At 59.1% G+C, this 57,671-nt stretch carries 41 protein-coding genes, 1 tRNA gene and 1 pseudogene (2 of these 43 only partly in view); 33 read left to right on the forward strand and 10 right to left on the reverse strand.

Annotated features, from left to right (window positions below; translation table 11 throughout):
- The 14 genes from AB5287_RS00845 to AB5287_RS00910 all read left to right on the forward strand — a co-directional run.
- Positions 1-433 carry the 3' portion of an L-threonylcarbamoyladenylate synthase gene (locus AB5287_RS00845; protein ID WP_007053883.1) on the forward strand. Its footprint begins 242 nt before the window's first position, so only the last 433 of its 675 coding nucleotides appear in the window; its start codon lies off the left edge, out of view; its stop codon occupies positions 431-433.
- On the forward strand, positions 430-1,713 hold the full coding sequence (locus AB5287_RS00850) for a glycosyltransferase family 4 protein (RefSeq protein WP_007052448.1): 1,284 nt from the start codon (positions 430-432) through the stop codon (positions 1,711-1,713). Before AB5287_RS00845 ends, AB5287_RS00850 begins: the two co-directional genes overlap by 4 nt.
- A 52-nt stretch (positions 1,714-1,765) precedes the next feature.
- Positions 1,766-3,319 (forward strand): IMP dehydrogenase, encoded by a 1,554-nt coding sequence (gene guaB / locus AB5287_RS00855; RefSeq protein WP_007052449.1) that lies wholly within the window; start codon positions 1,766-1,768, stop codon positions 3,317-3,319.
- Between the two features lie 167 nt (positions 3,320-3,486).
- Positions 3,487-4,137, forward strand: coding sequence for an oligoribonuclease (gene orn / locus AB5287_RS00860; RefSeq protein ID WP_007052450.1), 651 nt, complete (start codon positions 3,487-3,489; stop codon positions 4,135-4,137).
- Positions 4,138-4,185: 48 nt separating this feature from the next.
- The gene (locus tag AB5287_RS00865) at positions 4,186-5,604 is read left to right on the forward strand and encodes a DEAD/DEAH box helicase (protein ID WP_368220374.1); all 1,419 of its coding nucleotides are present in this window, start codon (positions 4,186-4,188) and stop codon (positions 5,602-5,604) included.
- Between the two features lie 305 nt (positions 5,605-5,909).
- Positions 5,910-6,407, forward strand: a complete 498-nt coding sequence (gene amrB / locus AB5287_RS00870) for an AmmeMemoRadiSam system protein B (RefSeq protein WP_256693703.1) — start codon at positions 5,910-5,912, stop codon at positions 6,405-6,407.
- On the forward strand, positions 6,404-6,634 hold the full coding sequence (gene amrB / locus AB5287_RS00875; RefSeq protein WP_256693699.1) for an AmmeMemoRadiSam system protein B: 231 nt from the start codon (positions 6,404-6,406) through the stop codon (positions 6,632-6,634). Before amrB (AB5287_RS00870) ends, amrB (AB5287_RS00875) begins: the two co-directional genes overlap by 4 nt.
- The gene (locus AB5287_RS00880; RefSeq protein ID WP_256693700.1) at positions 6,556-7,107 is read left to right on the forward strand and encodes an AMMECR1 domain-containing protein; all 552 of its coding nucleotides are present in this window, start codon (positions 6,556-6,558) and stop codon (positions 7,105-7,107) included. The genes amrB (AB5287_RS00875) and AB5287_RS00880 overlap by 79 nt, the downstream gene beginning before the upstream one ends.
- Entirely contained in the window at positions 7,094-8,407 is a 1,314-nt protein-coding gene (gene amrS, locus AB5287_RS00885; RefSeq protein ID WP_368220376.1) for an AmmeMemoRadiSam system radical SAM enzyme, read from the forward strand. The genes AB5287_RS00880 and amrS overlap by 14 nt, the downstream gene beginning before the upstream one ends.
- 302 nt (positions 8,408-8,709) lie before the next feature.
- The gene (locus tag AB5287_RS00890; RefSeq protein ID WP_196024731.1) at positions 8,710-12,537 is read left to right on the forward strand and encodes a VWA domain-containing protein; all 3,828 of its coding nucleotides are present in this window, start codon (positions 8,710-8,712) and stop codon (positions 12,535-12,537) included.
- Positions 12,538-12,738: 201 nt separating this feature from the next.
- Positions 12,739-14,316 carry a SpaH/EbpB family LPXTG-anchored major pilin gene (locus AB5287_RS00895; protein WP_196019402.1) on the forward strand — a complete coding sequence of 526 codons (1,578 nt, stop codon included), beginning with the start codon at positions 12,739-12,741 and terminating at the stop codon, positions 14,314-14,316.
- Between the two features lie 218 nt (positions 14,317-14,534).
- Positions 14,535-15,011, forward strand: coding sequence for a hypothetical protein (locus AB5287_RS00900; RefSeq protein ID WP_196019401.1), 477 nt, complete (start codon positions 14,535-14,537; stop codon positions 15,009-15,011).
- 268 nt (positions 15,012-15,279) lie between these two features.
- Entirely contained in the window at positions 15,280-17,094 is a 1,815-nt protein-coding gene (locus AB5287_RS00905; RefSeq protein ID WP_347010075.1) for a proline--tRNA ligase, read from the forward strand.
- 275 nt (positions 17,095-17,369) lie between these two features.
- Positions 17,370-18,107 carry a single-stranded DNA-binding protein gene (locus AB5287_RS00910; RefSeq protein ID WP_007052457.1) on the forward strand — a complete coding sequence of 246 codons (738 nt, stop codon included), beginning with the start codon at positions 17,370-17,372 and terminating at the stop codon, positions 18,105-18,107.
- Positions 18,108-18,189: 82 nt separating this feature from the next.
- Here the strand turns inward: AB5287_RS00910 and AB5287_RS00915 are convergent, their stop codons facing one another.
- Positions 18,190-20,364 (reverse strand): M13 family metallopeptidase, encoded by a 2,175-nt coding sequence (locus AB5287_RS00915; protein WP_007052458.1) that lies wholly within the window; start codon positions 20,362-20,364, stop codon positions 18,190-18,192.
- Positions 20,365-20,540: 176 nt separating this feature from the next.
- Between AB5287_RS00915 and AB5287_RS00920 the strand changes: the two genes are divergently transcribed.
- The 3 genes from AB5287_RS00920 (at position 20,541) to AB5287_RS00930 (ending at position 24,059) form a co-directional block, all read left to right on the forward strand.
- Entirely contained in the window at positions 20,541-21,521 is a 981-nt protein-coding gene (locus tag AB5287_RS00920) for an HdeD family acid-resistance protein (protein WP_007052459.1), read from the forward strand.
- Between the two features lie 189 nt (positions 21,522-21,710).
- Complete coding sequence (map, locus tag AB5287_RS00925; RefSeq protein WP_007052460.1) at positions 21,711-22,493, forward strand: type I methionyl aminopeptidase; 783 nt, start codon at positions 21,711-21,713, stop codon at positions 22,491-22,493.
- A gap of 273 nt (positions 22,494-22,766) precedes the next feature.
- Positions 22,767-24,059, forward strand: coding sequence for a citrate synthase (locus AB5287_RS00930; protein WP_007053894.1), 1,293 nt, complete (start codon positions 22,767-22,769; stop codon positions 24,057-24,059).
- Between the two features lie 213 nt (positions 24,060-24,272).
- On the opposite strand, the gene dapD is transcribed toward AB5287_RS00930, so the two are convergent.
- Positions 24,273-25,292, reverse strand: coding sequence for a 2,3,4,5-tetrahydropyridine-2,6-dicarboxylate N-succinyltransferase (gene dapD, locus AB5287_RS00935; protein WP_007052463.1), 1,020 nt, complete (start codon positions 25,290-25,292; stop codon positions 24,273-24,275).
- 233 nt (positions 25,293-25,525) lie between these two features.
- Positions 25,526-26,611, reverse strand: a complete 1,086-nt coding sequence (locus AB5287_RS00940; RefSeq protein ID WP_007052464.1) for a WYL domain-containing protein — start codon at positions 26,609-26,611, stop codon at positions 25,526-25,528.
- A 77-nt stretch (positions 26,612-26,688) separates the two neighbouring features.
- Here AB5287_RS00940 and AB5287_RS00945 point away from each other — a divergent pair, with 77 nt between their 5' ends.
- The gene (locus tag AB5287_RS00945; RefSeq protein WP_007058870.1) at positions 26,689-30,873 is read left to right on the forward strand and encodes a DEAD/DEAH box helicase; all 4,185 of its coding nucleotides are present in this window, start codon (positions 26,689-26,691) and stop codon (positions 30,871-30,873) included.
- Positions 30,874-30,939: 66 nt separating this feature from the next.
- Here the strand turns inward: AB5287_RS00945 and AB5287_RS00950 are convergent, their stop codons facing one another.
- Both AB5287_RS00950 and AB5287_RS00955 read right to left on the reverse strand, forming a co-directional pair.
- On the reverse strand, positions 30,940-31,413 hold the full coding sequence (locus tag AB5287_RS00950) for a hypothetical protein (RefSeq protein WP_251882902.1): 474 nt from the start codon (positions 31,411-31,413) through the stop codon (positions 30,940-30,942).
- 691 nt (positions 31,414-32,104) lie between these two features.
- Positions 32,105-32,359, reverse strand: a pseudogene (locus AB5287_RS00955) (hypothetical protein); the annotation flags it as partial.
- Positions 32,360-32,492: 133 nt separating this feature from the next.
- On the opposite strand from AB5287_RS00955, the gene AB5287_RS00960 reads away from it, so the two are divergent.
- Positions 32,493-32,948 carry a very short patch repair endonuclease gene (locus AB5287_RS00960; RefSeq protein ID WP_029679301.1) on the forward strand — a complete coding sequence of 152 codons (456 nt, stop codon included), beginning with the start codon at positions 32,493-32,495 and terminating at the stop codon, positions 32,946-32,948.
- Between the two features lie 30 nt (positions 32,949-32,978).
- Here AB5287_RS00960 and AB5287_RS00965 read toward each other — a convergent pair whose 3' ends face one another.
- Positions 32,979-34,034, reverse strand: a complete 1,056-nt coding sequence (locus AB5287_RS00965; protein ID WP_131235034.1) for a Gfo/Idh/MocA family protein — start codon at positions 34,032-34,034, stop codon at positions 32,979-32,981.
- A gap of 93 nt (positions 34,035-34,127) precedes the next feature.
- Between AB5287_RS00965 and AB5287_RS00970 the strand changes: the two genes are divergently transcribed.
- Together AB5287_RS00970 and AB5287_RS00975 are read left to right on the forward strand one after the other, a co-directional pair.
- Positions 34,128-35,351 carry a pyridoxal phosphate-dependent aminotransferase gene (locus tag AB5287_RS00970; protein ID WP_368220383.1) on the forward strand — a complete coding sequence of 408 codons (1,224 nt, stop codon included), beginning with the start codon at positions 34,128-34,130 and terminating at the stop codon, positions 35,349-35,351.
- A gap of 177 nt (positions 35,352-35,528) precedes the next feature.
- Complete coding sequence (locus AB5287_RS00975; protein WP_013141190.1) at positions 35,529-36,497, forward strand: Ppx/GppA phosphatase family protein; 969 nt, start codon at positions 35,529-35,531, stop codon at positions 36,495-36,497.
- A gap of 111 nt (positions 36,498-36,608) precedes the next feature.
- On the opposite strand, the gene AB5287_RS00980 is transcribed toward AB5287_RS00975, so the two are convergent.
- Entirely contained in the window at positions 36,609-37,721 is a 1,113-nt protein-coding gene (locus tag AB5287_RS00980) for an endonuclease/exonuclease/phosphatase family protein (RefSeq protein WP_368220384.1), read from the reverse strand.
- Between the two features lie 255 nt (positions 37,722-37,976).
- Between AB5287_RS00980 and AB5287_RS00985 the strand changes: the two genes are divergently transcribed.
- The 5 genes from AB5287_RS00985 to AB5287_RS01005 all read left to right on the forward strand — a co-directional run bounded on the left by AB5287_RS00985 (position 37,977) and on the right by AB5287_RS01005 (position 41,863).
- Positions 37,977-38,049, forward strand: a tRNA-Arg gene (locus AB5287_RS00985).
- A gap of 156 nt (positions 38,050-38,205) precedes the next feature.
- Positions 38,206-38,610: a GNAT family N-acetyltransferase gene (locus tag AB5287_RS00990; RefSeq protein WP_007052474.1), complete on the forward strand. Its 405-nt coding sequence runs from the start codon at positions 38,206-38,208 to the stop codon at positions 38,608-38,610.
- A 165-nt stretch (positions 38,611-38,775) separates the two neighbouring features.
- Complete coding sequence (locus tag AB5287_RS00995; protein ID WP_007052476.1) at positions 38,776-39,204, forward strand: nucleoside 2-deoxyribosyltransferase; 429 nt, start codon at positions 38,776-38,778, stop codon at positions 39,202-39,204.
- Positions 39,205-39,371: 167 nt separating this feature from the next.
- A complete protein-coding gene (gene mscL, locus AB5287_RS01000; protein ID WP_007052477.1) occupies positions 39,372-39,878 on the forward strand; it encodes a large conductance mechanosensitive channel protein MscL in 507 nt (168 codons plus the stop codon).
- 128 nt (positions 39,879-40,006) lie between these two features.
- Complete coding sequence (locus AB5287_RS01005) at positions 40,007-41,863, forward strand: long-chain fatty acid--CoA ligase (protein ID WP_195195439.1); 1,857 nt, start codon at positions 40,007-40,009, stop codon at positions 41,861-41,863.
- Between the two features lie 135 nt (positions 41,864-41,998).
- Here AB5287_RS01005 and AB5287_RS01010 read toward each other — a convergent pair whose 3' ends face one another.
- The 3 genes from AB5287_RS01010 to xseA form a co-directional block, all read right to left on the reverse strand.
- Positions 41,999-42,523: an NAD(P)H-dependent oxidoreductase gene (locus tag AB5287_RS01010; RefSeq protein WP_007053904.1), complete on the reverse strand. Its 525-nt coding sequence runs from the start codon at positions 42,521-42,523 to the stop codon at positions 41,999-42,001.
- A gap of 123 nt (positions 42,524-42,646) precedes the next feature.
- On the reverse strand, positions 42,647-42,949 hold the full coding sequence (locus tag AB5287_RS01015; RefSeq protein ID WP_007052480.1) for an exodeoxyribonuclease VII small subunit: 303 nt from the start codon (positions 42,947-42,949) through the stop codon (positions 42,647-42,649).
- Positions 42,950-42,998: 49 nt separating this feature from the next.
- Positions 42,999-44,369 carry an exodeoxyribonuclease VII large subunit gene (gene xseA / locus AB5287_RS01020; RefSeq protein WP_007053905.1) on the reverse strand — a complete coding sequence of 457 codons (1,371 nt, stop codon included), beginning with the start codon at positions 44,367-44,369 and terminating at the stop codon, positions 42,999-43,001.
- A 19-nt stretch (positions 44,370-44,388) separates the two neighbouring features.
- On the opposite strand from xseA, the gene AB5287_RS01025 reads away from it, so the two are divergent.
- The 7 genes from AB5287_RS01025 to AB5287_RS01055 all read left to right on the forward strand — a co-directional run.
- On the forward strand, positions 44,389-44,538 hold the full coding sequence (locus AB5287_RS01025) for a hypothetical protein (protein WP_162094058.1): 150 nt from the start codon (positions 44,389-44,391) through the stop codon (positions 44,536-44,538).
- Positions 44,539-44,836: 298 nt separating this feature from the next.
- A complete protein-coding gene (gene nrdD, locus AB5287_RS01030) occupies positions 44,837-47,245 on the forward strand; it encodes an anaerobic ribonucleoside-triphosphate reductase (RefSeq protein WP_217061897.1) in 2,409 nt (802 codons plus the stop codon).
- 147 nt (positions 47,246-47,392) lie between these two features.
- A complete protein-coding gene (gene nrdG, locus AB5287_RS01035) occupies positions 47,393-48,121 on the forward strand; it encodes an anaerobic ribonucleoside-triphosphate reductase activating protein (protein ID WP_181365456.1) in 729 nt (242 codons plus the stop codon).
- Positions 48,122-48,347: 226 nt separating this feature from the next.
- Positions 48,348-53,267: an acyl-CoA dehydratase activase-related protein gene (locus tag AB5287_RS01040; protein WP_368220390.1), complete on the forward strand. Its 4,920-nt coding sequence runs from the start codon at positions 48,348-48,350 to the stop codon at positions 53,265-53,267.
- 259 nt (positions 53,268-53,526) lie between these two features.
- On the forward strand, positions 53,527-54,804 hold the full coding sequence (locus tag AB5287_RS01045; RefSeq protein ID WP_288668092.1) for a glutamate-cysteine ligase family protein: 1,278 nt from the start codon (positions 53,527-53,529) through the stop codon (positions 54,802-54,804).
- Between the two features lie 59 nt (positions 54,805-54,863).
- The gene (locus AB5287_RS01050; protein WP_095346416.1) at positions 54,864-55,595 is read left to right on the forward strand and encodes a TetR/AcrR family transcriptional regulator; all 732 of its coding nucleotides are present in this window, start codon (positions 54,864-54,866) and stop codon (positions 55,593-55,595) included.
- Positions 55,596-55,790: 195 nt separating this feature from the next.
- Positions 55,791-57,671: the 5' portion of a glycoside hydrolase family 3 N-terminal domain-containing protein gene (locus AB5287_RS01055; protein WP_368220392.1), read on the forward strand. 483 nt of this gene lie beyond the right edge of the window; 1,881 of the gene's 2,364 nt are visible here — the first part of the coding sequence; the start codon lies at positions 55,791-55,793; its stop codon lies off the right edge, out of view.

Consider the following 57,671-nt stretch of genomic DNA (forward strand, 5'->3'; position numbering starts at 1 on the left):
GCCGTCTCCACTGAATCGTTTGTCGGCGGCGTTCCTGCCCGGCGCGTTCTCGCCGATTGCCGTAGCCCGGCCCGACTGCACGTTGGAGACTTTGGCCGACACCGCCGATGGTCGCCCCGGCACGCAAGGCATCCGCATCCCCAATTCGGCGCTGTGCCTCGCGATTCTCAAGGCCACTGGTCCGCTGGCTGCGTCCAGCGCCAACCGTTCCGGCGACGAAAGCGCACAGACCGTCCAGGAGGCGGTTGATGCGTTCGGCAGCGAAGTCGACCTGTATCTGGACGGCGGTCCCACCCAAGGCCATGTCTCCAGCACCGTCGTCAAAGCCGACCCGTACGCGCGCGACGGCATCGAGATCCTGCGTGAAGGCGTCATCGCCCAAAACGTGATTCGCAAGGCCCTCCACCTCAACGGCGGGGGACTCGGCGCATGAGAATCTACCTACTGATTGCTGCCATCGCCGGTGGCGTCACCTGGCTGGTGACTCCGCTGATTCGCCACGTCGCCATCGAAATCGGTGCGGTTGGCGAGGTGCGTGCCCGAGACGTGCACACCATTCCCACGCCGCGCATGGGCGGCCTTGGCATGCTGATCGGTTTTGCCGTGGCTACCGTATTCGCCAGTCGGCTGCCTTTTCTCTCGGGATTGTTCAACGGCAATTACCAGATGTGGGTGATTCTTGCCGGCGGCATCATGATCAGTCTGCTGGGCATGGCCGATGACCTGTGGGATCTCGATTGGATGCTGAAACTTGCCGGTCAGCTGCTGATTTCCGTATTCGTGGCTTGGGGCGGATTGCAGATCATCTCACTGCCTTTGGGCGGTTCGCTGATTACCGCCTCGCCGAGTCTGTCCATGGCGATCACCGCATTCCTGATTGTCGCCTCGATTAACGCGGTCAATTTCGTTGATGGCCTCGATGGCCTGGCGGCCGGTATCGTGGCGATTGGTGGCATAGCGTTCGCCGCCTATTCGTATATCATCGCCCGGTCTTCCCCGAGTTATGCTTCGTTGGCCACGCTGATCGACGTGATGATGGTGGGTATCTGCGTGGGCTTCCTGCTGCATAATTGGCATCCCGCCAAACTGTTTATGGGTGATTCGGGTTCGATGCTGCTTGGCTATCTCATCACCTGCGCTTCGATTGTGATGACCGGACGTCTTGACCCGGCCTCGATTCATGCCAGCATCTATCTGCCGGTGTTCATGCCAATTCTGCTGCCGATTCTGGTGTTGTTCCTGCCTGTGCTCGACATGTGTCTGGCGATTGTGCGGCGTTTGGCCAAAGGCCAGTCGCCCATGCATCCGGACCGTATGCACCTGCACCATCGCATGCTGAAGATCGGGCATTCGGTGCGTGGCGCCGTGCTGATCCTGTGGGGATGGGCCGCGCTGATCGCATTCGGTTCGCTGACGATTCTGTTCTTCAAAGCGCAGCATGTGGCCGTGGGCATGCCCATCGCCGTGGTGGTGCTGACCATAGCCACGATGTACCCCTATCTGCGGCATCGTATTCCCGAGATCCAAGCCGAGAACCTGACGCTCGAATCCGCACGCAAGAACGCGCAGCATGCTACGGTTAAGTCGCAGTCTGCAGTAGGGGAGAGCCGGGATTCGATTGGCTCTCAGGCAGCGGATTCGATGACTGATTCGCCTGCGGATTCGCGGGACTCGCAGGCGGGTGAGGTGCAGGACCCGGCAGCGGATAAGTGAGCGCTCACAAGCGTGTGTCGTGAAGGTCAGCGCGTGTTCATATAGTGTTTGTATGGCTACAAACCTCGATGAATTGAACGCCCAATCGGCGTATGCTCCCCTTCCTCCGATTTTCGCCAAGCTCGGCCTTGCTTATGATGATGTGTTGCTGCTGCCGAACGAGACGGATGTCATTCCCTCCGAAGTGGACACCAGCACTCATCTGACTCGCAAGATCGTGATGAAGGCCCCGGTCCTCTCCGCTGCCATGGATACCGTGACCGAGTCCGAGATGGCCATCGCCATGGCTCGTAACGGTGGTATCGGTGTGCTGCACCGCAATCTGTCCATCGACGACCAGGCCGCTCAGGTCGATGTGGTCAAGCGTTCCGAGTCCGGTATGATCACCGACCCGCTGACCGTCAACCCCGAGGTCACTCTGGCCGACCTCGACAAGCTGTGCGGCAAGTTCCACATCTCCGGTCTGCCGGTTGTGGACAAGGAAAACAAGCTCGTCGGCATCATCACCAACCGTGATATGCGCTTCATCGCCTCCGAGGATTACGACACCCTGAAGGTTAAGGATGTCATGACCAAGGAGAACCTGGTCACTGGCCCGTCCAACATTTCCAAGGACGACGCTCACCGTCTGCTCGCCCAGCACAAGGTTGAGAAGCTGCCGCTCGTTGACGAGGAAGGCCACCTGACCGGCCTGATCACCGTCAAGGACTTCGTCAAGACCGAGCAGTACCCGGACGCCACCAAGGATGAGCAGGGTCGTCTGCGCGTGGCCGCCGGCGTCGGCTTCCTCGGCGACGCCTGGCAGCGTGCCTCCGCTCTGATGGAGGCTGGCGTGGACGTGCTCGTGGTCGACACCGCCAACGGTGAGGCCCGTCTGGCACTCGACATGATTTCCCGCCTGAAGCACGACTCCGCCTTCGACGGCGTGCAGATCATCGGCGGCAACGTCGGCACCCGCTCCGGTGCTCAGGCCATGATTGAGGCTGGCGCGGACGCCGTCAAGGTCGGTATTGGCCCCGGCTCTATCTGCACCACCCGTATCGTTGCCGGTGTCGGTGTCCCGCAGCTCACCGCCGTGTACGAGGCTGCCCAGGCCTGCCGTGCCGCTGGCGTGCCCTGCATCGCCGACGGTGGCATCCACTACTCCGGTGACATCGCCAAGGCCCTCGTGGCTGGCGCTTCCTCCGTGATGCTCGGCGGCACGCTCGCTGGCTGTGAGGAAGCCCCGGGCGAGAAGGTGCTCCTGCACGGCAAGCAGTACAAGCTGTACCGTGGCATGGGCTCCCTCGGTGCCATGGCCCCGCGCGGCAAGAAGTCCTACTCCAAGGACCGCTACTTCCAGGCCGACGTGACCTCCAGCGACAAGGTCGTGCCGGAAGGCGTGGAAGGCGAAGTGCCGTACCGCGGACCGCTGAACGCCGTGCTCTACCAGATGCTCGGTGGCCTGCACCAGTCCATGTTCTACATCGGCGCCCACAACATCGCCGAGATGCCGGAGCGTGGCAAGTTCATCCGCATCACCGACGCCGGTCTGCGCGAATCGCACCCGCACGATATCGTGATGACCACCGAAGCCCCGAACTACTCCGGCTTCCACAACAACTGATCGGTTGATGCCCGCTAGCTTGCGCTAGTTAGGGGTTGATTCCTTGTGAAAAGGGTCTGCTTATGCAGGCCCTTTTCGCGTATGTGGCTCGAGATAGCTTGTATGCGCTGGGGTATAGTCTGAACTGTTCTTGTAATAACGGGTGACATGACGAAAAGAGGCTTACCATGGTCGACAGCCATGATGCAGAAACTTACAGCGCAAAGGATTCGCGCCTGATTTGGATTGACTGCGAAATGACGGGCTTGGATATCTTCGGCGGCGACGAACTCGTCGAGGTGTCCGTAGTGCCCACTGACTTTGACCTGAATGTGCTGGACGAGGGCGTGGATTACGTCATCAAGCCGTCCGAGAAGGCCGTGAACCATATGAACGATTTCGTGCGCCAGATGCACACCCGTTCCGGCCTGATCAACGAGTGGGAGAATGGCCTGAGCCTGGCCGAGGCCGAGCAGAAGGTCACCGAATACGTGCTGCGCTTCACGCCGGAAGGCGTGCGCCCGCTGCTGGCCGGCAACACCATCGGCTCCGATAAGAAGTTCCTCGACCATTACATGCCGAACCTCATGAGCCACCTGCATTACCGCAGCGTGGATGTGAGCACATTCAAGGAGCTCGCCCGCCGCTGGTACCCGGCCGTGTACGAGAACCGCCCGCCAAAGAACGGTGGCCATCGTGCTCTCGCAGACATCATCGAGTCCTTGGACGAGCTGCGCTACTACCGTAAGGCGTTTATGGCTCCCGCCCCCGGCCCGGACGATGCCGCATCCAAGGCCATCGCCGCCGACATCGTAGCCACCAGCATCCTCAATAAGTAGTCCGCCGTACTTGGCTCCCCTCCCTGAGGGGAGTCTAGAGAGGTTGATATGCGCCAAACCGAAGCCCTGGCCATTCTGAACGCCGGCGCGAACGTGTTCCTGACCGGTGCGCCCGGTGCCGGTAAGACCTATGTCTTGAACGAGTTCATCCGCCAGGCTCGGGCCGACGGCGCCAGTGTAGCAGTCACCGCGTCCACAGGCATCGCCTCCACGCATATCAACGGCCAAACCATTCATTCGTGGAGCGGCGTCGGCGTGGCCACCGCCCTGAGCGCCAGCCTGCTCAAACTCATCAGATCCCGGCGCAAACGCAAGATTCAGGCTACGGACATCCTCGTCATCGACGAGGTTTCCATGCTGCACGCTTGGCTGTTCGACATGGTCGATCAGGTCTGCCGCGAAGTGCGCCGTGATCCACGCCCGTTCGGCGGCATCCAGGTCGTGCTGTCCGGCGACTTCTTCCAACTGCCGCCGGTTTCGGTGTCCGGGCGCAACCGCGACCTCATCGCCCCCACGCCCGAATTCATCGCCAGTCGCGAACGGTATGCCCGTGCCGGGCTCAATCCGGAAGGCTTCATCACCGAATCGCTGGTGTGGCCCGAACTTAACCCGGTGATTTGCTATCTGACCGAACAGCACCGTCAGGACACCGGCGAACTGCTGACCGTGCTCACCGACATTCGCGAAGGCGACGTGACCCAGTCCGACCGTGATGTGCTCGTCACCCGTCTGGGCAAACTGCCCGAGCCCGGCCAGGTCGCCGTTCACCTGTTCCCGGTGAACCGGCAGGCCGACAATCTCAACGACATGCGCCTGAACCAGATCATGCTTGAACCGCATGAGTTCCATGCCGAAACCGCTGGCCCTGCCAACCTGGTCGACCGACTCAAAAAGAACATGTTGGCCCCCGAGCGATTGATACTCAAGGAAGGCGCGGCTGTCATGGCCCTGCGCAACGACACCGATCGTCAGTACGTCAACGGCTCGCTCGGCACCGTGCGCGGCTTCGCGCAGGAAAACAAGGGCGGCTGGCCGATCGTGGAATTCGAAAACGGCAACATCGTCACCATGAAACAGGCCACATGGGAGATGATGGACGGCGACACCGTGCTCGCCTCCGTCTTCCAGGTGCCGTTGCGCTGCGCGTGGGGCATCACCATCCACAAGTCGCAAGGCATGACGCTTGACCGTGCGGTCATGGACCTGAAGCGCACCTTCGCGCCGGGAATGGGATATGTGGCGCTGTCACGAGTCGAATCGCTGGGCGGACTGTATTTGGCTGGCGTCAACGAACGCATGTTCCTCGTCTCGCCCGATGCCGTGGTGCTCGACGGCGACTTGCGCGAAGCCTCGGCCGCGGCCTCCGACCAGTTGGCCGACGAAGGCGCAAACGCGTTCAAACCCGCCGAGCCGGACGAATTCGCCGCCAATCCCAATGACGACTTCGCCCAAGCTGCCTTGTTCTGATGGTCGATGTATCGAATGACTACTAATTGGAGCGTTTCTGCGTTTCAAGGGGCTGATTTTGGGTTTTCGGGACATCTATCTCCGTTTCAAGGGGCTGATGCCCAAGTAGACAACGATCAAAAATGGCGGAATGACGTTGGCATGAAGCCGATTCTACTTCCGATTTAGCGGATGACCAGCCCCTTGAAACGCAAGTAGATGTCCCCAAAAGGCGAAATCAGCCCCTCGAAACGCAAGTAGACGCCGCTGGCATGCCTTCGTTGAAGAATTGGGCGACTACCATGGAATAAGAGGTGGTAGTTATGATGCTATCCGAGATATTTCGTGAAAACAATGAGGTTCGCGGGGCCGCCCGAGCTGGTGCTGGCGCAATACGCCCGCCAGCGGTGGCCGGTTTGTTCTACCCCGCCTACCGCACAGCGCTCAAGCAACTCATTAACCATCAGCTGGATTACGGCCGAGAGCTTCTGAAACAGTTGGAACCCACGCTTCCAGCGGGGGTTCCGAAGGCCGTAATCGTGCCTCACGCCGGTTATGTCTATTCCGGTACGACAGCAGCGCTTGCTTATGCCTTGCTCGAACGAGGGCGGGGGAGCGTGAGTCGTGCGGTAATCGTGGGGCCGACTCACCGTGTGGCCGTGCGAGGCGTTGCTTGCTCTACCGCAGCGGCGTTTGAAACGCCGCTGGGCACGGTGCCGATAGATGTTGTTGCTGAGCGTAAAGATTTAGGCTTGGAATCGGCTTCCGATGAGCCGCTTCGTTCCGGTACACATGCTCGTCCGGGGCACCGGCTCCCGCAATGATTGTCAATGACCCCACACATGCGCAGGAGCATGCCGTGGAAGTACAAATTCCGTTCCTGCAAACCGTGCTTGGTCCAGACCTCACTATTGTGCCGTTGAATGCGGGCGACGCCACGCCGCAAGAGGTGGGCGATGTGTTGCGTGCTTTGTGGGGCGGACCGGAAGCGGGCGACTGCGCGGCCGCATCGGTTCGCTGGTCGCCTACCGTTCGCTCGGCAAGGACATAGCTGCACATGCGGTGGACGCCGCCACCCGTGACCCACGTTTCAACCCGGTCACCGCTGCGGAATACCCGTTACTCAATATGGAGATATCCGTCTTAGGCGAGCCCGAGCCGATTACCGTGAACTCCCGTGATGTCGATTTGCGCAGCACCGGTTCGAAGACCGAGAGCTTGGTACCTACTCAGTCCGGGCCTGGAACTGATGCGTTCAAACGGGACGACGAAAACGACGAACGCCCGGTACGATCACGCATGGAACTAGAGGCTGCACTGCGCCCCGGCAGGGACGGTCTGATTCTCGCCGACCGTCGTGGCCGCAGCGCCACATTCCTGCCACAAGTGTGGGATGAGCTGCCCGATTCGCATGACTTCGCCTCTCATCTGCTCGCCAAGGCTGGCATCCGCCCGTCCTACGACTGGACCGATGGCGAAATCGACTGCCAACGCTACGAGGTGACGGCCTATGCCGAGCACTAACACAGCAACTGTTTTCTCACCCACCGGTGTGAGCCTCCATAGTTCTTCGCCTACTGCCCCTACTGCTCCTCCCGCTGGCGGGAGATGGCGCGAAGCGCCGGAGGGTGGTCATCGAGAATCAGAGGGTGGTCATCGGGAATCGCACGGTTATACGGTAGCCACGCATGGCCGCAATCCCGCCATAGGACGCTGGCAAACGCAATTCCACGACGGCACTAACCGCGCCCGCTGTGAACTATGCCCGCGCCGCTGCGTGCTGTGCCCCGGACAACGCGGCTTCTGCTTCGTGCGCTCGAACCATGACGGACTCATCGTCTCCGACACCTACGGCCGCAGCTCCGGCTTCGCCGTGGACCCAGTGGAAAAGAAGCCGCTCAACCACTTCCACCCCGGTTCCAGCGTGCTGAGTTTCGGCACGGCTGGCTGCAATTCCGGTTGCCGATTCTGCCAAAACTGGGATATTGCCAAAGCCCGCAGCTTCGAACGGCTCGGCGTGGAAGCCAGTCCGGAGAAAATCGCGCAGGTCGCGTCCGACCGAGGCATCGACTCGGTGGCGTTCACCTATAACGATCCGATCGTGTTCGCCGAATATGCCATCGACACGGCCGAAGCCTGCCGAGCGCTCGGCATTCATCCCATCGCCGTGACTGCCGGATACATGAGCGCCGAAGCCTGGCCCGACTTCTACGCGGCCATGGACGCCGCCAACATCGACCTCAAAGGCTTCACCGAAGAGTTCTATTGGAAAGTGACCGGCACTCATCTGGCCGATGTGCTCGAGACCATCGACTATGCGGTCAACGAGGCACGCACACCAGAAGGCGAACACGTGTGGGTGGAGCTCACCACGCTACTCATCCCTGGATTCAACGATGACGACGCCCAGCTGCATGCTGAATGTACATGGATACGCGAGCACTTGGGTCCGGACGTGCCGCTGCACTTCTCCGCATTCCACCCCAGTTACCGCATGATGGACGTACCGCCCACCCCGCACGAGACTCTGACCCGCGCCCGAGACATCGCCCTCGAAGAGGGACTCAATTATGTGTACACAGGCAACGTGCATGATCGTGAAGGCGATACCACGTATTGCCCAAACCCTGAATGCCGGGCCAAGCTCGTGGAACGCGATTGGTATCGAATCATTGCCAACTGCATATCTGTTGGTCGTGACGATGACGGTCGTTGCCCGTCATGTGGAACTGTAGTGGCCGGTAGATGGTGGGAGATTGATTCTCGCATAGTCGTATGCAAAAATCACCATCCGTGGTCTGAAGAGAGGGGGCTTCTGGAGTAATGAGGGGATCCAACACGCCCGAAAACCCTTAAGACGGGGGGTAAGGGGGTTTCTTGGAATCTCAAGGTCGATGGTGGTTCAAGGGGTTATTTTTTGCCCCGAAAATAGGGGCAATTCGTGTCGTCGGACCGTTTTATTCTTCTCACAGCACAAGAAACTGTAGTCACATTGCCGTGACCGCGTGTGGTAAAAGCCGTAAACGGCGTGGGCGGAGAGGTCTGATTCTGATGAAGAAGCTACAAGAAATGTTCCGGGGGGGGGGTCTCCTTAAGTGCCTCTTAAGCATCATCGCAGCTGTTGCGATGGTGGGCACCGTCGCCGGAGTGGGAGTCGCCGCCTATGCGGATGGCGATTCGCAGCCCACGACGTCTGGCGATACGTCAACAACGCAAACGCAGACTACCGAGACTCCGGCAACCGATGGTGCCTCCGGTAACAAGACCGGTGAGTCTGGCGAGTCTGAGGCTGATACCAAGAGCGATTCAACTGGTGCGGATGCCGATACTGCCCAGTCCGGCGATGCTGTGGCCAAGCAGGCTGCTCCGGCTCCGGCGAGTGTGGATGCCGTGGCAGCGCGTAAGGCGCTTCCGAGCATTCTCGGTAATGTGCCGAGCACGAATGGCAGCATCAAGGTCAACCTGTTCGATTACAACACCAACGGCAGGGACGGCAACATCAATTACGCGTCCGGCAGTAATCGGATCATGCGTCCGTTCACGTTTGGCCCTACTGATTCGGTGGCCGGTCGTAGTCTGAACGCTTGGACCGGCAATAACGGTGGCCTGTATCAGGGCATCGTCTCCTCGGATTTGACTGGGGACGGATATCCGCAGCTGGCGAGTGGATCGACGTCGCTCGGCTACCTGTTCGGCGGGGAGAACAATGTCAATGGCTTGGCCGAGAGCCACGCGGATGTCGATGGCCTGTTCCAGGAGAAAAACGGCTATTACACGTACGACAGCGCGAAGAACTACGCACAATACGACAGCACTGACAACAAGTTCGATTTGTATGACGGCGGGCGTTTCTATAACGGCGGTCTGCCGAATGACGCCGGTGCGTTCATGCCATTCAATTCATTGAGCACGAACACGCATAATTACAATGGCACTGATGGTTATGGACTGAACAAGGACAATAACTACTACTTTGGCATGACTGTCTCCACGACGTTCATGATGCCGAAGGATGGCAAAGTCAACAACGACGACATGGTCTTCGAGTTCGAGGGCGATGATGATGTGTGGGTGTACCTCGACGGCAAGCTGGCGCTTGACCTTGGTGGTATCCACAACAACTACGGTGGTTCCATCAACTTCGCGACCGGCAAGATCACGTACAGTAATGGTGCGCTGGGCACTCATGCCAGCAACAGCCGTCCCAGGAATCTGAGCGAGGTGCTGGGCGGGGACTGGAATACGGCCTACCGGAACCACACGTTGAAGATGTTCTACCTCGAGCGTGGCGCGGGCAGCTCGAACTGCAAGGTCAGGTTCAACCTGCCGACCATCGATTCCAGCCAGATTCAAATCGGCAAGGAGACCGAGGGCGATGTTTCTGCAGATACCAAGTTCAAGTTCAACGCCAACGTCAACTACGACGGCGAGGGCGACGACTACGAGCTGTACACCGGCGATTACGACGTGTACGACACCGCCACCAGCACCAAGGTCGGTGAAACCCAGACCGCGACCGACGGTGTGATCACGCTCAAGGCCGGCCAGTATGCCGTGCTCAAGGGCAGTGATGAGAAGAAGATCACTGAGTCCTCGAAGTATTATGTGAAGGAACTCGACGTTGCTCAGGACAAGTATGCGGTGAGCGCCAACGGCGGTCAGGTCAAGGTGACGCAGGAGAAGGATTCTGCGACCACGACGAAGGTCGCGGTCAGTGATGTGCCGCGTACCACGGTGACGAACACGGTCGTCACGGCGCCCGAGCACCGCAAGTACATCAAGGCGAACAATGATGGCACCTATGACCTGTCACTGAACGTGACCGGCACGCAGTCCAGCTCGTCGCAGACGACCGTGTCCCCGGCCGACATCGTCGTGGTGTTCGACACCTCCGGTTCCATGAGCAACGGGATGGGTAGCCAAACTCGTCTTCAGGTTGCGAAAGCTGCCGTCAACAGCATGGCGGAACAGTTGCTGACGGCGGAGAATAAGGCTGCCGGCAAGGATAAGAATATCCAGATGGCATTGGTCTCCTTCTCGACGACGGCGGGCACGGTGTCGAACTTCACTGACACTGCAGCGGGCATAACCAGTACTGTTAATGGTCTGCGCGCCGATGGTGGTACGAATTGGGAGGCCGCGTTGAAGCGGGCCAACACTCTGTTGGCGTCTTCCAACCGTAAGGATGTGAAAAAGTACATCGTGTTCATGTCCGACGGTGACCCGACGTACCGTGATTCGGCGAATGGTTACACTAAGGATTGCAAAGATCAACGGATAGATGGGAATCGAGTATATCTATGTGGTACAGGCAGCTCCGACCCGTCCAACCGGAATTTCAACGCCGCCGTTGCCGAAGCTAATAAGCGCGGCGATGCGACATTGTTCTCGGTTGGCGTGTCCTCCGATCCGGACAAGATGAGTGACTTCGCTGAGCGGACGGCGGGTACCTATTTCAGCGCCGCGGACGAGGAAGGCCTGAACAAGGCGTTTAACGCGATCATCGGGCAGATCGAGAAGCATTCTTCGTACAAGAACGTGTCCATCACCGATACGCTGTCGGATTACGCGGAGTTCGCTAGTGCTAACTTTGGCTCGAATGATGTGACGGTGACTGCATCTAAAGGCGGTAATAGTGTCGATCTCAACAAGAGCGATTACACGGTTACCGTTTCGGGCAAGACGGTGAAGGTCACGTTCGTGGACGGCTATGAGCTTCAGGATGGTGTGACGTATACGGTCACATTCAAGGTCAGGCCGACGCAGAAGGCCTATGACGATTACGCCACCAACAAGCAGACTGATGGCAATTCGACCGGCTACGGCACAGTGACGGGCGATTCCGGCACCGATGCGCCGAATAACGACACCTCTTCCGGCAAGCCTGGCTTCCATTCGAACGCTGATCACGGCGCGAAGCTGACGTATACCGCGGTCAATCAGGTCGGCGACCATAAGACCGAGACCCCGGGTTCCGTGGAGTATGACCACCCCGTCCTGCAGGTGAAGACCGGCAAGATCCAGGTGACCAAGAACTGGGATCCGACCGATTCCGAGCCAAAGGATGGCTCGAATGTGACGGTCAACATCTACAAGGGTGACCATGCCGACGACAGCCAGAAGGTCGATACCCTTACCCTGACCAAGGATGGTGGCTGGACTGGTTCCTTGGGGAACTTGGCCCCAGGCGCCTACTTTGTGGAAGAAACCAATGTAGACGGTTACACGGCGTCCTACAGCCAGAGCCAGACGGTGACCATCACCGCCGGCGAACTGTGGGAAGCCGAGCCGAACATGACGAAGTTCGACAATGTCAAGACATATGACGTGGCTATCACGAACACGTTGAACCGTGTCGATCTTGACGTCAATGCGAACGTCAAGGTGCGCAAGACCGTGCAGGGTGCCGCCGCGTCCGAGGACTTCACGTTCAACCTGACCTGCGCCACGGGTAACGCCGCATGCCAGGATGGCGTGACCTGGCCGAAGGATAGCAACGGCTCGTTGATCGCCACCGCGTCCAAGGCCGACTTGCAGGCCACCGGTACCCCGGCGGATGCCAAGTTCCCCGATGGTTCGACGTTGCAGCTCAAGGCCCCGACCGGTACGACTCCGGCCGTCTACAAGTTCACGGTTTCCGAGGACCAGTCGGGCAAGTCCGCGGGCTGGAAGTACGACACGGATGCGGTGACCGTCAGGGTCACGGTGAGTAAGAAGACTGATGGCTCCGGCTACGAGACCAAGGTCGAATACGTGTACGCCGACGATGATTCCGACAAGACGGACAAGCCCACGTCGGCCGACTTCACCAACACGTACGTGGCCGTGTCGAGCCTGCCTCTGACTGGTGGCAAGTCTGCCCGTGACTGGCTGGTGTATGGCGGTGGCCTGGGCTTGATGGCTCTGCTGGCTGCTGCGAGCTATACGGTCTGGCGTAAGCGTCAGCTGGTCTGATTTCAAGAAACTTGAGGTGGTTTTGGCTCCTCTCGCTGAGGGGAGCTGGCCGCCGAAGGCGGACTGAGGGGAGTCAATGAAGGCTTCCCTCCCCGAAAAAACAATAAGGATTTGCGGATCGCGGAGGCCCTGCTATGGGGCTGCGGCCTCCGTGATTGCAGAAAACAAGTACAAAGTAAAGAAAGGAAGAGAGGGTTTCTCATGAAGTTGAGGAAGCTTTTCGCGGGCGTCGCTGCGGCGGCGACCCTGTTGGGTGGCATGGCGTTCGGTGCCGCCGCCGCCAACGCGGCGGATACTGACGCGGCCAAGATTACGGTGAACAACGCCCAGGCGGGTTACACGTACACGGGTTACAAGTTCGCCACGTTCGATAACGTCCAGGGCACGGCCCCGAATGCCACGTCCGTCGAAGTGAACACCGTCGCCGCGTGGAAGGACGCCGTGTACCAGGCGGCCGACGCGGCCAACGGCGGCCAGCAGAACGATGTTCCCGCCGAGTACGCCGAGAACCCGGCCGCGTACGTGGCCACGTTCGATGCCGCCACCGCCCGTAGGTTCACCGACGAGCTGACGAAGCGCATCCCCGCGGGCGAGCAGGGCACTGCCGCCGTGAACGGCGTGATCACCGCCACCGAGGGCTGGTTCCTCGTGACCAGCAGGGCAAAGATGGCCGGCAAGTCCGCTTTGGTTGCCACCCAGATCACCAACGGTGGCAAGACCTACACGAAGATCACGCTGAACACCGAGGACGGCCAGCACAACATCGACACGCTGGGCCAGTTCAACGCCAAGGACGAGAACGTCCCGACGCCGCCGACCAAGACGGCTGACGGCAAGGGCACCGTGAACGTGGGCGACACCGTGAACTACACGATCACCGCCGTCGTCCCGCCCGCAGCAGCCGGCTACGACACCTACAAGTACACCATCACCGATGCCGCATCCAAGGGCCTCAACGTGGCCGAGGACAACGCCAACTTCACGGTCGTCGTCAAGAAAGGCAACGCCGACGGCACCGACAAGACCCTGGCCAAGGACACCGACTACACGCTGACCCAGAACGGTTCCGCCTCCGACGAGAACGGCACCGTGACGACCATCGCGTTCCCGAACGTGAAGGACTACGCCGGCAAGACCATCCAGGTGACCTACCAGGGCGTCGTGACCTCTGACGCCGTCGACCAGGTGACCAACACGGCCACCGTGAAGAACAATAACGACCAGACCGGCGAAGGCACGACTGTCGTCAAGAAGCTCGGCAAGTTCGACTTCACCAAGATCGGTGTCGGCAACGACGCCGAGGGTCTGGCCGGTGCCGAGTTCAAGGTTTCCGCTGATAAAGGCAAGACCTTCATCAAGTTCTCCCAGGACGCCAACGGCGTCTACTACCCGGACGCCACCAACGGTAGCGAGACCCTGACCTCAGCCGACGGCAAGGGAGCACAGAAGACCCTTGGCAAGGTCGCTGTCCGCGGCCTCGCCGAAGGCGTCTACACCGTTCAGGAGACCAAGGCCGCGACCGGTTACGCCGAGAACTTCAAGGTCACCTTCACCGTGACCATCGGCAAGGACGGCGGCGAGGGCACTCTGACCGTTGACAATCTCCATCAGGTCAACACGACCGACAAGACGGTCTTGAACGTCAAGTCCATCACCCAGCTGCCGCTCACCGGTGCCGCCGGTACCATGCTGTTCACCGTGGTCGCCGTGCTCCTCGCCGGTGTTGCCGCGACCGTGTTCGCCAAGTCCCGCTCCACCAAGCGCGCACTCAACGCGTGAGCTTGTGCAATTAACTGTCATCGTTCAGCCTGCAAAGACTGAACGATGACAACAGATGATTGAATCGGCCTCTTGCGCCTTATTGGATGCGGGGCCGATTCCGTCGTATCTGTGCCTATTTGTTGTTGTGACTATTACAGGTCATCATAGGTCTCAGGTCGGGAGATAGCATTATGTCTACAAGGGGCGGAAGATTCACACAGCAGGAGGTAGCGTATTTGCAATCCACGGCAGCCGTGGACCGCGCAACTACGAGCCGTATCACATATTCGGCTGCGTTCAAGCGCGAGAGCCTGAGACGATACCTGAATGGGGAGTCTCCGGTCAAGCTGTTCCGTGAGGCGGGGTTGCCTCCGGAATTGGTCGGATATAAACGTATCGGACGTGCGTTTAGCCGGTGGAAAGAAAACAAAGACGCCATACTAAGTGCTGAGCCAGAAGATGATCAGCCAAACAGTGCTTATAGCAGCGTGGATGCCAATGCCCGACTTGTTACGGAACTGCCGCAATTCGATGGTGCGTTGCCGAATGTTCCTGGCGAATATAGTCTGCGCCGTTTCGATGTGCGAGACACGTTGATTGTTCAGCAGATTCGGTATATCGCTCAGCTGGAGAATCAGATCATCTCACTGAAAGCCATCATTGCAGCGCATGACAAAGGAACAGGTGCGGCGGCTGACGATGAGAATGCTTAGAAAACAAGCATCTTCATATGTAATTGACGGCCGTATAGCGTCTACCCCCATGTCGCATAGTTTTGGCTCTGTAATGCTGGCATATTGCCAGGAATACAGAGCCAATTGTTATTGCATGATTCCCCTGTTTCTCGGTCGGCCGCGTCATCGTGCCCTCCTACCCTTCTAGCCATCATTGTTGTACGAATGAGTCCGAATGCCAAGATGAAGGCCGGAATAGTGCGAATAGCAGGCGGGCTTGTCGGTTCACGCGAATATCTTGGAACACATGACTTCCAATACCCTTCGTATGTCAACCATGTTCCTGCGCACCCTGCGCGAGGACCCCGCTGATGCCGATGTCGATTCGGCCAAGCTGCTGCAGCGCGCCGGCTATATCCGCAAGGCCGCACCCGGTATCTGGACCTGGCTGCCGCTCGGTCTGCGCGTGCTGAACAAGATCGAGGCCATCATCCGCGAGGAGATCAACGGCATCGGCGCCCAGGAAGTGCACTTCCCGGCCCTGCTGCCGCGCGAACCCTACGAGGCCACCCATCGCTGGGAGGAGTACGGCGATAACATCTTCCGTTTGAAGGATCGCCACGAGGCCGATTACCTGCTGGCCCCCACCCACGAGGAGATGTTCACCCTTCTGGTCAAGGACATGTACTCCTCTTACAAGGACCTGCCCGTCACCCTGTACCAGATCCAGACCAAGTACCGCGACGAGTTCCGTCCGCGCGCCGGCCTGATCCGTGGTCGTGAATTCGTCATGAAGGACGCCTACTCCTTCACCATCGATGAAGAAGGCATGCGCAAGGCCTACTATGACGAGCGCGGCGCTTACGAGCGTATCTTCCAGCGTCTTGACCTGAAGTACGTACCTGTGTTCGCCATGTCCGGCCCGATGGGCGGCTCCGCATCCGAGGAGTTCCTGGCTCCGATGCCGATCGGCGAAGATACCTTCGCGCTGGCACCTTCCGGCAAGGCATGGAATGTGGAGGCCCTGAGCACTCCGGAACTACCGGAAATCGATGCTTCCACCACTCCCGCCGCTTCCAAGGAAGCCACCCCGGATGCCAAGACCATCGATAACATGATCGAGCGTGCCAACGCCGACCACCCGCGTACTGATGGCCGTGAATGGCAGGCTTCCGACATCCTCAAGAACGTGGTGATCACCGTCAAGCACCCTGAGGATGAAGAGCATGACGAGCCGTGGCGTGAAGTGATTGTCGTCGGCGTGCCCGGCGACCGTACGGTGGATATGAAGCGACTGGAAGCCCAGTTCGCGCCCGCCGAACTTGAGGAAGCCACTGAGGAAGACCTGAAGCAGCACCCCGAACTGGTGCCCGGTTACATCGGACCGATGGTGCTTGGCCCGCAGGCCGAGGCTGCTGGCGTGAAGAACCCGGTTCGCTACCTGATCGACGCGCACGTGGTCAAGGGTTCCGCTTGGTTCACTGGTGCCGATGAGAACGAGGTCGACTACTACAACCTGGTGTACGGCCGTGACTTCAAGGTCGACGGCGTGGTGGAAGCCGTTGAGGTTCGCCACGGCGACATGAGCCCGGATGGTTCCGGTCCGTTGAGCTTCGAGCGTGGTGTGGAAATCGGTCAGGTGTTCCAGCTGGGTCTCAAGTACTCCAAGGCACTGGACCTGAAGGTGCTCGACCAGAACGGCAAGGCCGTGCCGGTGTGGATGGGCTGCTATGGCATCGGTGTTTCCCGCGTGCTGGCCTGCATCGCCGAAACACACCACGACGAAGCCGGCTTGGCTTGGCCGTCCGTGATTGCCCCGGCTGCCGTGCACGTGGTGGCCACCGGCAAGGACGCCGTGGCGTTTGAAGGTGCCGAGAAGCTGGTCGCCGAGCTTGAAGCCAAGGGCCTTGAGGTTATTTACGATGACCGCAAGAAGGTGTCTCCGGGCGTCAAGTTCAAGGATGCCGAGCTGATCGGCGTGCCGCTGGTCGCCGTGGTCGGCCGCGATTACGTCAACGACGGCACCATCGAACTGCGCGACCGCAACGGCGAAAACAAGGTCGCCGTGCCCGCCACCGAAGCCGCCGACGCGCTCGCCGAGCGCTTCGCCGCCCTCAGTTGAGTCCCACTTACTCAGCCTCGGCGTTAATCGCATCAAGCGCCATTCTGCCCAGTCGCAGAATGGCGCTTTGCTGTGGATAACCGAAACTTATCCACATTCTTAAAAATTCAACTGCGTCACAGTATCCACATTTGCCAGTTGCCCTTGTGCACTTCAAACGTCATGCCTCACAGTGGAGGTACCGCTGGGGCGTGCAAGCCGGCAATGAAGCCGGAGACAGGCTCCGGCGGTCCACATCCAAACAACAGGCCAGCAGGCCGAGGAAAGGACCGATCATGGCAAATCAACAAGCAGCAGTGACCGTCACCGGCTTTGTGGCCGGTGATCCGACACTAGGTGGAACCGAGAGCTTCCGCGTGCTGACATTCCGTATGGGCAGCACGCGCAGTCGACTCAACCCGACTACCAGACAATGGGAGGATTACGGAACCGCATGGGTGGGCGTCAAAGCGTTCCGTGCTTTGGCCGTGAACGCCGCCAGTTCGGTTCGCCGCGGTGACCGCATCATTGTGGTCGGCTCACTCATCACCGAGCAGTGGACCAATGAGCAAGGCGAACCGCGCAGTAGAACCGTTCTCGAAGCCACCAACATTGGGCATGACCTGACCTTCGGCACCACGTCGCTGATCAAGCCACAGCGTGCCGGTAATGGGAACGGAGGCAATGGTGGCAACGGTAACGGCAATGCCAACGGTGCCGTCGAAGGTATGGATGGCGGAAACGGGCAACGAGCATCGTCGCCGTACGTTAGGCCAACGCAATATGGCGCGGGCGGTGCCGCATCCGGTGTGGGTATTGACCCGTATGCGACCTCGTCGGAATCTGGCCCCGTCGAATTTGGGGTCACCTCCGATTCCGGCCAATCGCCGTCGCCATCAACCGAGTCCGCGGCCGTGGCCGATGCCGTCATGTCGCAACCGGACGCCGACACCAATCAACCACAGCCCGTGGCCCAACAAACCTACGTCGACGGTTTCGCCGAATCTTCCAATCCCAGTGATTCCGAATTCTGAGTGCCAACCATACATCATGAAAAACCGCTGTGTTCGCCTGTAATCGAGGCAAACACAGCGGTTTTCCTTTACATAACGGGGATTACCAAATACGCACACGGTCCTTGGGCGCGAGCCACATGGCGTCGCCTTCGGTCACGCCAAAGGCATCGTAGAAGAGGTCCACGTTGCTGGCGATGCCGTTGGTGCGGAATTCGGCCGGAGAATGCGGGTCGATCTGCAGGTACTGTTCGGCCAGCTCGTCGCGGTTCTTGGTGCGCCAGATGGAGGCGTAGCTCAGGAAGAAGCGCTGCAGGCCGGTGAATCCGTCCATTTCGGGGGCGGTATCGAGCAGTGCCTTGATGGCGGCGGGGGAGCCGTCTTCTTTGGCGTCGGACTTACCTGCCGCCTTGCCGAGCGCGAATGCATACGCCTTGAGCGCGATGTTCACGCCGCCCAAATCGCCGATATTCTCGCCGATGGTCAGCGCGCCGTTCACGTGCGGTGCCTTATCAGGCTCGTCAGCGTACTTCTCGGCCAGCTGCAGCGGCACAAAGCTGTTGTACTGGGCGATCAATGCGCCGGTACGGGCCTCGAAGTTCTTGCGATCCTCGTCGGTCCACCAGTTGTTGAGCTTGCCGTCGCCGTCGTACTGCGAACCCTGATCGTCGAAGCCATGGCCGATCTCGTGGCCGATCACTGCGCCGATGCCGCCATAATTCGCCGCATCCTCGGCCTTCGGGTCGAAGAACGGGGGCTGCAGAATCGCGGCCGGGAACACGATGACGTTCATGCTCGGCTCGTAGTAGGCGTTCACCGTCTGCGGATTCATCAGCCATTCGTCCTTGTCGACCGACTTGCCGACCTTGGCCAGCTGATAGCCGGTCTCGTACAGGTTCGCGGCCTTGGCGTTCTCGGCGGGCAGCGCATCCGCAGAAACACTCAGCGCCGAATAATCGCGCCAGTGGTTGGTGTAGCCGATCTTCGGCGTGAACTTGGAGATCTTCTCCAGAGCCTTGGCCTTGGTGTCCTCGCCCAGCCAATCGGAATTGGTGATGGACACGCGGTAGGCGTCAATCAGATTGGCGACCAGCTCTTCCATGCGGCGCTTCGAGCTTTCGGGGAAGTGCAGGCGCACGTATTCGCGGCCCACATCTTCACCACAAATGCCGTTGACCAGGCTCACCGCGCGCTTCCAACGATCGCGCTGCTTCTTGGCACCGGAGAGCACCTTGCCGTAGAAGTCAAAGTTGGTGGTGTCGAAGTCGCGAGACAGGGAGGAGGCGAAGCCCAGAATCATGTGAACACGGGCCCACAGCTTAAGGTCGGCCAGATCGGCCTCGGCCCAGAACGCATCAAGACCAGTGAGGAAGCTCGGCTCGTGCACAATGACGCGCGCGAACACAGACTTGAAATCAATCGGCTGAGCCTTGGCGGCTTCGGTGGCGTCATAAGCGGTCTGCCAAGCGTCGATCCAAGAACCGAGATCGAAGTTTTTCAGCGTGGCGGCCAGATCGGCGTAATCGGTGGGGTTGTAGGTCTTCACCGAGTCGCGCGTGGCCACATTGTCCCAATGGTTGGCGGCGATCTTGGTTTCCACGGCAAGGAAGTGGCGGGCCATGCCGAGCGCGGCTTCGCTGGGAACCGTGGCGGGAGCGTTGCTCTCGTCATCGCCGGTGTTGGACGGCAGCTCATCGCCACCGTTGGACTCGGCGGCGGGCGCGTATCCGGCGTTCACCAGCTGGGTGGCGACCATCGCCACGTATGCTTCGCGCACGGGAGCGTAGTGATCCTCGCGATAGTAGGCTTCATCCGGCAGACAAAGGCCGGCCTGCTCAAGGTGGGCGATGTTGCGGTCCGGGTCGCCCGGGTCGCCGTAAACGGCCAAGCCGAACAGATCGGGGCCGCCGGCTGGGTTGATCGTGCCGAGCACGCGCGTGAGTGCGGCCTTGTCGATGGCGGAATCGATGAGGTCAAGCTCGTCGCGGATTGGGTCAAGCCCGGCGGCCTCTATGGCGTCGGTGTTGAGGAATGAGCGGTACAGGGCCTCAGACTTGACAGCCGGGCAGTCGTCGGCGTCGAGGATGTCGCGTACTTGGTTTTCGGCGTCTTCGGCAAGCTTGTCGAAGGAGCCGTAGCGCGAACGATCGTCGGGCAATCGGTAGGTGTCGATCCATGGGCCATTCACGTAGCGGAACAGGTCGTTGGTCGGCTTGATGACGGAGGAGAACGATGCCGGGTCGATGCCCGACGTCAGCGTTTCGGTTTCGTTGGTCATGGCCCTAAGCCTAATCGCGGCGGGGGAGAAGCGTTGATGGTGCAGATATTGCGTTATGGGCATTGCGCTGTCAGTGAACTAGACAGATTGCCTAATTGTGGTGATGGTTCAAATTAGACAACTTGTCTATCATAGTATGTGGAATCTGAACATGGACCTTGAGCTAAGGAGTTACGATGAGCAATCCGAACGAGGACCAGTGGAATGGCCAGACGGGCCAGCCCAACCAGAGCCAGCCGAACCAGCCGAATCCGGCGGGTCAACCGGGCCAACCGCAGTATGGTGCGTATGACAGCAATCATGGCGGCCAATATCCTCCGCAAGGTGCGCCGGGAGCGCAAGACACTCAGAATCAGCATGCGCAGAACGGCCAGCCACAAGGCGAACCGAACCAGAACCCGTACTACGGCCCGTACGCCTACAATCCGAACTATGGCCCGAACGGCCAGCCGGCATGGGGGCCGGACGGTCGGCGGTATCAGGCGGACGGCCAATCGAATAGCCAAGCGGACGGGCAGCCGAATGGTCCATGGGGCGATCAAAGTCAACCCGGCTGGCAGCAGACCAACTGGTATGTCGGCAATTTCAGTCCATTCCGCCTGATCGAGGAATGGCTGCCGGAAAAAGCCAAGACCAAGATTCGCATCATTTACGGCGTGGTGGGCGTGGCCGCCATCGCCTTGGGCGCTGCGCTGTTGCTGGTGCCGAACAAGACGCTGGCTTTGGCCGCATTGTTGCTCGGCGTGTATTTCGTGATTTCCGGCGTGGTGCGCATCGTCAGCGCTCTCGTGGAGCCGGGTCTGCCGGGCGGCTGGCGTGTGCTGGACGTGTTCGTCGGCATTCTGCTGACCTTTGGCGGCGTGGTGGTTGTGCGCAACTACGGCATGACCGGTCAGACGCTGGCATTACTCATTACTTTGATGGTCGGTTTCGGATGGATTATGGAAGGCGTGCTGTCGCTGGTTGAATCGTGGCGTATCCCGCATTCCGGCTGGGCCATCGCCTATGCCATCATCTCGATTATCGCCGGCTTCGTGGTGCTGATGAGCCCGCTGAGCTCCGCCGTATTCATGATTATCTTCGGCGGATGCGCCATGGTGGTGATGGGGATTACTTCAGTGATTCGCGCGTTCACTTTCGGCAAGCGTCGCAAGTAATCTCACGCTTCATGCAACCAGTCCCCAGACAATCAATCCAAAGCGCCCGTGCAGGCTATGTGCTGCCGGGCGCTTTTTCTCGGCCTTGGCTATTAATGGGCTGCGAGTGGATTTCAGGTAGGCTTCTGGCGGTTGACCTCGGGCTGGTCTAGAGTTGAGAACAAGTCTCAACAAGGTAGAAAGAATCTCATGATCGAACTGAAAACCCCTCGTGAAATCGAGGAAATGAAGCCGGCTGGTCGTTTTGTCGGCGGCATTCTGAAGGAACTGCAGGAGACCACCAAAGTTGGTACCAACCTGCTCGAAATCGACGAGTTCGTCCACAAGAAGATCGTGGACCGCAAGGGCGCCGAATCCTGCTATGTTGACTACGCTCCTGACTTCGGCACCGGCCCGTTCGCCCACTACATCTGCACCTCCGTCAACGACGCCGTGCTGCACGGCGTGCCGTACGACTACAGCCTGAAGGACGGCGACCTCGTCTCCCTCGATCTCGCCATCTCTGTGGACGGCTGGGTGGCCGATTCCGCCGTCAGCTTCGTGGTCGGCAAAGACCCGGACCCCGAAGACCTGCGCATCATCAAGTGCACTGAGGAAGCGCTCGCCGCCGCCATCGACGTGGCCAAGCCCGGCAACCGTCTCGGCGACATCTCCAACACCATCGGCGACGTCGCGCGCGAATACGGCTACCCGATCAACCTCGAGTTCGGCGGTCACGGCGTGGGCCACATCATGCACGGCGACCCGCACGTGCCGAACGACGGCCGCGCCCACCACGGCTACAAGCTGCGCGAAGGCCTGGTCATCGCCATCGAACCGTGGTTCCTCAAGACCACCGACGAGATCTTCCAGGATCCGAAGGACGGCTGGACCCTGCGTGCCTCCGACGGCTCGCGCGGCGCCCACTCCGAGCACACCATCGCCATCACCGAGAACGGCCCGATCGTTTTCACCGATCGCACCAACCTCTGATCGGCGTTTGGCGTATGGTAGGTGCCTGATTGGCCTGTGATGGGCGATCAGCGTCTCATTAGCCGTCCGTCTGTTCGCGGTTTTCCCGCGAATTCGAGACGTAACAAGCCGAAGTGCGTTTGCTTTGATAGCATGAGCGCACTTCGGCTTTCGTGTATCGACCGGCATTCGCCAGCGGTAACACAGAAGACATAGAGTACCGAACACTAGTGTTCGCGAACGCGTGAACGTTAATGTTTGGGGTAAGTGGTTCATGAAGAGGAAGGTGCGCGAATGGCAACGGCACAACTTGATGTCGATTCGAACAAGTTCAACCTGCCCGTGGTTAAGGCTAGTGCAGGGCCGGATGGCATCGTCGTTTCCAAACTGCGCAACGATGGCTGGGTAACGCTTGATCCCGGATTCCTCACCACCGCGCAGTGCGAATCGAAAATCACCTACATCGACGGCAAGCATTCGATTTTGCGCTACTGCGGTTACCCCATCGAGCAACTGTGCGAGAACTCCGATTTTCTGGAGGTGGCGTGGCTGCTGCGCCACGGCGAGCTGCCGAGCAGGGCTGAGTATGAGCAGTTCTGTGCGGACATCAATCACAAGACGATGGTTGGCGAAGACTTCCGTACCTTCATGGGTTCGTTCCCGCGCTCCGCTCACCCGATGAGCGTGCTTGCCTCCGCCATCAATGCGCTGGCCACGTTCTACCCGGACACCACCGATATTTCTGACAACGACCAGCTTGATGAGGCCGCCAAGATCATCATGGCCAAGGCCCGTACGATTGTGTCGTACATCTTCCGCCGTCGTCGCGATGAGCCGATGCTGTACCCCGATTACGCGCGCGGCTATGTGGACGACTTCCTGCGCATGTGCTTCGCTGTGCCGTACGAGCCGTTTGAATCCGACCCGCTGTATGTGCATGCTTTGGGTCGTTTGTTGATTATTCATGCCGACCATGAGCAGAACTGCTCGACCTCGGTGGTGCGTATCGCCGGTTCCGCCCACGCCAACCTGTATTCGGCGGTGGCCGCTGGCGTCAATGCGCTGTCCGGTCCGTTGCATGGTGGTGCGAATGAGGCCGTACTGCGCCAATTGAAGGCGATTCGTGATTCCGGCAAGTCTGTGGCCGAGTTCGTGCGTGATGCCAAGGAGAATGGCCAGAAGATTTCCGGCCTTGGCCACCGTGTATACAAGTCGTATGATCCGCGCGCGGCGATTGCCAGGAAGTATCTGGAAAAGATCATGGAGCGCGAAGATACGCAGAAGCTGCCGTCTGACGAGCGCGCGCTGTTCGCCGTGGCCACCGAGCTTGAAGATATTGCGCTGAATGACGAATATTTCGTATCGCGCAACCTGTATCCGAACGTCGACTTCTACACGGGCTTGATTTATCGGGCGATCGGCTTCGATCCGGCCATGTTCACCACGCTGTTCGCGCTGGGCCGCATTCCCGGTTGGATTGCGCAGTACCGTGAGATGTTGGCCGACCCGAATACCAAGATCGGCCGCCCACGCCAGGTCTACACCGGTCCGGTCGAGCGCGATTTCGTGCCGATGGACGAGCGGTGATTGTTGGTTTGAGAAAGCGCTTCGCTGGAGATTCCAGTGAGGCGCTTTCTATATGTACAGCGCAAACCAGCTATGCTGCGACGGCTGCATAAGAACTAGCAGGGCTAGTTCTGAAATTGAAATAATATGTGCGGTATCGAGGCGCACCGAGGGAAGGCGTACGAAGGTACGTCGACCGAGGGGCAACGAAGATAACGCTCCATTATTTCAATTTCAGTTCTTGTGCAGCTTGGCGTTGAGCTCAATTCCCACCTTGCGGTAGCGGGCTTCGATGCGGCCGTTCACCGAGTTGCGGATAAACAGAATGTTGTCTTTGCCGGAGAGCTCAGCACCCTTGACCACTTCCAGCGGTTCGCCAGCGGCGGCCTTGGCCTTGTCCCAGATGGTGATCTTAGTGCCGGCGGTGATGTACAGACCGGCTTCGACGGTGCAGTTATCGCCCAGAGAGATGCCGATACCGGCGTTGGCGCCGAGCAGCGAGTGCTCGCCGATGGAATTGCGCAGCTTGCCGCCACCGGACAAGGTGCCCATGATGGAGGCACCGCCGCCGATGTCGGAACCGTCACCCACGACCACGCCTTGCGAAACACGGCCTTCGACCATGGAGACGCCGAGCGTGCCGGCATTGAAGTTCACGAATCCGGCGTGCATCACGGTGGTGCCGGAAGACAAGTAAGCGCCGAGGCGCACGCGGTCGGCGTCGCCGAGGCGCACGCCGGTGGGCACTACGTAATCGATCATGCGCGGGAACTTATCCACACCGAACACGTTGACAGTGGCGGCAGGAGCTGCGGCAGGCAGTCCGGCCTGGGAGGCGAAAGCGAGAGCGGCTTCGGTGGAGGCGCGTTCGACGTCGGCCTTGCGCAGCGTGAAGTCTTCAACGGCGAAGGGGCCGTAGTTGGTCCACACCACATTGGCGAGCTGGGCGAAGATGCCGTCGAGGTTCAGCGTGTTCGGCTTGGCCATGCGCATGCTCATCAAATGGAGCTTCAGGTAAGCGTCCGCGGCATTACTGATCGGCTCGTCCAACTGGCTGACGACGAATACCGGCACGCGGCGAATGCCACGGGCGTCGGCCTCATCGTGAGCCAAAGTACCGAAATTGTGGTTCGGGCGATCGGACTCGGCCGGTGCCTCACCGAGATTCAGTTCGGGGTACCAGACGTCCAGGGTGGTGCCGGCGGCGTCTACGCTGGCCAGACCCCAGCCCCATGCGGTACGCTCTTCGCTCATAGTTGCTCCTTATTGTTGTACGCGCTAGTGCACGCTTGTGGACGCGCGATGCGATTAATGATTCCCACCTTAGCCTTATGTGCGCCTAGGTGAGGGACGATGCCCGCGAAATGGCTTGAAATCGTATTTCCCGGTAAAAAATTACCGAGTGTGATTGGCGATGGGATGATAGGTTCTCCGGTGAAATTCGCTGGTGAACAACTCGACAAGGAGGTGTGCGATGTGATGTTGCATCATTCGGGAGCATAGGCTGTGGCCATGCGACGCCCGGCATCATAGAGTTTGCGCTTGAGCGAATCGGGCTCAAGAATCACTACGCGGCCATCCCAGGAATACTGCAATGCCCACCAGAACACAGCGCGTTCGGGAGCATCGACGATGACTTCGAACTGTGTGCCGTCCGGTGAATGTTTGATTTGAGGGTCGTCGAACCATTCGAACACGTTGTTGAGCATGGATTCGTCTCGTACGGCCATGCGGATGCGAATCGGGGCATCGGCTACGGGGTATGGACGGTGGCGCATGAAGTTCACTGCGTCAAAATCAGCTGGTGCTGGTTTTTCCAGTGGCACTGTGCCGTTCCTGCCTTTGGCGCTGACGTTGGCGATTCGGTTGACCACGAAAATGCGGAGGTTGTCTTCGCCATGCAGGTGGCAGATGAGGTAATAGCGTCCGTTCTTGTACACCATCTGGTAAGGGTCGGCGGTGTAGGTAATTCGGCCTGCACCCGTACGGCTTTTATGCGGTATCAAGGTGCCATCCGGTCCGTAATCACGGTATTGGAAGGTTACGCCGTGGCCTTCTTCGATGGCTTGATTCAGCTGGTCGATAGTGGATAGGAACTCACCGTTGATATGCGTGTAGGTGGCCACATGGTCCAGGTAGCCTACTGCCTGCCCGGCGGCGCCTGCGAGCTCGCGGATTTTACCGATGAGGTCGTCCATGGTGTCGAGGCTGATGCGAGATAGGGTAAGACTGTCTAGTAGCAGTCGCATTTCGGCAGTGGACAGGAATGCATCAAGATACCAGCCGGGTTGTGGATTCTTGCATTCGATGCCGGCAAGGTCGCTTTCGGTGAGATGCCCGATATGTCTGCCGAGAAATTCCGTGGAGGTCAGCTTTTTGAGCTGGTTTCGTATGGTCTTCTCGGTCGGCAGCTCGCTTGGATCTTCCAGCTGGTGTTTACGGGCAAGCTCATCGAGTATTTGCCGCACGGTCAGGCCATGCCCAAAGTAACTGTGACGCCACAGCACCTCGAAGATTTCGAGGGTGGTGTTCCCTGCATAGGATTTGCGTTGCGCCGGCTTGTCTGCATCCATACATTAAGGCTACCGCGCGCTTCGTCTAGGATGGAAACGTTGGGTTGAAATACATTCGCTGGAAAGGAGGCTCGCCCATGAGCAAAGGGTATGGTGTGTTTGGCCATGTTCCCGATAATGCGGATGACGATGGCCTCCTGCCTTATGAGGATGATGATTCCGGCGTTTCCTGGGGCCATGCGTTGCGTCGTCGCAATCCTTGGAAAAGAGGAGACGACGAAGATGCCGATTACGACGACGGTCGGTATGACATAGATGACACTGATGACACTAATGGGGGCAGGGGCATCTATGCCGGTAAAAGCGGCGGAGTAGGCGGCATTTCTGGTGAGACGGGTGGAATACTTGGTAGCTCAGGCGCGGCCGGCAGCAGAGACGTAACGTTTGGTGGAACGGACAGTTTGTCCGCCGCCGATGCGGTGATGCCCTATCGTTTCAGGCAAGGACGTTCCGTATGGTTCGACGATGAGGACGAAGGCCATTTCGCCGGGTCTGCGAAGCGTGCCGAAGCCCATGCCGTCCCTATCCTTGCGTTACGCAACGATGTGGAATCGTCATCGTCGAATGCCGTGCTCGCTCGTGCCCGTAGCATTGCGCGCAAAGCGGCCACCATGGTTATCAATCCGGTATACAGCGAAAATCATCGAACCGGGTATGCCGAGCTTGACGGTATTCTACGTGGCACCACCAGCCCATCGAGTAGGTATCGTACCAGCGTGCAATTCGACCTCGATACGGGAGAAGCCGTCGGTGGCAAGTGCTCATGCCCGGCTTACGGCCGTGGCTATGGCATGTGCAAGCACATGATTGCGCTCGCCTTCATATTCTGCGATGATCCGCAGCGTTTTGAAGGCTACCGTGCCGGGGCCGCACGACCGTCTCGGACGCTGATTGACTATATGGAGCACGCCGATAGGCAAGACGCTCAAGCCAAAATTCGTCGTCGCAATGCGGTTATGCGTCGGTTTGATGCCACGCAAGGGAAAAACGGTGCAAATGCTCGGCGTACAAAAAGCGGATACGGCTCTCGTGCCGGCACCCGAGGCGGCGGGTATCAGGGTGACAGCGAGACTGTGGGCTTGGGGCAGGTGCAGCTTGTCCCGATATTGAGTTTCATCGACGGCGTGTGGAGCGTGGAGTTCAAGATCGGCTCGGCTTCCAATGGGTCCAGCTATGTGCTGAAATCGATTCCGCAATTTGTGCTTGCCATGGCGAACGGCGACTATGCGGATTATGGGCAGAAGCTTGCCTTTATTCATACGCCGGATATGCTCGATGATGATTCGCGCCCCCTGCTGGACGTCCTTGATGATGCGATGGCCGTGCGTCGTGCGGCCGAGCAGCAGGACAGGTATTACGGGCATATCGCCATCGACCGTCATCTGACGCTTTCAGCACCGGAAGTGGCCCGGTTGCTGTCCGTACGTGAGGGCAGAGGCGTACAGCTCGTGCTGAACACATGGTTCTCCGGGCAGCCTGCATCGGTGCCAGTTGATGGTGGCGAGCCAGATTTTCTCATGCGCATTGCGCGGCGTGATTTCAATACGTATGGTCCGGATGCCGGATACCTGCTTACCGGAGTGCCAGCGGTGGAAACCGTGATTGACGGCGGCAAGAATGTATGGCTGTTGCTCGCCTCCACTAATCCGGCCGGTGCGGTATCCGCCATGGTGGCGGGCTCTCAGCGTAAAAGCGCAGCAGGATGCCGATTCGTCCGTTGCCCGAAACGATTGATTCCGTTGCGAGGACTATTGGGAGACCTGTTTGAACCCGATGGCGAGGGACAGGTCATTGCCGGCGATGACATCGCCCTATTCGCACGCACGCTATTGCCTCAGCTGGTTGGTGCCGGACTGTTGGAGGCCAGTGAGATTCCTCGCGAGCTGGCTGAATTAAGTCCTACGGAATGCAGCCTCCAGTTTTATCTGGATCGTGATGAGCATGGTGTGCAATGCGAGGTCAAGGCACGCTACGGCGATGCCATTGTCCCGTTGCTACCCGATGGCCCGACGGTGCATGCTGAGGGCGAGCGTTCCATCCCCTTGTCTCGGGGCGTGATTGGGCGTGATTTCGACGCTGAGCATCTTGCGATTGATGTAGTGCGTGAATTCTTTACCATGCCTGACCAGCGCAAGCGCGTTGCGGCCGCCACTCATCAGACGGTGAATGGGTTCCGAACGCCGGCCGCGCGAAAGGCCACCAAAAAATTCGTGTCTGATGCGGCCACTATCGATCGCGATGACACCACGCAGATCGTTCGTCTCTTTGACGAGGGATTGCCGGCACTAAAGGAAGTGGGGGAGGTCTTCACCACACCGGCTTTTGACCGGCTGATCGCGCCCAAGCCACCAAGCGTCAAAGTCGGATTGTCCATCAAAGGCAACTTGGTGGAGATATCACCCCTCGCTGATGAAGTGCCGCCGGACGAAGTGGGTGCCTTGCTATCTTCGTACCGTCGGCGTCAACGATTCCATCAGTTGAAGGACGGCACGCTTGTCAAACTCAGCGGCGCGAATCTCAGCACGTTGGACCGATTGGCCAGCGACCTCGATCTGAGCGAGCAGCAGCTCAACTCCGGACTGATCGAGTTGCCGGGCGGTCGAGCATTCCTACTGGATGGTGAGCTGCCGGATGACGGCTCCGATGTAGTCAAGGACGCTTCGTTCACCGAATACATCGACGATCTCAAGATCATCGACCCTAAGTCGTATGAAGTGCCGGATAGTCTCAAGCATATTCTGCGCCCTTATCAGGTCGAAGGCTTTCAATGGCTGAACACGTTGTGCGACAAGGGTTTTGGCGGCATTCTGGCCGATGAGATGGGCTTGGGTAAATCCGTGCAGCTTATCGCGTTGCTCCTGTCTCGATATCAGCGGAATACCGGCGAGATGGGCGACGGCAGCCTTGGCCCATCGCTGATCGTGTGCCCGGCGTCCTTGGTGTACAACTGGGGTGCCGAATTCACCAAGTTCGCCCCGAGCTTCAATGCCGTGGTGGTGGCCGGTACCAAAGCCGAGCGCCGTACCGCCATCGGCCGTGCGTTCCGGGCGGATGAACCCACCGTGCTCATCACCTCATACGACCTGCTGCGCCGAGATGTCGATGATTACACCGCCAATGAGCAACGTTTCAATGTCATGGCATTGGATGAAGCCCAGTACATCAAGAATCACACCACGAAAATAGCCAAAGCGGTCAAGGCCGTGGCCGCCGACCATCGTTTCGCCTTGACTGGCACGCCGATCGAAAACCGACTCTCCGAACTATGGAGCATTTTCGACTTCCTGATGCCGGGGCTGCTCGGCTCATATAAGCGATTCCATGAGCGTTATGAGTTGCCCATCTCCAATGCCCGGGCCGCGGATGGCAGCACGGCTGAAGGTCGGGCCGCCGCACAAGTCAATCCTGAGGCCGCTCGGGTATCTCGCCAATTGCAGTCGTTGGTGGGCGTGTTCATCAAGCGCAGGCTGAAGTCCCAGGTGTTGACCGATTTGCCGGACAAGCTAGAGACCACGCTGACCGTGCGGCTTGCCGGCGAACAGCGCAAACTGTATGCGGCTCACGAGCAGCGGCTCAGAATGCAGCTCGAACACAGCGAAGAAGCCGATTTCAACACGTCGAAGATTCGCATCCTCGCCGAGTTGACCAAGTTGCGCCAGATCTGCTGCGATCCGAGGCTGCTGTACGCCGATGCCAAGGATCAATCGGCCAAGCTTGCCGCCATCACCGAACTGGTGGAAACCTGTGTGAACGAAGGCAAGAAGGCGCTGATCTTCTCCCAGTTCACCAGCTTCCTTGATCTGATCGCCGAACGTTTCGACGCGCAAGGACTACGCTACTACACCATCACCGGATCCACGCCTAAAAAGAAGCGTCTCGAACTCGTCGACCAGTTCAATGCGGACGATACGCCCGCCTTCCTGATTTCATTGAAGGCCGGCAACACCGGACTGAACCTGACCGGTGCCAGCGTGGTCATCCACGCCGATCCATGGTGGAACGCTGCCGCGCAGGATCAGGCCACCGACCGAGCACATCGTATCGGCCAGACCGAAGACGTCAACGTGTATCAGGTGGTGGCCAAGGACACCATCGAAGAACGCATCTTGGAGCTTCAGCATACCAAGAGCGAGCTCGCCCGCCAGTTCACCGATGCTTCCTTGCTTGCCGACGAAGCCGGCACCGGCGCCAGCGCCCTCACCGAAGCTCCCGCCTCCATCGCCACCCTCACCAAGGACGATCTCCTCAATCTGCTGGGATGAGAAGATCCTGCTCGGTGCTCTTGAGCTTGGGAGGCGGAAACAGTCTGGGCTTTGTGGACCCGTTCGCTAAGCCGAGACCGGAGTCGATAGCGGTGTGGCATGGTGCGTGCGTGGGGAGCGTGATTCAGTTGTTGGCTGAGGCGATTCGGACGCTGTCGTTTTGTGCTTTGTTTTGCCGTTGACCAATTGAAATGCTCGTTGGTAGGAGACCCCCAATAAAGCTCCGATTTGTCGATACGTGAGTCCCTCGTTGCGTAGGGCCCGTGCGGCGAGTCGGGATTCGGCAGCCGCTTGTGCGTTGGCTTTTTTTGCTATTTCGCGCTGCAGGAACATTTCTGTTACGTGTTGTTTGGCTTGTTTCGGCAACACAAACGTCACCTTGAGCTCCGGATTGTCGTCGTCGTTCATGACAGTGATGAGATCTTTAGCCATTGGCTCGATGTCGTCAAGTCCTTTGGCCTGGGTCGACCGTTCGATAGCTGGTACCTGAACGTACCAATATCGGCCATCGGGTTGCACAAGCACGTCATAGTTGCTCATTGCCACCACCCCTTTCCGAGTTTCTGCTCGCTCTCGTTGATGATATCCAGCGTGGTTCGTTCTGAGACTTCATTATGGCGGGGGATGGGTATCCTCAACCCGTCCAGGCAGTAAACCTCATGTCTGCTGCCTTGCCGTAACAAATAGAAATCGAGCCCTCGCTGCTTTGCCGCTTGCCGAAGTTTCTTGATGATGAGTTTTCTTCGTGTCATCATAACTCTCAATCTCGCACTAGACAAAATGCGTATACCGAATTGCCGGGTGGGAGTTGTGGGTAAACGTAGAGATGTTCATTGGTCCTTCTTTCTGTTGTCTGACGCGTCGTTGCGTGCGGGTGCATCTGACGGTATGGGATGAGGTTTCTGATTGGCAAGCTGAACGGGGGTATGTGGTTCTAGCTTCCGAGTTATCCACATTGATAAAGTGCTTTTTTAAAGTGACTTTCCCGTGTTGGTCGTGGATGCTGCGAGCAAGGCAAGAACGGTCGATCACGTCGCGATGTGTGTGGGTGAATGGTGAAAGTGATTTTCGATATTTTTATATTGATATTCGATATATTATGATGGTGACATACGGGGCAGTGCAGGTTCATCCATTGATATTGGATTAAGGAGCATAGCCATGAACGCTGGTATCGCATTCATCTCTCGCAAATCTCGCAAAGCAGACGTCGCTTGGCGCTATGCCATTGCACTTGGTCGGTGGCGGGGGAGTCGGCGTTATGTTCGACGTCAGTGCCGTCATTGGCAGATGGCGCAACCGCCACGAACACAGGGGTCTGATCGTTGGCCAGAATCGCCTTCAATTCCTCGTCCGTGTATTTCTTGACACCGCCTTTGAACAGATCCGGTCGGCCGGCATGATGCACTTCGAGCACCTGCCGCAGCAGTTCGTCGATTTGGGGAATATCGGCCGCCGTGGCCCTACGAATCATCATGTCATCCATTTGATTCAGTCTAATCGTGCAGTCTCGACCGGCAGATGATCATTGCCCGCGATAAGAGACACGGACGGGCAAGATGGGTGATTGTTCGTTCAGGCTTTCATCCTCGCCGCAACGTCACGGTAGTCTGGAGTGCGTGAATCGCAAGAAACAGCCAGTGGAGAAGTATGAGCGGGGCACCCGTTCGTACACGATGTCGCATATTCGTGGCAAAGACACCAAAATCGAGGTGCTGGTACGCAGCTATCTGTTTCGCAAGGGTTTGCGATTCCGCAAGAACGACAAGCGTTACCCCGGCCACCCGGATGTAGTACTGCCGAAATACCACACCATCGTGTTCATCAACGGCTGTTTCTGGCACATGCATGAAGGCTGTTCCAAACATTCGATGCCGAAATCGAATGTGGAATTCTGGCAGACGAAGCTACTGCGCAATCACAATCGAGACATCGCGCAGCGGGCTGAACTGGAGGCCGCCGGCTGGCGTGTAATTACCGTATGGGAGTGCGAATTAACGAAAGCCGTGCGTGACGAACGCCTCGCACGGCTGTATGAGCAGATTGTTGAAGGAGATGCAGATTCAGCGGAATAATTTCAGCTCCCCTCTGGAGGGGAGCTGAAATCAGACCTCAAACGGGAACTTCAGGCCCCAACGGTCGCGAATCGCATCCATCAGCTCCATGATTCGGATGGTGTCGGCGTGCGGCATCGCCTCGCATTCGATCTTGCCATCCAGCAGCGCGTTGGCTGCATCGGCCACCTCATACTCATAACCGGTCAACTGCGACGGCACCGCAACACTGCGCACGGGCTTGTGATCGTTGTTGTAGATATCGATGGACTCGGGATTGTTGATATTGGTGACCACCAAATACCCTTCGGTGCCCCACACGTAGCCGCCGCGATCGGAGGAAACCAGCATCGAACTGGTGGACACGGCCATCGTGCCATCATCGTAATACAACGTGGTGGAATTCTGTGCATCCACACCGGTTTCGGCGGCCATCATCGACGTATCGAAATGATCCAGCGTGCGGCCATGGTCGGCACCGATCGCCATATCCAGGAAGTTCAGCGGATACACGCCCACATCGAGCAGCGCGCCACCGGCACAGGCCGGATCGGTCATACGTGCCTTGCCGGACACCGGATAGCACAGGTTGGCGCTCGCCGCTTTCACCTCGCCGATCTCGCCGGACTCGATAACTTCGTTGATGAGCTTGCGGCTGGGCATGTAGCGCGTCCAGATGGCCTCCGTGCACAGCATGCCGGTTTCCTCGGCCACGGCCAGCGCCTCACGTGCCTGCCCGGCGTTCGCGGTGAACGACTTCTCCACCAGCACGTTCTTGCCGGCTTTCATACACAGGATCGCCTGTTCGGCGTGCAGACTGTGCGGGGTGGCGATATACACCAGATCCACATCCGGGTCCGCCGTCAACTCCTCATACGATCCATAAGCCTTGTCAAAATGCCATTGGTCGGCAAAAGCCTGCGCGCGCGTAATATCACGGGCCGCTACCGCATACGGGTGAATCCATGAGGAATACAGTGAATCTTCAGCCATCTGGGTCAGGGTGCCGGCCATGGTGTGAGCTATGCGGCCCGCACCCAGAATCGCGACGTTGATCTTTTCGCCGCTGGCCTCGAACTCGGCGCGTTTGCCATTGAATCGACTCATTATTCCTCCTTGAATACGGGTTGGTACACTCAATCGACCTACAGTGATTATAGAAGAAGAAACCTTGTCCCGTGAGGCGGATAGAACCGAAATATGGAAAACGAAGCAGCGCAGCAGCCCCAATCTCCGGCCGCGTCTCCAGTCATGTCCCGCCGAGCGCGTGAGGCCAATCCCTTCCGTGCCATGGTATTCGGCGAACAAGCAGACAAGATGATCGCCCAAGGTATCAGCGTCATCAAATTAAGCCTTGGCGAGCCCGATTTCGGCGCGCCGCCCGCCGTACGCGACGCCATGCGCGAACAGTACGACGGCCGGGCCCTGCCGTACACCGCCGCCATGGGCCTACCTGAACTGCGTCAGGCCATCGCCGACTTCTACCGCGAGCGTCATGACCTTGACATCGACCCCAAGCGTATCTGCGTGACCGCCGGCGGTTCGGCCGCCCTGCTGTTGGCCACCGCGCTGACCGTGGACCCCGGTGACGATGTGATTGTGGCCGACCCCTCCTACCCATGCAACCGCGAACTTGTGCGGTCGTTTGAAGGCCGGGTCATCGACGTTCCGACCTCGGCCGCCACCCGCTTCCACCTGACCGCCGACCTGTGCAGCCAGTACTGGACGAGCAAGACCAAGGCCGTAATGATCACGTCGCCGTCCAACCCCACCGGCACCACCATCGACTTCAACGTATTGGACGAGGTGTGCAAGTTGGCCGCCAGCCGCGGCGCATGGCGCATCGTGGACGAAACCTACCTCGACTTGGCTGACCGGGAGCCGGACGGTACCGAAGTCAAATCCGTGCTGGCCTGCGACCCCGATGCCATCGTATGCAACAGCTTCTCCAAGTTCTTCGGCATGACCGGCTGGCGCCTCGGCTGGGCGATTCTGCCGGACGAGCCCACTGTGCTGGAAGCGGTTGACGATCTGGCCACCAACTACTACCTGTGCGCCCACACGCCCACGCAACATGCGGCGCTCGCCTGCTTCACGCCGGAAAGCTTGGCGGAATGCGAAGCTCGTCGTCAGGAATTGCTGGCCCGTCGCCGCATTGTGATTGACGGGCTCAAGCGCATCGGTTTGCCGGTTGAGGTGGAGCCGAATGGCGCGTTCTACGCCTACTTCAACATCTCCCGTACTGGTCTGGATGCCTGGACGTTCTGCGAACGCGCGCTGGATGAAGCCCATGTGGCTCTGACTCCTGGCCGCGACTTCGGTGCGGCCACAGCGGATACGCATGTGCGCCTGAGCTATGCCGCCTCACGTGAGGCCCTGACCGAGGGGCTGGAACGTCTCGGAACGTTCGTCGAATCGTTGTGAACGGCGCGGCAGCCGGTGTGATTGTTGTACAGTAGTCGAGTTTGTGTGATGTTCGGCTGGCCTCGCGGTGTTGGTTGCCGGCCGAACGACTCGCCATGGTGGCGCACGGCTGGCTGATTGCGATGGTCGGCCCGTTGTTCGGCCATCACGGGTTGGGTAAGGTCAGGAATAGGGATCATGGTCAATCTGCGTTCGCGCACCACGCGACTTGGTGTGCTTGATATCGGTTCGAACACTATCCACATGCTTATCGTCGACGCCGCTCCCGGCGCTCGCCCTGACCCCGAGGCCAGCACCAAATCCACAGTGCGCCTGATGAAGTATTTAAAGGATGACGGCTCAATCAAGAAGTCCGGCATCGAGGCGATTCTGGAAGCCGTGTCCCAGTGTATGCGGCTGGCCGAGGAATACGAAATCACCCAGCTGCTGGTTATGGCCACCTCCGCCCTGCGTGAGGCGCCGAACGGCAACAAGGTGATTCACAAGATCGAGGAACTGATTGGTCAGGGCGTCACCGTGTTGTCTGGCACGGATGAGGCTCGCCTGACCTTCCTGGCCGCCCGCCGTTGGTACGGTTGGGATGCCGGCCGACTGCTGGTGCTGGACATTGGCGGCGGCTCGCTTGAAGTGGCGATGGGTTCCGACGAAGAGCCGACCGTGGCGCTTTCCGCCCCGGCTGGCGCGGGCCGCGTCACCACTGAATTTCTGCCTTCCGGCATGGCCACGCCCGACGAGTTGGAAGACGTGCGTAAGAACGTGCGCAAGATTCTGGAGCCGATGGTCAAGGTTTTCCCGCAATCCAAGCACCCGAATCATGCGGTTGGTACCTCCAAGACCTTCCGTTCGCTGGCTCGCCTGTGCGGTGCGGTGATGCGTGCGCCGGGCCGTGAGGATTCGTGGATTATGACCCGCGAACAACTAGAGGATTGGATTCCGCGTCTGGCGGCGATCGCGCCTGAGCAGCGCGTGGCTTTGCCTGGCATCACTCCTGAACGCACGATGCAGATTGTGGGCGGCGGCGTGGTGGCCGACGAGATCATGAAGGCCCTGAATATTCAGGAAGTCGAAATCTGCCCGTGGGCCCTGCGCGAAGGCGCAATCCTGCGCTGGCTCGACCAGTTCGGTCGCACTCGCCTCGGTTTCTAGTTCGTACGGGCTTCCTGCTAGCGGGACAAGCCGGTAAGAGGAATCTTGCCTCCGTTGGCGGGGGCTGTTGGCGAAGCCGACTGGGGGTGGTAGCCGATCACACTACGCAAATCACCCAACCGCCACGGTAGCCAACAACGCCGCATGATCGGAGCCCTCGACTTTGACCACCTTGCATTGCCCGGCCTTCATGCCCTGATCAAGCACCACGTGGTCAATACCGGCGAACATCGGCATATACACGCGGTTCGTAGGCCACGAAAACGTAAACCCGTGTCCGGATTCACGTGCGGCATCCACGAACCGGTCGCCAAGAAAATCACGGAATGGCGTGTGATCGTAAGTGGCGTTGAAATCGCCCATGAAAATATACCGTGTATCCGTATGCTCGCGCATCAGACCCAACTCATCCAGCGATCGCTTCCACTGCCGCCAGTAGCCGGGTACGGGAGCGGTGGTGTGCACGGATACGAATCGAATCTGCTGGCCACCCATATCCACCGTGCCGCCGGGCATGAATGAGGCGCTGGAATTCACGTCATCGTCGGTCGGATCGGCAAGTGGCGTGGCCGACCAGAGGCCGTTACCGAATACGCCGTCAGACGATGAGACCTGCGCATACGGCAGATAATGCTCAATACCAGCCTCATTGAGTTTTTTGACGAAATCCTCGGTGGTCTCCTGCAAAGCAAGCACTTCGACGCGCTGATCGCGAACCAGCTCGACGATGGCTTGCGGGTCGGCCTGCCCCTTATACACATTGAAGGTCATGACGCGCGCGTAGGCATCGCTGGTGTTGGGGGAGGCTGCGGCCACGGCGTTCTGCGCGGCTTGGGGGAGTGGATCGGTCGAGTAGAAGAACGGATATTGCCAATAGCCATTGCATGCGATTGCGGCGATGGCGATTAGTGCGGCAAGGATACGCCGCGACACGATGGCCAACAGCAGGGCAATCAAGCCAAGCAACGTGAACCATGGCGTTGCCGATACCACAATCGGCGCAAATGGCAGTTCCTGTAAATCGGCAGGCAGCGCGCGGGCGGCAGCGCCGGCAAGGGCAAGAAGCGCGAACATCGTGGCGAGAAAACCAAGCAGACGATGCCGTTTGTGTGGCTTCACGGCAGACTTGGATACTGGGCGTGCCGTGGCTCTGGCAGAGCGTGGCTTGGCAGCGGCGCGAGCTCGTACGCTTGCGCCTGTGGTAGTACTCCGTGCCTTTGCCATGCTGCCCTTTCCTCCGGCTTGTTTACTGTTACTTTGCTTTTCGTGCGATTTGCCACTGTACCGTGTACGGCTTGTCTTTCAGTGTCTTTTCGCCGTGCGCAAGAGCAGTTCGCACCAAACTGGCACGAAAGACCGGGCCATGACCTGATGTCGGGTTCCTCCATGTGGCTTGCTCAGGTTGCCGGATGGCTTGCGCAAGCTGCCACGCGAACATGATGCGACTGGGCGTGTGGCCGTGTACAATGAAACGTCGTTGCCCGAGTAGCTCAGTGGATAGAGCACCGCTCTCCTAAAGCGGGTGTCGTCGGTTCGAATCCGATCTCGGGCACTTGGCTTCGGAAACATGACGGTATCTCAGCCTCTATTCATCGGTGATGAGCCATGGGCATTAGGCATGTGTAAACGTATAGGTTCCACTATCCATCATCCCGTCGTGTGAAACTATGCAAAGACATGTGGGGCTTCACGGTTGTCGTGAGGGTCCATGGCTATCGAATACACGGAAGAGAAGCGGTTTACTGTTGAGCAGGTTGAGGCGCTGTTCAAGTCGGTAGGTTGGGAATCGGCGCAGTGGCCGGAACGGTTGTTCAAGGCATTGCAGCATTCGGATACGGTGATCAGCGCATGGGATGGCGGCCATTTGGTCGGCTTGGTTCGCGTGCTCGACGATACCGAAATGGTGGCCTATATGCATTGGGTGCTGGTAGATCCGGCATATCACGGGCAGCATATCGGCAGCCATCTCGTTGAACTGGTCAAGGCTAAGTATCGCGACTACTTCTTGCTGGAAGTCATGCCTGAGGAAAGCAAAAACGCACCGTTCTACCAGAAGCATGGCTTCCACCTGATGGACGATGGCCGCGCCATGCAAATCGTCAATCGCGGCTGACGGGCTGGCAGTGCGGACGGCGCAAGAGCGGCGGCATGCGCCAATCGTGGGCAACGTACGTAGTCGTTGACGGTTATCCCGTAGCAATGTTCACAATACGACCCCTTGTCCATACAGTGAAAATAACGGCTGACGTTCGACGTTGCTGCGCTATGACTAGAGACCATGAGTGAAGACAAACAGTATGACTTCTATGTGGCCGGTCCGTTCTTTGATCCTGAACAAACGGCAAGTATGGAACGTTTGGAAAAGATATTGGAAGACCATGGCAAGGTACTGTTCAAGCCGCGGTTTGTCAGCCAGATCGAAGAAGTAGGCCCTGAAGGATGCTTTGCGGACGATATCCATGGCATTAATGCTGCTAAAGCCGTGGTCGCCAATCTTATGGACGAGGACCCGGGCACGATGTTCGAAATCGGATATGCGCATGCGCTGGGAATCCCGGTGTACGGCTATTTCGAAAACCTTACGCCAATGGATCGTGTCAATCTGATGATTGCGCAAGCGGTCGAACTGGTGTTCGTCGGTCCTGATGATGTGGCGAAATACTTGGAAACCGGCGAGCATACGGAAGTCGATTACATCCAGTTCTAAACAGCTCTAACAGGTTCTCTGCAAGCAGGGTTGGCGGCGTTCTCGTACATAGTCATGTACGGGAACGCCGCAGTGGTATAGGGATATTCCAACAAGCGGCATAATGGGGTCGTGGGAAAACCAGTCGGATACAAGTGAAGTGTCTGAATTTCGTAAGGAGTGCCGTTATGAGTAACCACAATCCCATGAATATTGCCACCGACTTTGCCAAGGCCACGGGAGGAACCGCTCGCAAAGTTGTTGCTTTGACCGATAAAGGTCCGTTGAATGGCTTTAAGAAATTCCTGTCGCGCGGATCGATGATTGATATGGCGGTAGGTGTGGTGATGGGCTCTGCCGTTACCGCTGTGGTCAATTCCATCGTCGACAATCTCATCAGTCCATTAATCGGCATGATTGGCGGCGTACCGGATCTTTCCGGACTGCTGACCATCACGTTCAACAACTCGACTGTTTCATTTGGTGCGATTCTTAACGCGCTGATTAACTTCCTGCTTGTTGGCGTGGCGGTGTATTTCTGCGTGATTTTGCCGATTAATAAGCTTCGTGATCTCACTGCTGCCCAGGATGAGGCTGACGCTGAAGAACAGGGGCCTAGCGTTGAAGAGCAGACTCTCGCCACGCTGCAGGAGATTCGCGACGAGCTGAAAAAGGCCAATAACTCCGCCGAGTAATCTGCTGAATGTACGGTGCGACAGATTTACCTGGTTTGCCCGAAATAACGGATTGCCGGGGCCATTTGGTCTGGACAATCCGTTGTTTCGCGCGTGTTTTGTAGCATCCGTGGAGTTACATGGGGAGTATGACTGAAAACATCGCTGATAAGGCCATAAACGATACTCGTATCGTCAAGCAGTTCACCAATCCCGTCAAGGAGCCGATTGACAGCGACATCAACCTGTTCGATCTGCTCGATAACCGCGCCAAGCGCGATCCCGAAGGTGCCATGATCGAATACAAGGGCGATGATGGCACTTGGCACCCGTACAGCGCCCAAGTATTCCGTGACATGGTCATCGACTTGGCCAAGGGCCTGGTCGGACTTGGCGTCAATAAGGGCGATTCAGTCGCCATCGTCTCGCGCACCCGCTGGGAATGGACCGCGCTGGATATGGCGATCATGTCCATCGGCGCGCTCACCGTGCCGGTGTACGAGACCAACTCCGCCAGCCAGGTCAGCTGGATTTTCAACGATTCCAAAGTCACGCTCGCCATCGCCGAAGATGACGGGCAGCGTGACAAGATCGAATCCGTGCGCGATGAGGTGCCCACCCTGCGCAACGTGTTCGTAATCGAGGCCGGCGGTCTGAACGCCATCAAGACCTACGGCGAAAGCGTCACCGACGCCGAATTCTGGGAATACAAGGAAGCCTCCCACGGCGACGACCGCGCCACCATCGTCTACACATCCGGCTCTACAGGCACCCCGAAGGGCGTGGAACTGACCCACCGCAACTTCGCCTTCCTGGTGCTTTCCGCGCTGCAGTACATGCCTCGTGCCGGCGCATGGCCCAACCGCCGTCTGCTGCTGTTCCTGCCCCTGAGCCATGTGTTCGCCCGATTCCTGGAATTCTTCAGTTTTGGCGGCACGATTTCGCTGGCCCTGAGCTCCAATATGAAGACGATGGTCAAGGACTTCGAGACCTTCGGTCCCACGCTGCTGCTCGCCGTGCCGCGTGTGTACGAGAAGGTCTACAACGCCGCCTCCCAGCGCGCCGGCACCGGATTCGCTGGCAAGATGTTCATGCGCGCCGCCGAAAACGCGCGCGAATGGTCCAAGGCCGAGCAGAAGGGCGAACAGCTGCCGATTGCCGGACGTATCGCCCACGCCTTCTACGAGCAGGTGGTGTACAAGAAGATTCGCACGATTTTCGGTCCGAACGCCGACTTCGCCATCACCGGCGGCGCTCCGATGGACTCCGAGCTTTCCCACTTCTTCAACGGCATCGGCATGCCGGTGCTGGAAGGCTACGGCATGACCGAAACCTGCGGCCCGGTGTGTGTGAGCTTGCCAGAGGACAACCGCATCGGCACCATCGGCATGCCGATGTGCGGTATCACCGCCGGCATTGCCGAGGACGGCGAGCTGGTGGTCAAAGGACCGCTGGTGTGCAAGGGCTACCACAACAACCCTGGGGTCACTGCCCAGCAGATCACTGATGGCTGGCTGCACACCGGCGATCTGGGCGATATCTCCGAAGATGGCTTCATCTCCATCACCGGCCGTAAGAAAGACCTCATCATCACCGCTGGTGGCAAGAATGTGTCGCCGGGTCTGCTTGAGGCTTCCGTGATGACCTCGCCTGTGGTCAACCAGTGCTTGGTTATTGGTGATAAGAAGCCGTTCGTGGCCGCTCTGGTCACGCTGGATCTGGCGGATGCCAACAATTGGCTGGAATCCCAGGGCGCCAAACCGGAACCCGATCTGGCCTCGCTGGCCAAGAACGCCATCGTTCACGCTGAGGTGGAGCGTGCGGTGAACGCCGCCAACGAGGGCGTTTCCCGCGCCGAGTCGATTCGTAAGTTCGAGATTCTGCCAGACGAATTCACCGAGGCCAACGGCATGCTGACCCCGAGCCTGAAGACCCGTCGCGCGCAAATCGTTGAGCACTATCGCGAGCTCATTGACGACGTGATCTACGTGCCGTTGAAGAAGTAGCTATCAACTCCCTCTGATCCAAAAAATAAGCTCTCTCTGACGAGGGAACTGTCAGCCGCAGGCTGACTGGGAGAGACCGCGGCTAGCCCGCGAAACAACAAGGCCGGGTGCGACTTGCACCCGGCCTCAGCTTATTCAGTCCAAAATCGCCGAAACATAATCGGCGGCGGCCTGATCCAGCTCCGCATCGCCGATGGTGGCGGTGCCCTGCACCAGGAACGGCTCAGCATAGTTCATGCCGACCTTGTACGCCACGACCTCAAACGGGCTTAGCAGCTCCTCCATGGTGTGGCTGTACTCGCCGTCCTTGCGGTACTTGGCGGCGTCGGAACCAGTGGTGACCACCAGTTTGAGCTCCTTGCCCTTCAACGCATGGGCTCCGGCGTAGGCCCAGCCGGCGGTGATGACCTCGTCTTCCCATTCCTTGAGTAGCGCGGGGGAGGAGTACCAGTAGAACGGGAACTGAAGGATTACGCGGTCGGCAGCCTCCAGCAGCTCGTGCTCTGTGTCGGCGTTGACGGAGAAGTTCGGGTATTCGGCGTATTCGTCGCGCACGATGATGTCGTCCTCGCCCTGTGCGGTGAGTTCGGCGAGCAGGCGGGCGTTCACGCGCGAGCCGTCCTTAAGATGCGGATGGAATACAAGAATCAACGTTGACATGGGATTTCCCTTCTATAAACTGCTGCCAATGTGGCCTAATCACCACTATCGTATGCCGGGAAGCAGAACTCAGTCCAGTCCGGACTCAGGTGCGAGCCGCGGGATGCCGCGCCGGGAGGCAACTCAGTCGAGGTTGGACTGCGTGCCTGCGGTGGCTTCGTTGGCGGCTTGCTCGGCTTGTGCTTGGTCGAGCTTGGCACGGACGTCGTTGAGCAGACCCTGGGCGCGCTTAGCCAAGGCCTCGCCGATCTCCCATTGACGCATCGACTGGTCAAGATTGAGGCCGCCGGTTTCCAGTGCCTGGACAGCCTGAATCAGCTTGTCGCGCGCCTCCTCATATGGCATCTGGGCGATGAGCTCGCGTTCCTTGTCCGTCAGGGACGTGGCGGGGGTGTTCATGTCGGTGGATGTGGCGTTTTCGGTCATGATGTTCTCCTTATATATACGGTATATATGCGTGGCTGCGTATGGCGTGTCACGCGGTTGCGGATGTGGTGGTTGCGGTAATGACACCCTTCTTCAAGGTGACGGTGATGCCATCCCCAGGGCTTACCTGCGAAGCATCGTCTAGTACGTGGCCATCGGCGGACTGCACCACCGCATAGCCTCGGTTCAACGTGGATTGCGGGCTGAGTGCGGTCAGTGAGGCGTGAGCTCGCTCGACGGTGAGCTGGGCATCGTCCACGATGCGTCGCAGCCCGATATCGAGCCGTTGCAACGAGTCGTCAATTAAGCGCTGATGAGGCTCAAGCATGGTGTGCGGCTGTGTCAGGCTCGGGCGGTTCGCATATCCCTCGATAAGTCGAATCTCGTTCTCCACGCGCGAACGGACCCGCAGTCGCATACGGTCGATGGCACCTTCGATGAGCTGCGACTGCTCACGCACATCCGGCACCACGCGCTTGGCCGCATCGGTAGGGGTGGAGGCGCGCAGATCGGCGACCAGATCCAGCAATGTCCAGTCATCCTCATGCCCGATGGAGGAGATTAATGGTGTAGTGCAGGCATACGCCGCACGAACCACACGCTCATCCGAGAAACCGATGAGATCCTCAAACGAGCCGCCGCCACGGGCCACGATGATCACATCCACGCTCGGGTCGGCATCGAGTTGTGCAATGGCCTGAACCACCTCGGCCGGGCATTGCTCGCCCTGAACATGCACATGGACCACCTTGAAGGTTACGGAAGGCCAACGAAGGTTCACATTGGTGATCACATCGCCTTCCGCACGTGCCTGAGGTGCGCAAATCAGGCCAATAGTCTTCGGAAACTCCGGGAGAGGCAGTTTGTGATCGGCATCGAACAGGCCCTCGCCCTTAAGCTGCTTGCGCAATTCGTCGATCATGGCCTTGAGGCTGCCACCGGCTCCGACCTTGAGAATCGTGTCCCCGCGCAACGACAGCGAAGTGCGCTTCATCCACAGGTTCGGTTTGCCGTGAATCACCACGCGGTCGCCCTGAACGAACTGGCTGGCTGCGGCCGCGAACCTGCCGAAGCCATTGACTTCCATGGCGATATCCTCGAAGTCGTCGCGCAGCGTGATGTAGGCCGAGCCGGCGCGACGGGTATTGATCTGCGTGATCTGGCCGGTGACCCACGCGGACGGCCATCGTTCCACGGCACCGTAGAACTTCTGGCTCAGCACGCTTACCGGCCACGGATTTTGCGCGGTGGTTTCAGCGGCGCGTGCAGGCAGCTGATCGATAGGGCGAGGCTCATTCGGCAGATTGATGGCGCCCCGATCGGGCGCGAAAGTGCCTTGACCCGGCTCAAAGCCAGACGAGGCCAGTGAAGCGGCGGTCGGTGGACGGCCGGTAGATGAGTAGCCCATTGCAGTAGTCATGCACTCCACTATAAGTGCGTTGGTTGATGACGGTAAAAATTTACCGTCGCCTGAAAACGGTGTGATGATGAATGCAAGAACCGTACGAAGCGATGTATCAGCCGATGATGGAGATGGTCTGGTGCATCAGAAGAAAGGAGTCATTATGGCGAAGAAACGGGTGCTATGAAGAGGAGTGAGATATGCGTTGCACTGACGATTGAGAGTCGTCAGTGAGCTCGCTGTGCGACACGCGAGCAGAAAACAGTTACGCTAATCACACACTTGTAGTTTTGGCGAAAAATAGCCGAAAAACCCTATAAATAGTTCGACACACCACTGTTGAGCACTAGATATAGGGGTGGGGATGCCGTATTCTTCTAGAGGTTCAAGAAAACGATATCAATGTAATTTCGTGTGGCCCACGTCGAGTGCGGCCAAAATGCGGAACTCAGGAGAGTGTTCGCCTTATAGGAAAGGGGTGCCCGATGGGCGCACAGGTGCTGGAGGAAACCGTCACCGATAACGAGACCAAGGTGGCCGCCAAGGCCTCCACCGTGCTCGTTGAGAAGCGTGATGGTCGTGTGGTCGACTTCGACCCCATCAACATCATCTCTGCGGTCAAGTCTGCTTTCGGTGACCTGAACAAGGAAGTCGGCCCCGAAGAAGATGCCATGATCCGTGGTTTCGCCAACCAAGTCGAAGGCGAAATCAAGGGGCGTTACACCGGCCCCGCCAAAATCGAGGACATCCAGAATCTCGTGGAGCACGCCCTCATTGACGCCCACCTGTACGATGTGGCTCGCGCCTACACCAATTACCGTCTCGACAAGGACATTCAGCGTGCCAAGGCCACTGATGTGAACGAGGCCGTTGCTCGCTTCATTAATCATGACCCGACCCTGATTCACGAGAACGCGAACAAGGATTCCAACGTCTACTCCACCCAGCGTGATCTGCTGGCTGGTGCCGTGTCCAAGGCTGCCGCGTTCAACATGCTGCCGCCGGCGGTGTCCAACGCCCACATGAAGGGCGATATTCACTTCCACGATGCCGACTACTCGCCGTTCACTGCCCAGTCCAACTGCTCTTTGCCGAACTTCTGGGACATGTTGGCCAATGGCTTCACTCTTGGCAACGCTCCGATGGCTTCCCCGAAGTCCATCGCCATTGCGGCCACCCAGATTACCCAGATCATGAAGGACGTGGCCTCCAGCCAGTATGGTGGCCAGACCGCCAACCGTGCCGACGAGCATCTTGCCCAGTATGCCAAGAAGGATTACGAGAAGTTCCTTGAGGAAGCTCGTGAGACCATCCCCGACGGCATGCCGGTTGAATTCGCCCGTCGTCAGGTCGAGAGCGCCAAGAAGAACGAGCCCGCCAAGCTGCATTTCGGTTCCCGTGAACCGCTGCCGATGGACACCCCGTTCCACACCGACGTTGACGAACTTGAGCAGGAGCGTGAAATCCTCGCCAAGATTCGTACCCGCAAGGCCATCTATGATGCCATGCAGACCATGGAATACCAGATCAACTCCAACCGTGTGTCCAACGGCCAGACCCCGTTCGTGACTGTCGGCTTTGGTCTCGGCACCGACTGGTTCTCTCGTGAAGTGCAGCGCGCAATCCTGCTGAACCGTATTCGCGGCCTCGGCAAGGAACACCACACCGCCATCTTCCCGAAGCTCGTCTTTACTGTGAAGCACGGCGTGAACGCCGACCCGGGTGACCCGAACTACGATCTGAAGCAGCTCGCCCTCGAGTCCGCCACCAAGCGCATGTACCCGGATGTGGTGTTCTACGAGAACATCGTCAAGATCACAGGCTCCTTCAAGGCTCCGATGGGTTGCCGCTCCTTCCTGCAGGGTTGGATCAACCCGGAGACCGGCAAGGATGAAGAAGACGGCCGTATGAACCTCGGCGTGGTCACCGTCAATGTGCCGCGTATCGCCATCGAATCCCACGGTGACAAGGCTCGCTTCTGGAAGCTGTTCGAGGAGCGCATGGAAGTGGCCCACCAGGCCCTCCAGTTCCGCATCATGCGCTGCAAGGAAGCCACCCCGGTCAACGCCCCGACCCTGTTCCGCTTCGGTGCGTTCGGTCGTCTTGGTGCCAACGACAACGTGGACCAGCTGTTCAAGAACGAGCGTGCCACCGTGTCGCTCGGCTACATCGGCCTTGCCGAGACCACCGCGGTCTTCTACGGCAAGAACTGGATTCGCGACCACGGCTGGGATCCGGAAGGCAAGGAGTTCGCGCTGTCCATCGTCAAGCGCATGAACGAGCTGTGCAAGCAGTGGAGCAAAGCGGAGGGCTACCACTATTCCGTGTACTCCACTCCGGCTGAATCCCTGACCGACCGCTTCAACCGCATGGACCGTGAAAAGTTCGGCCGTATCGAAGGCGTGACTGACCACGACTTCTACACCAACTCCTTCCACTACCCGGTGTGGTTGCAGCCCACCCCGATGGAGAAGCTCAGCTACGAGAAGGACTTCCCGTACTACGCTTCCGGCGGCTTCATCAACTACTGCGAGTACCCGTGCCTGCAGGACAACCCGAAGGCGCTCGAAGCCGTGTGGGATTACGCCTACAACATCGGCATCGGCTACCTGGGCACCAACACCCCGATCGACCACTGCTTCGTGTGCGGCTTCCAGGGCGACTTCGAGCCGACCGAGGAAGGCTTCAAGTGCCCGGAGTGCGGTAACTCCAACCCGGACAAGTGCAACGTCACCAAGCGCACCTGCGGCTATCTCGGCAGCCCGGTCCAGCGCCCGATGGTGCACGGCCGTCACGAGGAAATTGCCCACCGAGTCAAGCACATGAGCGGCGAAACCGGTCGTGTGACGCTGGATGACGGAACCACTCGCGAGTGGTTCGAAGAGACCAAGTAGGGTTTATACTTGCTCCCGCTGACGGGAGCTGTAGAGCGTAAGCGAGACTGAGGGCGGTCATCCTTTATGGTGTTGACCACCCTCAGTCCGTCTGATGACGGACAGCTCCCGCCAGCGGGAGCTAATGCTTTCCGTAAGGAGGGAATCATGCCGGAGCTGCATACGACCAAGCCCGAACCCAAGCGCCATGACTTTGCGGCCGGCGAGACCGGGCGTGGCCCCTCCGTACCCTCCAACGGTCTTGCCAACGATCCGAAAGCCGGTCAATGGGATGGCCGGCGCATGTCCAAGCGGATGATCGCCGACTACAAAACCTTCATTGTCACCGACGGAGAAGGCGTGCGCAACTCCCTTTACGTCTCCGGTTGCCCCTTCCACTGCGTCGACTGCTTCAACGCCTCCATCTGGGATTTCCAAGCCGGCCACGAATACACGCAAAAACTTGAAGACAAAATCATCGAAGATCTGAAAGCCCCATGGGTGCAAGGCATTACGTTCCTTGGCGGCGAGCCATTCCTCAACACTCCCGTGCTGGTGCCGCTCGCACAACGTATCCGTCAGGAATTCGGCCATACCAAAGATATCTGGTCGTGGACCGGCTACACATGGGAAGAGCTCATGCGCCTCGGAGAAACACCAGACAAGCTTGAATTGCTGCATCTTATCGACATCCTCGTCGACGGCCGCTACCTCAAAGACCAGAAGGACTCGCTGCTGCAATTCCGTGGCTCCAGAAACCAGCGCATCCTCGATGTGTCCAAGTCCCTAGAAGCCGGCGAACCGGTCATCTGGGCCAAGCTCCACGATCAAGAACGAGATATCCCCGAAATCTATTTGAGAGACCGCGAAGCCGGCGAAGGCCAACAGGCCTCGTAGTAGCAGGTCCGGAATGCCGCACTCAGCAATATCGTCGGAACTGTTGGGAAACGGCCTTCCCGTGAGCGAAATCACCATGCCCGGCGTCACGTTGGGCAGGTGGTCGGACTAATATTCCAGAAGAAGTAGCCGGGCGAAGCCGTCCGCAGGTATCTGCCAGCCGTCCCGAAACGGCTCATGATGCCTGAAGGCGCACATACCCGGAAGTCGGAATTAAGAGGAACACATGGTTGACATCGTCACTGACGCGAGCGTAAAGCCCGCTTCACACCCGAAGCCCCTGCGTGTGGGATTGGACATCGGTTCCACCACCGTCAAGGCCGTGGTGCTTGATCAGTCCGATTCCCTGAAAGACACCCTCTTCTCCGATTACCGACGCCACCACGCCAACGTGCGTGCCACCGTGGCCGGCCTGTTGGTCGACATCCGTAAAGAGCTCGTGGAACTAGGTCGAGGCGATGAGCCGATTCGCCTGTCTATCACCGGTTCCGGCGGTCTGGCGCTTGCTGACAATCTGCATGTGCCTTTCATTCAGGAGGTCATCGCCGAAACCGAGGCAATCGACAAGGAATACCCGCAGGCCGATGTCATCATCGAGCTCGGCGGCGAGGACGCCAAAATCACCTACCTGAAACCCACGCCCGAACAACGCATGAACGGTTCGTGCGCAGGCGGTACCGGCGCGTTCATTGACCAGATGTCCACGCTGCTTGACACTGACGCCGCAGGCCTCAACGAGATGGCCAAGAGCTACGAGAACCTGTATCCAATCGCCTCGCGTTGTGGCGTGTTCGCCAAAACCGATTTGCAGCCGCTGATCAACGATGGTGCGGCCAAGCCTGATCTCGCCGCCTCCATCTTCACCGCAGTGGCCACGCAGACCATCGCCGGCCTGGCTTCCGGCCGCCCGATCCACGGTACCGTCATCTTCCTCGGCGGCCCGCTGTTCTTCATGTCCGAACTGCGCGCCGCCTTCCAGCGTGCCCTTGAAGGCAAGGTCGACGAGTTCATCGTGCCGACCGACGCCCACCTGTATGTGGCCTACGGTTCGGCATTGCAGGCCGACACGGATTCCGACGATCAGGGCCACCATTTCGAGGCCTACACCTGCGACGAAATCCTGAAGCGTTTGGACGAGCTGAAGAACCTGCCCTCCAACACGCCCACCATGCCGCCGCTGTTTCCCACCGAGGCCGACCGCGAGGACTTCAACAAGCGTCACCATAAGGAACACATCCACATCGGCACCCTCGAAGGCGCGCATGGCCCGCACTTCCTGGGCATCGACGCCGGTTCCACCACCATCAAGGCCACGCTCGTCAACGACGACCGTGAAATCGTCTGGTCCAGCTACGCCAACAACGAAGGCAGCCCGCTGACCGCCGCCATCAACATCGTCAAGAAGATCCAATCCGAGCTGCCCGAAGGCGCATGGATCGCACGCTCCTGCGCCACCGGTTACGGCGAAGGCCTCATCACCACCGGCCTGCACCTGGACGAGGGCGTGGTGGAGACCATGGCCCACTATCGTGGTGCCGAAATGGTCAGCCCCGGCGTCACCGCCGTCATCGACATCGGCGGCCAGGACATGAAATATCTGGCCATCACCGACGGCGTCATCGACTCGATCGCCGTCAACGAAGCCTGCTCGTCCGGCTGCGGCTCGTTCCTGCAGACCTTCGCCATGTCCATGGGCCTGACGATTCAGGAATTCACGCAAAAGGCTTTGGCATCCACCCATCCGGTGGACCTCGGTTCGCGTTGCACCGTGTTCATGAACTCCTCGGTCAAGCAGGCGCAGAAGGAAGGCGCCTCCATCGAGGACATCGCCGCAGGGCTGTGCTACTCCGTGGTGCGCAACGCCCTGTACAAGGTCATCAAGCTGCGTGATTCCGGCGAACTCGGCGACACTGTGGTGGTCCAGGGCGGTACGTTCCTCAACGACGCCGTGCTGCGCGCCTTCGAGCTGCTCACCGAACGTCAGGTCACCCGCCCGAACATCGCCGGCCTCATGGGCGCGTTCGGCGCCGCCCTGACCGCCCGCATGCACTATCAGGATGAGGCCGACCACTTGGATGTGGTGGTTAAGGCCGATGGGTCCGAGGAACAGTCCGAGGCCGAGCCCGCACCCAAGTCCGAGCCCAAGGCCGCAGCCTTCAAGAAGACCGAGACGGCCAAGCCCGAAGTCCATGTCGTTGTCGTGGACGGTGTGACCCACACCGCCAGCTCCATCCTGACCGGCGACGCACTCGACAATATGAGCATGACCACCGAGCGTGACGTGTGCAAGCTGTGCCAGAACCACTGCAAGCTCACCATCACCACGTTCTCCGACGGTTCGCGCTTCGTAACCGGCAACCGCTGCGAACGCGGCGGCGACGCCAAGAAGAAGCGCTCCGACCGCCCGAACCTGTACGACTACAAGTACAAGCGTTGCTTCGCCTACCGCAGGCTTACCGACAAGGCCGCCACCCGTGGCGAAATCGGCATCCCGCGCGCCCTCAACATGTACGAGAACTACCCGTTCTGGTTCACGCTGCTCACCACGCTGGGCTTCAAGGTGATGATCTCCGGCCGCAGCTCCCACGAGCTGTTCGAGACCGGCATCGAATCCATCGCCTCCGAAAACATCTGCTATCCGGCCAAGCTGGTGCACGGCCATATCAAGTGGCTGCTCGACAAGGGCGTCAAGACCATCTTCTACCCGTGCGTGAGCTACGAGGAGAACCTCGTGCCCAACACGGACAACCACTACAACTGCCCGGTCGTGGCCAACTATCCGCTCGTCGTCGGCGCCAACATGCCCGAACTGCGCGAGGACGGCGTGCGCTACATGCACCCGTACTTCAATCTCGCCAACCACGAGCTCATGGTCGACCGCATCCTCGAAGAGTTCGCCTGGGCCGACGTCACCCGTGAGGAAGTCGAAACCGCAGTCAAGGCCGCATACGCCGAAGACAAGGTCTTCAAGCACGACGTGCAGCAGGAGGGCCTGACCGCGCTCGCCTACATGAAGGAGCACAACTGCCGAGGCATCGTGCTCGCCGGCCGTCCCTACCACATCGACCCCGAAATCAACCACGGCATCCCCGAAACCATCTGCTCGCTCGGCATGGTGGTGCTCTCCGAGGATTCCATCTGCGAACTGCAGCCGGGGGAGAAGCTCAACCTCACCGAATTCCTCTCGGAAGGCGAAGCCGACCCGCGCTCCAAGAACGCCGCCGGATTCCGCCACGTAGGCGACCGCACAGTCACCAAGATGCCGTTGCGCGTCACCAACCAGTGGGCCTACCACTCCCGTCTGTACGCGGCCGCGCATTTCGTGGCCTCCTATCCGGGCCTCGAACTCGTGCAGCTCAACTCCTTCGGCTGCGGTCTCGACGCCATCACCACCGATCAGGTGGCCGAGATCCTGGCCGACAAGGCGGACGTGTACACGCTGCTGAAGATTGACGAGGTCTCCAACCTGGGCGCTGCCAAGATTCGACTGCGCTCGCTCAAGGCCGCCGTCGAGGAGCGCGAAGCCAACAAGGCCCGCGAAGCCGCCGCGACGAAGGCCGTGCAAGGCCCCAAGTCCACCGGATTCCGCAAGACCGGCTCCACCGCGCCAACCCCCGGCCGCCAGATTCTGCTTGACAGCACCATGGCCGCCAACCCGAAGCTCACCAAGGCCATGCGCGCCGCCTCCAAGCGCGCCGCCGAACGCGACCTGCAGGCCGCAGTCGCCAGCAAGAACGGCACTTCGGACGGCACTACTGGTGTGACGAACGCCAAGAACGCCAAGAAGTCCGGCCACAACAACGCCACCATGTCCCGATACGCGCATCGTGAGAAGTTCGTCAAGGACATGAAGAAGAACTATACGATTGTCGGCCCTCAGATGAGCCCGATCCACATGTCCTTGGTCGAGGCGGTCATCCGCTCCGGCGGCTACAAGTTCGACATCCTGAAGCACGCGAGCCGCGGCGACGTGGAAACCGGCCTCAAATACGTGAACAACGACGCCTGTTACCCGGCAATCATGGTCATCGGCCAGCTCATCGGCGCGATTCAGGAAGGCAAGTACGATCCGGACAAGGTGGCGCTCGCCATCACCCAGACCGGTGGTATGTGCCGTGCGACCAACTACTTCGGCCTGATCCGCAAGGCTTTGGTCGATGCCGGCTACCCGCAGATTCCGGTCATCGCCATTTCTACCCAAGGCCTCGAAGACAACCCCGGCTTCAAGGCCACCCTGCCCCTGCTGCACCGTGCCATCAAGGCGCTGATTCTGGGCGACCTGCTCATGAAGTGCCTCTACCGCGTGCGCCCGTACGAAGTGGAGAAGGGCTCGGCCAACAAGCTGTACGAGCTGTGGGACACCATCGTGCGCGAAACCATCGAACACCACGGCTATTCCAAGACCGCCGCCAAGGCGCCGGGCATCAGGAAGGGATACCTGCCGTACAACGTGCTGGCCAAGGAGATCGTGAAGTCCTTCGACAACCTGCCGCTGCGTGACATCCCACGCAAGGTGCGCGTCGGCGTGGTCGGCGAGATCCTCGTCAAGTACCAGCCGGACGCGAACAACCATGTGGTCGACGTCATAGAATCCCAGGATTGCGAGGCCGTGGTGCCCGGCATCATGGAATTCATGACCACCCGCCCCTACATCACCGACTGGAACGAGAGGAACCTTGGCATGGGCGGCAACAAGACGCTCTACGCCCTGATGCGCAAGAGTCTCGATCTGTATAACGCGCCGATCAAGGCCGCGCTGGCCACATCGAACGGCAAGTTCAAGCAGGACGAGCCGATGCCTGAACTGGTCAAGAAGGCCGCCGAAGTCACCTCCATCGGCGTGCAGGCCGGTGAGGGCTGGCTGCTGACGGCCGAGATCCTGGAGCTCATCGAACAGGGCTGCCCGAACGTGATCTGCGCGCAGCCGTTCGCCTGCCTGCCCAACCACGTGACCGGCCGCGGCATGTTCGGCAAGATTCGTCGCCTGCACCCGGAAGCCAACATCGTTTCCATCGATTACGATCCGGGTGCCTCCGAGGCGAACCAGCTCAATCGTATCAAGCTGATGATCGCCGCCGCCAAGAAGGCTCACAACGCCAAGTTCGCCGAGGCCGGCGAGCCGCAGGGCTTCACCTCCGCGGACTGATTTATGCTCTGGCTCGTCCGCAATTAAGGACGAGCTTCGCTCGCGACATGCTGGTTCGCCTATCGGCTCACCCTCGCCTACGGACAGCCCACTGGGCTGTCCGCTTTACGGCTCGGCCTCTGTGAGGGGAGCTGTCGCGCAGCGACTGAGGGGAGTCTCTAGAGCGAGAAACCGGGCCGGAGCCTGCTATCGGTTTTTCGTATAGCGTATTACGGGCTTTCGGGCACGCGCACCGGCCGGCTCGAATACGATACAAAGCATGGTTACTCCCCGAATCAGTTACGCGCACCTGCTCGCCAAGCCGAACCCCAAGCACGTCGAAAGCCTGCTCAAGTTCTTTGAGAACGGTCGCTCCCAGCGGGGCGCCGGCGGCTTCGGCGTGGAGATCGAGCACCTGCCCGTGCACAACAGCGACGACACCGCCGTAACCTACTACGAGCCGAACGGCATCGAAACGCTGCTCAAACGTCTCGTACCCTACTATGACGAGGACAAGGAATACTGGGAGAACGGCCATCTGGTGGGGCTCGCGCGCCCCGGCGTCGCCGTCTCGCTCGAACCCGGCGGCCAGGTGGAGACTTCAATCGGCATTCTGAAGAAGCCGTCCGACCTGAATACGTTGTATTCCAAGTTCCGTCGCGAGCTCGCCCCGATTCTTGACGATCTCGACTTCCGACTGGTCAACTACGGTTACCAGCCCAAATCCAGCTTTGCGGATGTGCCGGTCAACCCCAAGGATCGCTACGATGCAATGACCGACTACCTCGGCCGCGTGGGTCAGTTCGGCCCATGCATGATGCGTTGCTCCGCCTCCACCCAGGTCAGCATCGACTACGTGGACGAGCGCGATTCCATCGAAAAACTGCGGTTGGGCACCGTCATCGGTCCGATTCTGGCGTACTTCTTCCGCAACACCCCGTATTTCGAAGGTGAGACGAACCCATGGCCGTTGCTGCGCCAGCGCATGTGGGATTATCTCGACTTCCAGCGCACGAATGTGCTGCCGGGCCTGTTCGACCCGCGCTATGGGTGGGAGGATTACGCCATCGACGTGCTGTCCACGCCGCTCATGTTCGCTGACCTGACCCATACCCCTGAAGCTGTGGCTTCTGGAGCAAGCCCCAAGGAACTGCATCGCCCGGCGTTCCGTGAGAACGCGGGGGAGGTGTATCCAGACCGCGAACTCAACCCGTACGAGATCAACCACATCATCTCCACGCACTTCAATGACGTACGTCTGAAGAACTTCATCGAACTGCGTCACTGGGATTCACTGCCGATCGAGCGTGCCGAGCGTCTGACGGAGATTGTGTCCTCTCTGTTCTACGTGCCCGAGCATCGCGACCGCTTGGAAAGCTACTTCGAGGGCATCAGCGAGGAAGAGGTGTTCGAGGCCAAGGCCAACATTCAGGCCCACGGGCGCGAAGCCACGCCCTACGGCCAGCCGCTCGATTTCTGGAAGGAATTCCTGGGGCTCGAAGGCCTTTTGTCCGACATCCCCGGCGATCTGAAGCATCCCGACGTGTTCCAGGAGTAAGCGAAGAAGCATATACAGAAAAATCTATTGCGCGATATCGGTGTCGAAGGCATGACAGAATGTTTTGTTTTGGCACCGTTTTGCATATCCGGCCAAGGATATTGGATGTGGTTGCGCATGGGAGTGGGGAGAATGCGGATAGACTGGCGGATATGACAGCTGGGAATTCATTGCAGCATAAGCGTGTTCGCAAGTCGCCGGGGGAACGCCGGCGGGAAATTCTCGATGCCGCCGTGCGACTGATTTCCGAGCGTGGCTACAACGGTACTTCTGTGCAGGATGTGGCCGATGCGGTCGGTGTTACCAAGCAGGGAGTTTTGCGATATTTTCCTAGCAAAGATAACCTGCTTGCCGCGGTGTATCACGAGAATTACAACACGTTTGGCAGTGTGGAAGACTTCATGGCCTCCGGCCTGCCTGGTTCAGGGCCCGATGATTTCAGATTGCCCGCATATCTGAGGTTCTTGGTACATTGCAATTCCACGCGCCCCATGCTTGTTCAGCTGTTCTCGATATTGCAGGTCGAATCGTTCAATCCTGCGCATCCGTTACATGACGAGTTTGCCAATCGTCGGGATTCAATATGGCAATACTATTCGACATACAACTGGAACCTGCCTTCCGAATTCACCTCGTTTGAGGAGGTCCGGCCCACGTTGCGCCATGCTCTGGAGATCATGGATGGTGTGCAACTGAGGTGGTTACGGGGGCCGGCCATTGACTTATGCGATGAATGGGCCGATCTGGAGCCGGCGATATTTCCTTCGCCGATATGGGACGGGTGTCGCTGATTCGCTGTGTGCCTTGAACCGAGGCTTGTGCTTGATAGCGGCAGTAAGTATGCGGGCGAACGAAGGGGTCGCATACATACGGTCGTTTTGGTGTATGTGATGCGCGCGGCGTAAGCGTGTTGTATGCTGTCAATAGATAAACTACCAATTGGTAATTAAAAAACTGTTCGATTTCACTGAGGAAAGCGACTTCGTATGACCGACAACACTACGCCTGCCGCAACTGCTGAAACCTTACCGTACAAGAATCCTGATTTGCCCGCTGGTGAGCGAATCGCCGACTTGCTCTCTCGTATGACACTTGAAGAGAAGGTCGGCCAGATGATGCAGCTTGACGCCCGCGGCGGCGATCTTGAGGATCTCATCGTGAATAAGCATGTCGGATCCATTCTGCATACCAGCCCCGAGGATTTATCTCGTGCCGCCAAGACCGTCAATGAGAAGACGCGTCTGGGCATCCCGTTGATTATCGGAGATGACTGCATCCATGGATACTCCTTCTGGCCGGGCGCCACTATTTTCCCGTCCCAGCTCGGCATGGCTGTCAGCTGGGATCCGGACAAGGTCAAGGCCGCCGGCCGTGCTACCGCCGAGGAGGTCTCTTGTACCGGTGTACATTGGACGTTTTCTCCTGTGTTGTGCATCGCCCGAGATACCCGTTGGGGGCGTGTGGATGAGACTTTCGGCGAAGACCCGATGTTGATCGGCGAACTCGCCTCCGCCATGGTCAAGGGCTATCAAGGCGGTGCCAAGGCCGGTGAGGAACTGCCAAAGAACGCAATCCTGGCCTGCGCCAAACATTTCGCCGGCTATTCCGAAACCCAAGGTGGCCGCGACGCCTCCGAAGCGGACCTCTCCCACCGCAAGCTCGAATCCTGGTTCCTGCCGCCGTTCGAGCGCGTGGCCAAAGAAGGTTGCGGTACGTTCATGCTGGGTTACGAGTCCATTGAAGGCGTGCCGGTCACATTCAACAAATGGTTGCTGACCGACAAGCTGCGCGGCGCATGGAAGTACAACGGCACGCTGATCACCGATTGGGACAACGTCGGCCGTTCGGTATGGGAGCAGCACGTCAAACCCGATTACGTGCACGCCGCGGCAGACGCGGTCAAGGCCGGCAACGACCTGGTCATGACCACCCCACAGTTCTACGAGGGTGCCATTGAGGCCGTGAAGACCGGCCTTCTAGACGAATCGCTGATCGACGACGCCGTTTCGCGCATCCTGGCCCTGAAATTCCGCCTCGGCTTGTTCGAAGACCCGCGTCTGCCGGACGCCGAACGTATCAAGGCGGTCATCGGTTCGGCCGAACACCAGCAAATCAACCTGGAACTCGTCCGCGAATCCGTCGCACTGCTGCGCAACGACGGTGCTTTGCCGTTTGCCGCAAACAAGGTCAAGCGCATCGCCGTGGTAGGTCCGCTCGCCGACGACGCCCAGAACCAGCTCGGCGACTGGACCGGCAACTCCGGTCAGGTTTCCTGGATGCCGGATGGCCAGCCTCGAGACATGATTACCACCGTGCTCGACGGCCTGACCCAGCTCACCGCCGACGATTGCGAAGTGGTCTACTCGCGCGGCGCGAACGTCATCGACCTCGTGCCTGACCCCGCAGGCGAGTTCTACCCGGACGGCCAGCCTCGCCCGAAAATCGGCGTTTCCGCCGCCGTCGATCAAGCAATGATCGACGAAGCCGTGGCCAACGCTCGCCAGTCCGATCTGATCGTGGCCGTGGTCGGCGACGTGGTCCAGCTGGTCGGCGAAACCTGCTCCACCGCCACGCTCGAACTGCTCGGTGGCCAGAACGCCCTGCTCGACGCGCTCGCCGCCGTCTCGCGCGAAACCGGCAAGCCGATGGTCACCGTGCTCATCAGCTCCAAGCCGCAGGTGTTGCCCGCCTCCATCGTGGGGGAGTACGGCGTGTTCGCCAAGCGCGTCAGCGACCCTGAAACCGGCACCGGCTCCATCCTGTGGGCGCCGAACCCGGGCATGCGCGGCGGTCAGGCCATCGCCGAAATAATCCTGGGCCTGACCAGCCCGTCGGGCCGACTGCCGATCACCTTCCCGCGCCACGCG

It is taken from the genome of Bifidobacterium sp. RTP21102st3_E2_RTP21102_210122, from assembly GCF_040916945.1.
Classification (GTDB): domain Bacteria; phylum Actinomycetota; class Actinomycetes; order Actinomycetales; family Bifidobacteriaceae; genus Bifidobacterium; species Bifidobacterium longum.

What these genes read in the sequence shown, in the direction of transcription:
- AB5287_RS01040 (WP_368220390.1), top strand. Translation starts at nt 48,348, where the DNA reads ATGGTTGACATCGTCACTGACGCGAGCGTAAAGCCCGCTTCACACCCG.
- nrdG (WP_181365456.1), top strand. Translation starts at nt 47,393, where the DNA reads ATGCCGGAGCTGCATACGACCAAGCCCGAACCCAAGCGCCATGACTTT.
- AB5287_RS00975 (WP_013141190.1), top strand. Translation starts at nt 35,529, where the DNA reads ATGGTCAATCTGCGTTCGCGCACCACGCGACTTGGTGTGCTTGATATC.
- AB5287_RS00865 (WP_368220374.1), top strand. Translation starts at nt 4,186, where the DNA reads ATGCGCCAAACCGAAGCCCTGGCCATTCTGAACGCCGGCGCGAACGTG.
- nrdD (WP_217061897.1), top strand. Translation starts at nt 44,837, where the DNA reads ATGGGCGCACAGGTGCTGGAGGAAACCGTCACCGATAACGAGACCAAG.
- orn (WP_007052450.1), top strand. Translation starts at nt 3,487, where the DNA reads ATGGTCGACAGCCATGATGCAGAAACTTACAGCGCAAAGGATTCGCGC.
- AB5287_RS00910 (WP_007052457.1), top strand. Translation starts at nt 17,370, where the DNA reads ATGGCAAATCAACAAGCAGCAGTGACCGTCACCGGCTTTGTGGCCGGT.
- amrB (WP_256693699.1), top strand. Translation starts at nt 6,404, where the DNA reads ATGATTGTCAATGACCCCACACATGCGCAGGAGCATGCCGTGGAAGTA.
- AB5287_RS00915 (WP_007052458.1), bottom strand. Translation starts at nt 20,364, where the DNA reads ATGACCAACGAAACCGAAACGCTGACGTCGGGCATCGACCCGGCATCG.
- map (WP_007052460.1), top strand. Translation starts at nt 21,711, where the DNA reads ATGATCGAACTGAAAACCCCTCGTGAAATCGAGGAAATGAAGCCGGCT.
- AB5287_RS00950 (WP_251882902.1), bottom strand. Translation starts at nt 31,413, where the DNA reads ATGAGCAACTATGACGTGCTTGTGCAACCCGATGGCCGATATTGGTAC.
- guaB (WP_007052449.1), top strand. Translation starts at nt 1,766, where the DNA reads ATGGCTACAAACCTCGATGAATTGAACGCCCAATCGGCGTATGCTCCC.
- AB5287_RS00940 (WP_007052464.1), bottom strand. Translation starts at nt 26,611, where the DNA reads ATGGATGCAGACAAGCCGGCGCAACGCAAATCCTATGCAGGGAACACC.
- AB5287_RS01050 (WP_095346416.1), top strand. Translation starts at nt 54,864, where the DNA reads ATGTTTTGTTTTGGCACCGTTTTGCATATCCGGCCAAGGATATTGGAT.
- AB5287_RS00930 (WP_007053894.1), top strand. Translation starts at nt 22,767, where the DNA reads ATGGCAACGGCACAACTTGATGTCGATTCGAACAAGTTCAACCTGCCC.
- mscL (WP_007052477.1), top strand. Translation starts at nt 39,372, where the DNA reads ATGAGTAACCACAATCCCATGAATATTGCCACCGACTTTGCCAAGGCC.
- AB5287_RS00890 (WP_196024731.1), top strand. Translation starts at nt 8,710, where the DNA reads ATGGTGGGCACCGTCGCCGGAGTGGGAGTCGCCGCCTATGCGGATGGC.
- AB5287_RS01010 (WP_007053904.1), bottom strand. Translation starts at nt 42,523, where the DNA reads ATGTCAACGTTGATTCTTGTATTCCATCCGCATCTTAAGGACGGCTCG.
- AB5287_RS00920 (WP_007052459.1), top strand. Translation starts at nt 20,541, where the DNA reads ATGAGCAATCCGAACGAGGACCAGTGGAATGGCCAGACGGGCCAGCCC.
- AB5287_RS00990 (WP_007052474.1), top strand. Translation starts at nt 38,206, where the DNA reads ATGGCTATCGAATACACGGAAGAGAAGCGGTTTACTGTTGAGCAGGTT.
- AB5287_RS00945 (WP_007058870.1), top strand. Translation starts at nt 26,689, where the DNA reads ATGAGCAAAGGGTATGGTGTGTTTGGCCATGTTCCCGATAATGCGGAT.
- AB5287_RS00965 (WP_131235034.1), bottom strand. Translation starts at nt 34,034, where the DNA reads ATGAGTCGATTCAATGGCAAACGCGCCGAGTTCGAGGCCAGCGGCGAA.
- amrS (WP_368220376.1), top strand. Translation starts at nt 7,094, where the DNA reads ATGCCGAGCACTAACACAGCAACTGTTTTCTCACCCACCGGTGTGAGC.
- AB5287_RS00970 (WP_368220383.1), top strand. Translation starts at nt 34,128, where the DNA reads ATGGAAAACGAAGCAGCGCAGCAGCCCCAATCTCCGGCCGCGTCTCCA.
- xseA (WP_007053905.1), bottom strand. Translation starts at nt 44,369, where the DNA reads ATGACTACTGCAATGGGCTACTCATCTACCGGCCGTCCACCGACCGCC.
- AB5287_RS00905 (WP_347010075.1), top strand. Translation starts at nt 15,280, where the DNA reads ATGACTTCCAATACCCTTCGTATGTCAACCATGTTCCTGCGCACCCTG.
- AB5287_RS01005 (WP_195195439.1), top strand. Translation starts at nt 40,007, where the DNA reads ATGACTGAAAACATCGCTGATAAGGCCATAAACGATACTCGTATCGTC.
- AB5287_RS00850 (WP_007052448.1), top strand. Translation starts at nt 430, where the DNA reads ATGAGAATCTACCTACTGATTGCTGCCATCGCCGGTGGCGTCACCTGG.
- AB5287_RS00995 (WP_007052476.1), top strand. Translation starts at nt 38,776, where the DNA reads ATGAGTGAAGACAAACAGTATGACTTCTATGTGGCCGGTCCGTTCTTT.
- amrB (WP_256693703.1), top strand. Translation starts at nt 5,910, where the DNA reads ATGCTATCCGAGATATTTCGTGAAAACAATGAGGTTCGCGGGGCCGCC.
- AB5287_RS00895 (WP_196019402.1), top strand. Translation starts at nt 12,739, where the DNA reads ATGAAGTTGAGGAAGCTTTTCGCGGGCGTCGCTGCGGCGGCGACCCTG.
- AB5287_RS01015 (WP_007052480.1), bottom strand. Translation starts at nt 42,949, where the DNA reads ATGACCGAAAACGCCACATCCACCGACATGAACACCCCCGCCACGTCC.
- dapD (WP_007052463.1), bottom strand. Translation starts at nt 25,292, where the DNA reads ATGAGCGAAGAGCGTACCGCATGGGGCTGGGGTCTGGCCAGCGTAGAC.
- AB5287_RS00980 (WP_368220384.1), bottom strand. Translation starts at nt 37,721, where the DNA reads ATGGCAAAGGCACGGAGTACTACCACAGGCGCAAGCGTACGAGCTCGC.
- AB5287_RS01045 (WP_288668092.1), top strand. Translation starts at nt 53,527, where the DNA reads ATGGTTACTCCCCGAATCAGTTACGCGCACCTGCTCGCCAAGCCGAAC.